Annotated in this window: 59 protein-coding genes and 1 tRNA gene (2 of these 60 only partly in view); 12 read left to right on the forward strand and 48 right to left on the reverse strand. The window is 63.0% G+C overall.

The window, feature by feature from the left end; genetic code table 11:
• From J7E80_RS10070 to rpsJ, 22 genes are all read right to left on the reverse strand, one after another.
• On the reverse strand, positions 1 to 35 hold the 5' end (the start) of the coding sequence (locus tag J7E80_RS10070) for an adenylate kinase (protein WP_215051439.1). The gene continues 535 nt to the left of window position 1, outside the view; 35 of the gene's 570 nt are visible here — the first part of the coding sequence; its start codon is at positions 33 to 35; its stop codon lies beyond the left edge, outside the window.
• Positions 36 to 40: 5 nt separating this feature from the next.
• Positions 41 to 1,351: a preprotein translocase subunit SecY gene (gene secY / locus J7E80_RS10075; RefSeq protein ID WP_215051323.1), complete on the reverse strand. Its 1,311-nt coding sequence runs from the start codon at positions 1,349 to 1,351 to the stop codon at positions 41 to 43.
• Between the two features lie 195 nt (positions 1,352 to 1,546).
• On the reverse strand, positions 1,547 to 2,041 hold the full coding sequence (rplO, locus tag J7E80_RS10080) for a 50S ribosomal protein L15 (RefSeq protein WP_215051324.1): 495 nt from the start codon (positions 2,039 to 2,041) through the stop codon (positions 1,547 to 1,549).
• Positions 2,042 to 2,248 (reverse strand): 50S ribosomal protein L30, encoded by a 207-nt coding sequence (gene rpmD, locus J7E80_RS10085; protein ID WP_215051325.1) that lies wholly within the window; start codon positions 2,246 to 2,248, stop codon positions 2,042 to 2,044.
• Positions 2,249 to 2,251: 3 nt separating this feature from the next.
• On the reverse strand, positions 2,252 to 2,980 hold the full coding sequence (gene rpsE / locus J7E80_RS10090; RefSeq protein WP_215051326.1) for a 30S ribosomal protein S5: 729 nt from the start codon (positions 2,978 to 2,980) through the stop codon (positions 2,252 to 2,254).
• Entirely contained in the window at positions 2,977 to 3,360 is a 384-nt protein-coding gene (rplR, locus tag J7E80_RS10095; RefSeq protein ID WP_011692796.1) for a 50S ribosomal protein L18, read from the reverse strand. Before rplR ends, rpsE begins: the two co-directional genes overlap by 4 nt.
• Before the next feature lie 2 nt (positions 3,361 to 3,362).
• Positions 3,363 to 3,899, reverse strand: coding sequence for a 50S ribosomal protein L6 (gene rplF / locus J7E80_RS10100; RefSeq protein WP_215051327.1), 537 nt, complete (start codon positions 3,897 to 3,899; stop codon positions 3,363 to 3,365).
• Between the two features lie 18 nt (positions 3,900 to 3,917).
• On the reverse strand, positions 3,918 to 4,316 hold the full coding sequence (rpsH, locus tag J7E80_RS10105; RefSeq protein ID WP_018769139.1) for a 30S ribosomal protein S8: 399 nt from the start codon (positions 4,314 to 4,316) through the stop codon (positions 3,918 to 3,920).
• Positions 4,317 to 4,398: 82 nt separating this feature from the next.
• Positions 4,399 to 4,980, reverse strand: coding sequence for a 50S ribosomal protein L5 (rplE, locus tag J7E80_RS10110; protein ID WP_215051328.1), 582 nt, complete (start codon positions 4,978 to 4,980; stop codon positions 4,399 to 4,401).
• Positions 4,980 to 5,339 carry a 50S ribosomal protein L24 gene (rplX, locus tag J7E80_RS10115; RefSeq protein ID WP_215051329.1) on the reverse strand — a complete coding sequence of 120 codons (360 nt, stop codon included), beginning with the start codon at positions 5,337 to 5,339 and terminating at the stop codon, positions 4,980 to 4,982. The genes rplE and rplX overlap by 1 nt, the downstream gene beginning before the upstream one ends.
• A 3-nt stretch (positions 5,340 to 5,342) precedes the next feature.
• On the reverse strand, positions 5,343 to 5,711 hold the full coding sequence (gene rplN / locus J7E80_RS10120) for a 50S ribosomal protein L14 (RefSeq protein WP_003803789.1): 369 nt from the start codon (positions 5,709 to 5,711) through the stop codon (positions 5,343 to 5,345).
• A gap of 518 nt (positions 5,712 to 6,229) precedes the next feature.
• Positions 6,230 to 6,538 carry a 30S ribosomal protein S17 gene (gene rpsQ / locus J7E80_RS10125; protein ID WP_215051330.1) on the reverse strand — a complete coding sequence of 103 codons (309 nt, stop codon included), beginning with the start codon at positions 6,536 to 6,538 and terminating at the stop codon, positions 6,230 to 6,232.
• Entirely contained in the window at positions 6,535 to 6,870 is a 336-nt protein-coding gene (rpmC, locus tag J7E80_RS24260; RefSeq protein WP_215051331.1) for a 50S ribosomal protein L29, read from the reverse strand. Before rpmC ends, rpsQ begins: the two co-directional genes overlap by 4 nt.
• Positions 6,871 to 6,872: 2 nt before the next feature.
• A complete protein-coding gene (rplP, locus tag J7E80_RS10135) occupies positions 6,873 to 7,289 on the reverse strand; it encodes a 50S ribosomal protein L16 (RefSeq protein WP_003803795.1) in 417 nt (138 codons plus the stop codon).
• A complete protein-coding gene (gene rpsC / locus J7E80_RS10140; RefSeq protein ID WP_215051332.1) occupies positions 7,290 to 8,132 on the reverse strand; it encodes a 30S ribosomal protein S3 in 843 nt (280 codons plus the stop codon). It abuts the gene before it with no gap.
• Entirely contained in the window at positions 8,133 to 8,498 is a 366-nt protein-coding gene (rplV, locus tag J7E80_RS10145; RefSeq protein WP_003803798.1) for a 50S ribosomal protein L22, read from the reverse strand.
• Between the two features lie 38 nt (positions 8,499 to 8,536).
• The gene (rpsS, locus tag J7E80_RS10150) at positions 8,537 to 8,818 is read right to left on the reverse strand and encodes a 30S ribosomal protein S19 (RefSeq protein ID WP_003803803.1); all 282 of its coding nucleotides are present in this window, start codon (positions 8,816 to 8,818) and stop codon (positions 8,537 to 8,539) included.
• A gap of 12 nt (positions 8,819 to 8,830) precedes the next feature.
• The gene (gene rplB, locus J7E80_RS10155; RefSeq protein ID WP_215051333.1) at positions 8,831 to 9,670 is read right to left on the reverse strand and encodes a 50S ribosomal protein L2; all 840 of its coding nucleotides are present in this window, start codon (positions 9,668 to 9,670) and stop codon (positions 8,831 to 8,833) included.
• A gap of 29 nt (positions 9,671 to 9,699) precedes the next feature.
• Complete coding sequence (gene rplW, locus J7E80_RS10160) at positions 9,700 to 10,005, reverse strand: 50S ribosomal protein L23 (RefSeq protein ID WP_011692807.1); 306 nt, start codon at positions 10,003 to 10,005, stop codon at positions 9,700 to 9,702.
• A complete protein-coding gene (gene rplD / locus J7E80_RS10165; RefSeq protein ID WP_215051334.1) occupies positions 10,002 to 10,622 on the reverse strand; it encodes a 50S ribosomal protein L4 in 621 nt (206 codons plus the stop codon). Before rplD ends, rplW begins: the two co-directional genes overlap by 4 nt.
• Before the next feature lie 4 nt (positions 10,623 to 10,626).
• Positions 10,627 to 11,277: a 50S ribosomal protein L3 gene (gene rplC / locus J7E80_RS10170; protein ID WP_104136690.1), complete on the reverse strand. Its 651-nt coding sequence runs from the start codon at positions 11,275 to 11,277 to the stop codon at positions 10,627 to 10,629.
• Positions 11,278 to 11,294: 17 nt separating this feature from the next.
• Positions 11,295 to 11,603, reverse strand: coding sequence for a 30S ribosomal protein S10 (gene rpsJ, locus J7E80_RS10175; protein WP_003803825.1), 309 nt, complete (start codon positions 11,601 to 11,603; stop codon positions 11,295 to 11,297).
• A gap of 429 nt (positions 11,604 to 12,032) precedes the next feature.
• Here rpsJ and J7E80_RS10180 point away from each other — a divergent pair, with 429 nt between their 5' ends.
• Positions 12,033 to 13,493 carry a GH1 family beta-glucosidase gene (locus tag J7E80_RS10180; RefSeq protein ID WP_215051335.1) on the forward strand — a complete coding sequence of 487 codons (1,461 nt, stop codon included), beginning with the start codon at positions 12,033 to 12,035 and terminating at the stop codon, positions 13,491 to 13,493.
• 42 nt (positions 13,494 to 13,535) lie between these two features.
• On the opposite strand, the gene J7E80_RS24265 is transcribed toward J7E80_RS10180, so the two are convergent.
• The 8 genes from J7E80_RS24265 to rpoB all read right to left on the reverse strand — a co-directional run bounded on the left by J7E80_RS24265 (position 13,536) and on the right by rpoB (position 30,507).
• Positions 13,536 to 13,661, reverse strand: a complete 126-nt coding sequence (locus tag J7E80_RS24265) for a hypothetical protein (protein WP_285291838.1) — start codon at positions 13,659 to 13,661, stop codon at positions 13,536 to 13,538.
• 83 nt (positions 13,662 to 13,744) lie between these two features.
• Positions 13,745 to 17,971: a hypothetical protein gene (locus J7E80_RS10185; protein ID WP_251036702.1), complete on the reverse strand. Its 4,227-nt coding sequence runs from the start codon at positions 17,969 to 17,971 to the stop codon at positions 13,745 to 13,747.
• A 164-nt stretch (positions 17,972 to 18,135) separates the two neighbouring features.
• On the reverse strand, positions 18,136 to 19,326 hold the full coding sequence (gene tuf, locus J7E80_RS10190) for an elongation factor Tu (RefSeq protein ID WP_215051336.1): 1,191 nt from the start codon (positions 19,324 to 19,326) through the stop codon (positions 18,136 to 18,138).
• Positions 19,327 to 19,572: 246 nt separating this feature from the next.
• On the reverse strand, positions 19,573 to 21,687 hold the full coding sequence (gene fusA, locus J7E80_RS10195; protein ID WP_215051337.1) for an elongation factor G: 2,115 nt from the start codon (positions 21,685 to 21,687) through the stop codon (positions 19,573 to 19,575).
• A 68-nt stretch (positions 21,688 to 21,755) separates the two neighbouring features.
• A complete protein-coding gene (gene rpsG / locus J7E80_RS10200) occupies positions 21,756 to 22,226 on the reverse strand; it encodes a 30S ribosomal protein S7 (RefSeq protein ID WP_011692813.1) in 471 nt (156 codons plus the stop codon).
• Between the two features lies 1 nt (position 22,227).
• The gene (rpsL, locus tag J7E80_RS10205; protein WP_018773658.1) at positions 22,228 to 22,602 is read right to left on the reverse strand and encodes a 30S ribosomal protein S12; all 375 of its coding nucleotides are present in this window, start codon (positions 22,600 to 22,602) and stop codon (positions 22,228 to 22,230) included.
• A 399-nt stretch (positions 22,603 to 23,001) separates the two neighbouring features.
• A complete protein-coding gene (locus J7E80_RS10210) occupies positions 23,002 to 26,901 on the reverse strand; it encodes a DNA-directed RNA polymerase subunit beta' (RefSeq protein WP_215051338.1) in 3,900 nt (1,299 codons plus the stop codon).
• A 99-nt stretch (positions 26,902 to 27,000) separates the two neighbouring features.
• Positions 27,001 to 30,507, reverse strand: a complete 3,507-nt coding sequence (rpoB, locus tag J7E80_RS10215; protein WP_215051339.1) for a DNA-directed RNA polymerase subunit beta — start codon at positions 30,505 to 30,507, stop codon at positions 27,001 to 27,003.
• Positions 30,508 to 30,958: 451 nt separating this feature from the next.
• Between rpoB and J7E80_RS10220 the strand changes: the two genes are divergently transcribed.
• Both J7E80_RS10220 and J7E80_RS10225 read left to right on the forward strand, forming a co-directional pair.
• Complete coding sequence (locus tag J7E80_RS10220; RefSeq protein ID WP_215051340.1) at positions 30,959 to 32,158, forward strand: acetyl-CoA C-acetyltransferase; 1,200 nt, start codon at positions 30,959 to 30,961, stop codon at positions 32,156 to 32,158.
• Complete coding sequence (locus tag J7E80_RS10225; protein ID WP_215051341.1) at positions 32,158 to 32,670, forward strand: aminoacyl-tRNA deacylase; 513 nt, start codon at positions 32,158 to 32,160, stop codon at positions 32,668 to 32,670. The genes J7E80_RS10220 and J7E80_RS10225 overlap by 1 nt, the downstream gene beginning before the upstream one ends.
• Before the next feature lie 140 nt (positions 32,671 to 32,810).
• Here the strand turns inward: J7E80_RS10225 and rplL are convergent, their stop codons facing one another.
• The 8 genes from rplL to J7E80_RS10265 all read right to left on the reverse strand — a co-directional run bounded on the left by rplL (position 32,811) and on the right by J7E80_RS10265 (position 38,415).
• The gene (gene rplL / locus J7E80_RS10230) at positions 32,811 to 33,188 is read right to left on the reverse strand and encodes a 50S ribosomal protein L7/L12 (RefSeq protein ID WP_215051342.1); all 378 of its coding nucleotides are present in this window, start codon (positions 33,186 to 33,188) and stop codon (positions 32,811 to 32,813) included.
• 77 nt (positions 33,189 to 33,265) lie between these two features.
• Positions 33,266 to 33,853: a 50S ribosomal protein L10 gene (gene rplJ, locus J7E80_RS10235; RefSeq protein WP_215051343.1), complete on the reverse strand. Its 588-nt coding sequence runs from the start codon at positions 33,851 to 33,853 to the stop codon at positions 33,266 to 33,268.
• Positions 33,854 to 34,175: 322 nt separating this feature from the next.
• Positions 34,176 to 35,291 (reverse strand): GNAT family N-acetyltransferase, encoded by a 1,116-nt coding sequence (locus J7E80_RS10240; RefSeq protein WP_251036720.1) that lies wholly within the window; start codon positions 35,289 to 35,291, stop codon positions 34,176 to 34,178.
• A gap of 226 nt (positions 35,292 to 35,517) precedes the next feature.
• On the reverse strand, positions 35,518 to 36,225 hold the full coding sequence (gene rplA, locus J7E80_RS10245; RefSeq protein WP_215051345.1) for a 50S ribosomal protein L1: 708 nt from the start codon (positions 36,223 to 36,225) through the stop codon (positions 35,518 to 35,520).
• Between the two features lie 187 nt (positions 36,226 to 36,412).
• Positions 36,413 to 36,844, reverse strand: a complete 432-nt coding sequence (gene rplK / locus J7E80_RS10250; protein ID WP_003803853.1) for a 50S ribosomal protein L11 — start codon at positions 36,842 to 36,844, stop codon at positions 36,413 to 36,415.
• Positions 36,845 to 36,977: 133 nt separating this feature from the next.
• Complete coding sequence (gene nusG / locus J7E80_RS10255) at positions 36,978 to 37,862, reverse strand: transcription termination/antitermination protein NusG (protein WP_215051346.1); 885 nt, start codon at positions 37,860 to 37,862, stop codon at positions 36,978 to 36,980.
• Positions 37,863 to 37,976: 114 nt separating this feature from the next.
• Entirely contained in the window at positions 37,977 to 38,261 is a 285-nt protein-coding gene (secE, locus tag J7E80_RS10260) for a preprotein translocase subunit SecE (RefSeq protein ID WP_215051347.1), read from the reverse strand.
• A gap of 81 nt (positions 38,262 to 38,342) precedes the next feature.
• Positions 38,343 to 38,415 (reverse strand) — tRNA-Trp (locus J7E80_RS10265).
• A gap of 294 nt (positions 38,416 to 38,709) precedes the next feature.
• Here J7E80_RS10265 and J7E80_RS10270 point away from each other — a divergent pair.
• Positions 38,710 to 39,927 carry a pyridoxal phosphate-dependent aminotransferase gene (locus J7E80_RS10270; protein ID WP_215051348.1) on the forward strand — a complete coding sequence of 406 codons (1,218 nt, stop codon included), beginning with the start codon at positions 38,710 to 38,712 and terminating at the stop codon, positions 39,925 to 39,927.
• A 258-nt stretch (positions 39,928 to 40,185) separates the two neighbouring features.
• Here the strand turns inward: J7E80_RS10270 and J7E80_RS10275 are convergent, their stop codons facing one another.
• Positions 40,186 to 40,872 carry a response regulator transcription factor gene (locus tag J7E80_RS10275; RefSeq protein ID WP_215051349.1) on the reverse strand — a complete coding sequence of 229 codons (687 nt, stop codon included), beginning with the start codon at positions 40,870 to 40,872 and terminating at the stop codon, positions 40,186 to 40,188.
• Positions 40,869 to 42,350 carry an ATP-binding protein gene (locus J7E80_RS10280; protein WP_215051350.1) on the reverse strand — a complete coding sequence of 494 codons (1,482 nt, stop codon included), beginning with the start codon at positions 42,348 to 42,350 and terminating at the stop codon, positions 40,869 to 40,871. Before J7E80_RS10280 ends, J7E80_RS10275 begins: the two co-directional genes overlap by 4 nt.
• 124 nt (positions 42,351 to 42,474) lie before the next feature.
• On the opposite strand from J7E80_RS10280, the gene J7E80_RS10285 reads away from it, so the two are divergent.
• The 4 genes from J7E80_RS10285 to J7E80_RS10300 all read left to right on the forward strand — a co-directional run bounded on the left by J7E80_RS10285 (position 42,475) and on the right by J7E80_RS10300 (position 45,440).
• On the forward strand, positions 42,475 to 44,130 hold the full coding sequence (locus J7E80_RS10285; protein ID WP_215051351.1) for a PspC domain-containing protein: 1,656 nt from the start codon (positions 42,475 to 42,477) through the stop codon (positions 44,128 to 44,130).
• Position 44,131: 1 nt separating this feature from the next.
• The gene (locus tag J7E80_RS23775; RefSeq protein ID WP_251036704.1) at positions 44,132 to 44,533 is read left to right on the forward strand and encodes a hypothetical protein; all 402 of its coding nucleotides are present in this window, start codon (positions 44,132 to 44,134) and stop codon (positions 44,531 to 44,533) included.
• Positions 44,534 to 44,536: 3 nt separating this feature from the next.
• Positions 44,537 to 44,791, forward strand: coding sequence for a PspC domain-containing protein (locus J7E80_RS10295; RefSeq protein ID WP_215051352.1), 255 nt, complete (start codon positions 44,537 to 44,539; stop codon positions 44,789 to 44,791).
• A 160-nt stretch (positions 44,792 to 44,951) separates the two neighbouring features.
• Positions 44,952 to 45,440, forward strand: a complete 489-nt coding sequence (locus tag J7E80_RS10300; RefSeq protein ID WP_311380798.1) for a PDDEXK nuclease domain-containing protein — start codon at positions 44,952 to 44,954, stop codon at positions 45,438 to 45,440.
• Here J7E80_RS10300 and J7E80_RS10305 read toward each other — a convergent pair whose 3' ends face one another.
• The gene (locus tag J7E80_RS10305) at positions 45,441 to 46,172 is read right to left on the reverse strand and encodes a GntR family transcriptional regulator (protein WP_215051353.1); all 732 of its coding nucleotides are present in this window, start codon (positions 46,170 to 46,172) and stop codon (positions 45,441 to 45,443) included.
• Between the two features lie 136 nt (positions 46,173 to 46,308).
• Between J7E80_RS10305 and J7E80_RS10310 the strand changes: the two genes are divergently transcribed.
• The gene (locus tag J7E80_RS10310; protein ID WP_215051354.1) at positions 46,309 to 47,691 is read left to right on the forward strand and encodes an MFS transporter; all 1,383 of its coding nucleotides are present in this window, start codon (positions 46,309 to 46,311) and stop codon (positions 47,689 to 47,691) included.
• 87 nt (positions 47,692 to 47,778) lie between these two features.
• Here J7E80_RS10310 and J7E80_RS10315 read toward each other — a convergent pair whose 3' ends face one another.
• The 7 genes from J7E80_RS10315 to J7E80_RS10345 form a co-directional block, all read right to left on the reverse strand.
• The gene (locus J7E80_RS10315) at positions 47,779 to 48,237 is read right to left on the reverse strand and encodes a plasmid pRiA4b ORF-3 family protein (RefSeq protein ID WP_215051355.1); all 459 of its coding nucleotides are present in this window, start codon (positions 48,235 to 48,237) and stop codon (positions 47,779 to 47,781) included.
• Positions 48,238 to 48,538: 301 nt separating this feature from the next.
• The gene (locus tag J7E80_RS10320) at positions 48,539 to 49,771 is read right to left on the reverse strand and encodes an MFS transporter (RefSeq protein WP_215051356.1); all 1,233 of its coding nucleotides are present in this window, start codon (positions 49,769 to 49,771) and stop codon (positions 48,539 to 48,541) included.
• A gap of 19 nt (positions 49,772 to 49,790) precedes the next feature.
• On the reverse strand, positions 49,791 to 50,171 hold the full coding sequence (locus J7E80_RS10325) for a nuclear transport factor 2 family protein (RefSeq protein WP_215051357.1): 381 nt from the start codon (positions 50,169 to 50,171) through the stop codon (positions 49,791 to 49,793).
• A 268-nt stretch (positions 50,172 to 50,439) separates the two neighbouring features.
• Positions 50,440 to 51,357 carry an NADP-dependent oxidoreductase gene (locus tag J7E80_RS10330; RefSeq protein WP_215051358.1) on the reverse strand — a complete coding sequence of 306 codons (918 nt, stop codon included), beginning with the start codon at positions 51,355 to 51,357 and terminating at the stop codon, positions 50,440 to 50,442.
• 376 nt (positions 51,358 to 51,733) lie between these two features.
• Positions 51,734 to 51,964, reverse strand: a complete 231-nt coding sequence (locus J7E80_RS10335) for a hypothetical protein (protein WP_251036705.1) — start codon at positions 51,962 to 51,964, stop codon at positions 51,734 to 51,736.
• Positions 51,965 to 52,207: 243 nt separating this feature from the next.
• Entirely contained in the window at positions 52,208 to 52,684 is a 477-nt protein-coding gene (locus J7E80_RS10340; protein ID WP_215051359.1) for a GNAT family N-acetyltransferase, read from the reverse strand.
• Positions 52,685 to 52,723: 39 nt separating this feature from the next.
• Positions 52,724 to 53,182, reverse strand: coding sequence for a GNAT family N-acetyltransferase (locus tag J7E80_RS10345; protein WP_215051360.1), 459 nt, complete (start codon positions 53,180 to 53,182; stop codon positions 52,724 to 52,726).
• A 971-nt stretch (positions 53,183 to 54,153) separates the two neighbouring features.
• Between J7E80_RS10345 and J7E80_RS10350 the strand changes: the two genes are divergently transcribed.
• The 3 genes from J7E80_RS10350 to J7E80_RS10360 form a co-directional block, all read left to right on the forward strand.
• Entirely contained in the window at positions 54,154 to 54,543 is a 390-nt protein-coding gene (locus J7E80_RS10350; protein ID WP_215051361.1) for a GNAT family N-acetyltransferase, read from the forward strand.
• A 95-nt stretch (positions 54,544 to 54,638) separates the two neighbouring features.
• Entirely contained in the window at positions 54,639 to 55,019 is a 381-nt protein-coding gene (gene trxA, locus J7E80_RS10355; RefSeq protein WP_215051362.1) for a thioredoxin, read from the forward strand.
• 554 nt (positions 55,020 to 55,573) lie between these two features.
• Positions 55,574 to 55,970: the 5' portion of a hypothetical protein gene (locus J7E80_RS10360; protein WP_215051363.1), read on the forward strand. Its footprint extends 77 nt past the window's final position; 397 of the gene's 474 nt are visible here — the first part of the coding sequence; it begins with the start codon at positions 55,574 to 55,576; its stop codon lies off the right edge, out of view.

Consider the following 55,970-nt stretch of genomic DNA (forward strand, 5'->3'; position numbering starts at 1 on the left):
CCCTTGCCGGAACCCGGAGGTCCGATAATCAACATTCTGGTCATCGCAATAGCCCTTCGTAGTGACGCTGCTGTAGCTGCGCGTCAATTTGCTTGACGGTTTCCAAGCCAACGCCCACCATGATCAGGATCGAGGTGCCACCGAACGGGAAGTTCTGGTTTGCGTTGATCAGCACGAGCGCCACCAGCGGGATCAGTGCCACGAAGCCAAGGTAAATGGCGCCGGGCAGCGTGATCCGCGAGAGGACGTACTGCAGGTAATCCGCGGTCGGCTTGCCGGCACGGATACCCGGGATGAAGCCGCCGTATTTCTTCATGTTGTCCGAGACCTCTTCAGGGTTGAAGGTGATCGCGACGTAGAAGTATGTAAAGAAAACGATCATGGCGAAGTAGAGCGCCATGTAGATGGGGTGGTCCCCGCGCGTGAGGTTGTTGTTGATCCACTCAACCCACGGCTGAATCGGCTGTCCGGCCTGGGGCTGGTTGAACTGGGAGATCAACGCCGGCAGGTAGAGCATGGACGAGGCGAAGATGACCGGGATAACGCCGGCCATGTTCACCTTGATGGGAATGTAGGTGCTTGTGCCGCCCACGGTCCGCCGCCCGATCATCCGCTTGGCGTACTGCACCGGGATGCGGCGCTGGGACTGCTCCACGAAGACGACGAGCGCGACCGTCAGCAGGCCGATGGCCAGGACCATGAAGAACGTGCCCGGGCCCTGCGAGGTCCAGATGGCACCGAGTGAGGTGGGGAAGCCGGCGGCGATGGCGGTGAAGATGAGCAGGGACATGCCGTTGCCCACGCCCTTTTCCGTGACGAGCTCGCCCATCCACATGATGAGGCCGGTGCCGGCCGTCAGCGTGATGATGATGAGGATTGTGGTGATGACGCTGTTGTCCGGGATGATGGGCAACGCACAACCGGGGAGCAACTGGCCGGAACGGGCCAGGGACACCAGGGTCGTGGCGTTCAGCAGGCCGAGTGCAATCGTGAGGTAACGCGTGTACTGCGTCAGCTTGGACTGCCCCGAAGCGCCTTCTTCGTACAGCTCCTGGAACCGGGGAATGACTACCCGGAGCAGCTGCACAATGATGCTGGCCGTAATGTACGGCATGATTCCCAAAGCAAAGATGGAGACCTGCAGCAATGCACCGCCGCTAAAAAGATTGACGAGCTGGTAGATCCCGCCCGAGGTCTGCCCCTCCGACAAGCATTGCTGGACATTCTGGTAGCTCACACCAGGCGAGGGGATGAAAGCTCCCAAGCGGAAGATTGTGATGATTCCCAGCGTGAACAACAACTTGCGTCGCAGATCAGGCGTTCGAAACGCCCGGCCGAATGCGCTAAGCAAGCGTCCTCCTCAGTAGTTAATAAGTCTGGTGATGCAGGTCAATAAACCCAACAACCGAGTCTAACGGTTGATTGCGCTATGCGAACAATCCGCGAAACGTGCGGATATGAAAAACTCCCGGCGCGGGGGCCTCGGCCCCCGTGCCGGGAGTTTCAACAACGGGCATCAGCCCACTGTCTCCTGGAGGGGAATCTCCTAGAGAGCGGTGGTGCTTCCGCCTGCTGCGGCGATCTTTTCAGCGGCGCTGGCTGAGAAAGCGTGGGCGGTGACGTCAACCTTGACGGTGATGTCTCCGGTGCCAAGCACCTTCACGGGCTGGTTCTTGCGAACCGCGCCCTTTGCAACCAGGTTCTCCACAGTGACAGCGCCACCTTCCGGGAACAGCTCGTTGAGCTTGTCCAGGTTAACAACCTGGAACTCAACCCGGAACGGGTTCTTGAAGCCGCGCAGCTTCGGCAGGCGCATGTGCAGCGGCAGCTGGCCGCCGGCAAAGCCAGCCTTGATCTGGTAGCGGGCCTTCGTACCCTTGGTACCGCGACCAGCGGTCTTACCCTTGGAACCTTCACCACGACCAACGCGGGTCTTGGCGGTCTTGGCACCCGGGGCGGGACGCAGGTGGTGAACCTTCAGCGCGCTCTGCTTCTCAGCTGCGGCGCTCTGTGCCTTTTCGGCGGTGTTCTTCTCTGCCATTTACTTCGCCTCCTCTACCTTTACCAGGTGCGGAACCGTGTTGAGCATTCCAACGGTCACGACGTCGGCGGTGCGGACAACGGTGTGTCCGATCCGCTTCAGGCCGAGGGACCGCAGGGTGTCGCGCTGGTTCTGCTTGCCGCCAATGACGGACTTGATCTGAGTGATCTCCAACTGGGCGTCGGAGGGAATCAGGTTCTTAGCCATTACTTAGACACCTGCCTTCTGGTTCAGCAGTGCGCGCACCAGTGCCTGCGGAGCAATCTCGTCCAGCGGCAGGCCACGGCGTGCTGCCACGGCTGCCGGCTCTTCGAGGCGCTTCAGGGCGTCAACAGTCGCGTGAACGATGTTGATGGCGTTCGAGGAACCGAGCGACTTGGAGAGGATGTCGTGGATACCCACGCACTCCAGTACTGCACGGACCGGACCACCGGCGATAACACCGGTACCGGCGGAGGCCGGACGCAGCATGACGACACCTGCGGCAGCCTCGCCCTGGACGCGGTGAGGGATGGTGTTGCCAACGCGGGGAACGCGGAAGAAGGACTTCTTGGCCTCTTCAACGCCCTTCGCGATTGCGGCGGGAACTTCCTTCGCCTTGCCGTAGCCGACGCCGACCATACCGTTACCGTCACCAACGACGACGAGTGCGGTGAAGCTGAAGCGACGACCACCCTTGACGACCTTGGAAACGCGGTTGATGGTAACAACGCGCTCTACGAACTGGCTCTTCTCGGCTTCACGGCCGCCATCGCGGCCACCACGGCCGCCACGGTCGCCGCGGCCCTGGCCACGGTCGCCACGCTCGCCGCGACGAGCGCCACCACGGCGGTCATCGGCAGCTGCGGGGGCAGTGGTCTCAGTGGCCTCAGCAGCTACGGCTTCAGGCGCCTTCTGATCTGCAGACACAGTGTCCTTTTCCTTGTTTGCTTCCGTCACAGTGACAGCCCACCTTCACGTGCACCGTCAGCGACGGCGGCGATCCGGCCGTGGTACTTGTTACCACCACGGTCGAAGACAACAGCTTCGATTCCGGCAGCCTTGGCGCGCTCGGCCACGAGCTCGCCAACGCGCTTGGCCTTGGCGGTCTTGTCACCGTCGAATGCACGAAGGTCGGCTTCCAGTGTGGAGGCGCTCGCCACGGTCAGGCCCTTGGTGTCATCGACAACCTGGACGAATACGTGGCGTGCGGAGCGGTTGACGACCAGACGAGGACGTACAGCCGTTCCGGAGATGCGCTTGCGGATACGAAGCTGGCGGCGGCTGCGCGAAGCAGACTTGCTCTTGTTCGTGCGCTTCTTGTTAATTGCGATGGCCATGGTTACTTACCAGCCTTTCCGACCTTGCGGCGGATGACTTCGCCGGCGTAGCGAATGCCCTTGCCCTTATAGGGGTCCGGCTTACGCAGCTTGCGAATGTTGGCAGCAACCTCGCCGACCTGCTGCTTGTTGATGCCTGAGACAGAGAGCTTGGTCGGCCCCTCTACTGCAAAGGTGATGCCGGCCGGTGCGGAAACGTTGACCGGGTGGCTGAAGCCGAGAGCGAACTCAAGGTCAGATCCCTTGGCCTGAACGCGGTAACCGGTACCGACGATTTCAAGCTTCTTCTCGTAGCCTGCGGTGACACCCTGGATCATGTTGGCGATCAGGGTGCGGGTCAGGCCGTGGAGTGAACGGGAGGCGCGCTCGTCGTTCGGGCGGGCGACAGTCAGGGTGCCATCTTCCAGGGAAACCTCGATCGGGCTGGCAACAGTGTGGCTCAGCTCGCCTTTGGAACCCTTGACGCTGACGACAGAGCCGTCAACCTTGACCTCAACGCCGGCAGGAACGGTGATGGGGAGACGTCCAATACGTGACATTATTCTCTTCCTTTCCCGTTACCAGACGTAAGCGAGGACTTCGCCGCCCACGCCCTTCTTGCCGGCCTGCTTGTCAGTCAAGAGGCCGGAAGAGGTGGACAGGATTGCGATACCCAGGCCACCGAGCACGTGCGGCAGGTTGGTGGACTTTGCGTAAACACGCAGTCCCGGCTTGGAAATACGACGAACACCGGCGATCGAACGCTCGCGGTTCGGACCGAACTTGAGCTCGAGAGTCAGCTTCTTGCCGACTTCAGCGTCCTCTTCCTTCCAGCCGGCGATGAAACCTTCGGCCTTCAGGATGTCGGCAACGCGTGCCTTGAGCTTGCTGTAAGGCATAGACACGGAATCGTGGTATGCCGAGTTTGCGTTGCGCAGACGCGTAAGCATATCTGCGACAGGATCTGTCATAGTCATGTGGGCTCTTGCCCTTCCTCGTAACGGTTTCCTTCGCGCCGACCCCTCGGGATCAGTGCAACCGGACCTTTTACGTAGCTAATTAAGCTTCGGTTTTGAACGGGAAACCAAGCGCCTTGAGCAGCGCGCGGCCTTCGTCGTCGGTCTTGGCAGTGGTAACAACCGTGATGTCCATACCGCGAACGCGGTCGATGGAATCCTGGTCGATCTCGTGGAACATAACCTGCTCGGTCAGACCGAAGGTGTAGTTGCCGTTGCCATCGAACTGCTTGCCGCTGAGGCCGCGGAAGTCACGGATACGCGGCAGGGCCAGCGTGACCAGACGGTCCACGAATTCCCACATGCGGTCGCCACGCAGGGTTGCGTGTGCGCCGATGGGCATGCCTTCGCGCAGCTTGAACTGGGCGATCGACTTACGGGCCTTGGTTACCTGCGGCTTCTGGCCGGTGATCAGGGTGAGGTCGCGGACAGCGCCGTCGATCAGCTTGGAGTCCTTGGCGGCATCTCCAACACCCATGTTCACAACAACCTTGACCAGACGGGGAACCTGGTTAACGTTCTCGTACTTGAATTCATCCTGGAGCGTCGCCTTGATGGATTCTGCGTACTTTGTCTTCAGACGAGGAACGATCTTCGTTGCCGGAGTCTCGAGAGTCTCAGTCATTAGATGTCCTTCCCTGAGCTCTTTGCCACGCGTACGCGCACTTCACGCTGCACGCCATTGCGCTCAACGGTTTCGGTGCGGAAACCAACACGGGTGGGCTTCTTGGTGGACGGGTCAACCAAAGCCACGTTGGAGATGTGGATCGGGGCCTCGACAACCTCGATGCCACCGGTCTTGGTGCCGCGCTGCGACTGACCGACCTTGGTGTGCTTGGTCACGCGGTTAATACCTTCAACCAACACGCGGTTGGTGTCCGGGAATACGCGCAGAACCTTGCCCTGCTTGCCACGGTCGCCGCCGCGCTCAGCCTTGGCGCCAGTGATGACCTGAACCAGGTCACCCTTCTTGATCTTAGCCATGGACTAGAGCACCTCCGGAGCCAGAGAAACGATCTTCATGAACTTCTTGTCACGGAGTTCACGACCAACCGGTCCGAAGATACGGGTGCCGCGGGGGTCACCGTCGTTCTTCAGGATCACAGCTGCGTTCTCGTCAAACTTGATGTAGGAACCATCCGCACGGCGGCGTTCCTTCTTAGTACGGACGATGACAGCCTTGACGACATCGCCCTTCTTTACGTTGCCGCCCGGGATTGCGTCCTTGACGGTAGCGACGATGACGTCGCCGATGCCTGCGTAGCGACGGCCAGATCCACCGAGAACGCGAATGGTAAGGATTTCCTTAGCACCCGTGTTGTCGGCGACCTTGAGTCGCGACTCCTGCTGAATCACTATTTACTCCTTGCGTCGCGCCGGTTCTCAGACCGAAAATCTTCCTACGGAATGAGCCTTGCGGAACGGTTGATCGGGGTGTCTCTTGACCTGCCTGGATTTTGCCAGACCAGGCCTAAACGCCCGTGCCAAAAACATTTGCTTCCCAACCGGATTCGGACGCAGTCCGAGCGCAAGGGGGCACTATGCCGTGGCACGATTGTTTACGAGGTTTGATGACGGCGCACAAAAGGCGCCATACAAACTCAAAATCTTAGCACAGTTCGGGCCCAGCCCCATATCACAGGGGCCGGGCCTCCGCTAAACTGACGACGGCGTTCCGCGCCGCTGACTTTCGGCCCGCCGGAGCCGCCGCTCCCCCGCAAAGCCGGTCCGCCGTCGTCGGGCAGCCCACAAATACCGCCGCCGCATGCTGGTGGCGCGACCGGCGCGACCGGCAGCGGAAAATGCGGAAACCCCCGCTCCCAAAGGGAACGGGGGTTTCCTGCACAGCTTGCGTTTCAGCAAAGCCGCTGGTGTTACTTGGCCTTTTCGAGGATCTCAACCAGGCGCCACCGCTTGCTGGCGGACAGCGGGCGGGTCTCGGCGAGGAGAACGAGGTCGCCGATGCCGGCGGTGTTCTCTTCGTCGTGAGCCTTGATCTTCGAGGTGCGGCGGATGACCTTGCCGTAAAGGGCGTGCTTCACGCGGTCTTCAACCTGGACAACGATGGTCTTTTCCATCTTGTCCGAGACTACGTAGCCGCGCTTCGTCTTACGGTAACCGCGCTCGCCAGCCGTAGCCGTTGCGGAAACAGTTTCCGTCACGTTCTCGTCCTTTTCACTCACTTGGCGTCCTCCTCAGTCGCAGCTTCGGCCGGCTCTTCAGCCTTCTCAGCCTTGGCTGCGGACTTCTTGGACTTCTTTTCTTCCTTGGCTTCCGCAACCGGTGCGGCAACCTCGGCACGAATGCCCAGCTCGCGCTCACGGAGAACGGTGTAGATGCGTGCGATGTCCTTCTTTACCGCGCGCAGACGACCGTGGTTCTCCAGCTGTCCGGTGGCGGACTGGAAACGCAGGTTGAACAGCTCTTCCTTGGACTTGCGGAGTTCTTCAACGAGACGCTCGTTGTCGAAACCGTCCAGCTGTGCGGGTGCGAGATCCTTCGACCCTACTGCCATTTCTATTCACCACCTTCGCGACGCACAATGCGTGCCTTCAACGGGAGCTTGTGGATTGCCAGGCGCAGTGCCTCGCGAGCTACCTCTTCATTGACACCGGAGAGTTCGAAGAGAACCCGGCCCGGCTTGACGTTAGCGACCCACCATTCCGGAGAACCCTTACCGGAACCCATGCGGGTTTCGGCCGGCTTCTTCGTCAGCGGACGGTCCGGGTAGATGTTGATCCAGACCTTACCGCCACGCTTGATGTGGCGGGTCATCGCGATACGGGCAGACTCGATCTGACGGTTCGTCACGTATGCCGGGCTCAGGGCCTGGATACCGTACTCACCGAAGGAGACCTTGGTGCCGCCCGTAGCAGCGCCGGAACGACCCGGGTGGTGCTGCTTACGGTGCTTGACTCGACGTGGGATAAGCATTTAAGCCTGTCCTCCTTCTGCTGCCTGTGCCGGTGCGGCAGAAGCTGCCTCGGCTGCCGGAGCTGCAGCAGCAGGTGCTGCGTCGGCTGCCGGACGGTCGGTACGACGGCGGCGGTCACCACGGTCAGCGCCACCCGGGCGGCCCGGACGGTCGCCAGTGCGTCCACGGGACGGAGCAGCAGCTGCCTGCTGAGCCAGTTCCTTGGAGGTGACGTCACCCTTGTAGATCCAGACCTTCACGCCGATGCGGCCGAAGGTGGTCTTGGCTTCGTAGAAGCCGTAGTCGATGTTCGCGCGGAGGGTGTGCAGGGGCACACGGCCTTCGCGGTAGAACTCCGAGCGGGACATTTCTGCGCCACCCAGACGACCCGAGCAAGCGATACGGATACCCTTGGCACCGGCACGCTGTGCGGACTGCATGGCCTTCTTCATCGCACGGCGGAACGCCACGCGGGAAGTCAGCTGCTCAGCAACGCCCTGGGCAACAAGCTGAGCTTCCATCTCGGGGTTCTTGACCTCGAGGATGTTCAGCTGAACCTGCTTGCCGGTGAGCTTTTCGAGCTCGCCGCGGATGCGGTCTGCTTCTGCGCCGCGGCGGCCGATGACGATGCCCGGACGTGCCGTGTGGATGTCCACGCGGACGCGGTCACGGGTGCGCTCGATCTCAACCTTGGCGATACCGGCGCGCTCCATGCCCGTGGACATGAGCTGGCGGATACGGATGTCTTCGCGAACGAAGTCCTTGTACCGCTGGCCGGACTTGGTGCTGTCAGCGAACCAGTGCGATACGTGATCGGTGGTGATGCCGAGTCGGAACCCGTGCGGGTTTACTTTCTGTCCCACTTAGCGAGCCTCCTCTTTCTCCGGGGTAGCGACTACCACGGTGATGTGGCTGGTGCGCTTCTTGATCTGAAATGCACGACCCTGAGCACGCGGCTGGAACCGCTTCATGGTCGGGCCTTCATCAACAAACGCTTCGCTGATGATGAGGTCACCTTCGTCAAACGCAACGCCGTCGCGGTCCGCGAGGACCCGGGCGTTGGAGATTGCCGACTGAACTACCTTGAATACCGGCTCCGAAGCTGCCTGGGGGGCAAACTTCAGAATTGCCAGAGCCTCGTTCGCTTGCTTACCACGAACAAGGTTGACGACGCGCCGGGCCTTCATAGGCGTTACGCGGATGTGACGCGCAATTGCCTTGGCTTCCATTGCTTTCCTTCTCTCGTCTTTGACGTAAGTGCAGGCGCCTAGCGGCGCTTGCCCTTACGGTCGTCCTTGACATGGCCGCGGAATGTCCGCGTCGGAGCGAATTCGCCGAGCTTGTGCCCGACCATCGACTCGGTGACAAACACCGGGATGTGCTTGCGTCCGTCGTGCACGGCGATCGTGTGCCCGAGCATGTCGGGGATGATCATCGAACGGCGGGACCAGGTCTTGATGACGTTCTTGGTGCCCTTTTCGTTTTCCCTTGCCACCTTCACAAAGAGGTGCTGGTCAACGAAAGGACCTTTTTTCAGGCTGCGTGGCATGTGTCCAGGCTCCTATCGCTTGTTCTTGCCAGTACGACGGCGACGAACAATAAGCTTGTCGCTCTCTTTGTTGGGACGGCGGGTACGGCCTTCAGGCTTACCGTTCGGGTTGACCGGGTGACGTCCACCGGAAGTCTTACCCTCACCACCACCATGGGGGTGGTCGACCGGGTTCATGGCGACACCACGGACGGTTGGGCGAACGCCCTTCCACCGCATACGGCCGGCCTTACCCCAGTTGATGTTCGACTGCTCGGCGTTGCCGACCTCGCCGATGGTTGCGCGGCAGCGCACGTCAACGTTGCGGATTTCGCCGGAGGGCAGACGCAGCTGGGCGAAACGGCCTTCCTTGGCGACGAGCTGAACAGAAGCTCCAGCGGAACGTGCCATCTTGGCGCCGCCACCCGGACGCAGTTCAACTGCGTGGATAACGGTACCGACGGGGATGTTGCGCAGGGGCAGGTTGTTGCCAGGCTTGATGTCAGCGTTGGCGCCGGCCTCCACGAAGTCGCCCTGGGCGAGCTTGTTCGGGGCGATGATGTAACGCTTGGTGCCATCAACGTAGTGCAGGAGGGCGATGCGAGCCGTGCGGTTCGGATCGTACTCGATTTCGGCAACGCGGGCGTTGACGCCGTCCTTGTCGTGGCGACGGAAGTCGATCAGACGGTACTGGCGCTTGTGTCCACCACCCTTGTGACGGGTCGTGATCTTACCGGTGTTGTTACGGCCACCCTTTTTGGGCAGCGGGCGCACCAACGACTTTTCCGGCGTCGACCGCGTGATTTCGGTGAAGTCCGCTACGCTCGAGCCGCGACGGCCCGGGGTAGTCGGCTTGTATTTACGGATTCCCATAATTTATTTCCTCGTTAAAGTGGTCTCCGCTACGCGAGCGGACCGCCGAAGATGTCGATCGTGCCTTCTTTGAGGGTGACAATCGCACGCTTGGTGTTCTTGCGGGTACCCCATCCGAATTTGGTGCGCTTGCGCTTACCGGCACGGTTGATGGTGTTGATCGATTCGACCTTGACGGAGAAGATTTTCTCCACGGCCAGCTTGATCTCGGTCTTGTTCGAGCGGGGGTCCACCAGGAAGGTGTACTTGCCCTCGTCGATCAGGCCGTAGCTTTTTTCCGACACAACGGGTGCAAGCACGACGTCGCGGGGGTCTTTGATGGTGGCTGCGCTCACTTGGCATCCTCCTCGTTCTTTGCAGCCTTGTCAGCAACGAATGCTTCGTAGGCAGCCTTGGTGAAGACTACGTCGTCAGAAACGAGAACGTCGTAGGTGTTCAGCTGGTCTGCGTACAGAACGTGAACTTCCTCGAGGTTGCGCACGGACAGTGCAGCAACATCGTTGGCGCGCTCAATGACAACGAGCAGGTTCTTGCGCTCGGAGACGCCGCGCAGCGTTGCCAGTGCTTCCTTGGAGGACGGCTTGGAGCCGGCAACCAGATCAGCAACGACGTGGATGCGTCCGTTACGGGCGCGGTCAGACAGTGCGCCGCGGAGTGCAGCAGCAATCATCTTCTTGGGGGTGCGCTGGCTGTAGTCGCGAGGAGTCGGACCATGGACAACGCCACCGCCGGTCATGTGAGGAGCACGGATGGAACCCTGACGGGCTCGGCCGGTGCCCTTCTGCTTGAACGGCTTGCGGCCTGCACCGGAAACTTCGGCGCGGGTCTTGGTCTTGTGGGTACCCTGGCGAGCAGCAGCGAGCTGTGCAACGACGACCTGGTGCAGCAGCGGCACGTTGGTCTGAACGTCGAAGATCTCTGCAGGCAGGTCAACCTTGACAGTGCTAGTCATTGAACTAGGCTCCCTTCACGGCGGTGCGTACGAGTACGACCTGGCCGCGGGCGCCGGGGACGGCACCCTTGATCAGGAGCAGCGACTTCTCGACGTCAACCGCGTGAACAGTGAGGTTCAGCGTGGTGTGACGAACGGCGCCCATGCGGCCGGCCATTTTCATGCCCTTGAAGACGCGGCTCGGGGTGGATGCGCCACCGATTGAACCGGGCTTACGGTGGTTCTTGTGGGCACCGTGGGAAGCTCCAACGCCGTGGAAGCCGTGACGCTTCATAACGCCGGCGAAGCCCTTACCCTTGGTGGTGCCGATAACGTCGATCTTCTGGCCGGCTTCGAAGAGCTCTACGGAGAGCTCCTGGCCCAGCTCGTAAGAGTCAGCATCTGCAGTGCGCAGTTCGACGACGTGGCGGCGAGGCGTGACGCCTGCCTTTTCAAAGTGACCAGCCAGCGGCTTGGTGACCTTGCGGGGATCGATCTGGCCGTAGCCGATCTGAACGGCGACGTAGCCATCAGTGTCTGCGTTGCGCAGCTGGGTGATGACGTTCGAGTCAGCCTGGACAACAGTGACGGGGATGAGCTTGTTGTTCTCGTCCCAGACCTGGGTCATGCCGAGCTTCGTGCCCAGCAGGCCCTTTACGTTACGGGTTGCGGTCATAGTCTCTCAGCACCTCCCTACAGCTTGATTTCGATGTTCACGTCGGCCGGCAGGTCGAGACGCATAAGCGAGTCAACTGCCTTCGGCGTGGGGTCGATGATGTCGATCAGACGCTTGTGCGTGCGCATTTCGAAATGCTCGCGGCTGTCCTTGTACTTGTGGGGAGAGCGGATTACGCAGTAAACGTTCTTCTCCGTCGGCAGCGGCACGGGGCCGACTACCGTTGCGCCTGCGCGCGTGACCGTCTCAACGATCTTCCGTGCTGAAACGTCAATGACCTCGTGGTCGTATGACTTCAGCCGGATGCGGATTTTTTGTCCCGCCATGTCGCCTGACTCTCTTTCAGTCTGTGCTTCCCCTGGTTAGGGCTGCCCTGTTTACTTACTCGTTGTGTGGCTGCCGAAGCATTTGAAGTCTGAACTACCACCCGCCGCACAAGCTGAATCCGGATGAATCCGGGTTCCTCAACCTGCCGGCGTAACCGACCCCCGCGGTCGGGCGTGTCGCACCTTCGAAGCGTGCGAGCCCGCAGTTCCATGGGGAGTGGGTTATGTTTGGGCTTCGACCTGGACCCTGACACCCGGCATTATCCGGATCGGGACGCGAAGAAGCGCTTGAACAACTCATCTAGTATGCCGGATTTTGCCCGCGGATGCGAATCAGCCCGCCCCGGGGGGACTGTTCCACCCTACCTCCGATCGCTTCCCCAATTCCCGGTCATTGCCTTCGGCAATCTGCGATTGGATGATGGATGAATGGCCGTGCAGAATGCTGACGCCGCATACGCCTCATCCTTGCGGGACCTCGCCGCGCGGCTCAGGCCCGGCTTTACCTTGGGGGTGGCGGCGGCGGCATTCCAGATCGAGGGCGCCCTGGCTGCCGGCGGCCGGGGTCCGTCTGGCTGGGACGCGTTTGCCGCGAAGCCGGGAACCATCGCGAACGGCCACTCCCCTGCCGTGGCCTGCGACCACTACAACCGGGTACCCGAGGACATCGCGCTCATGCAGGAGCTGGGCATCGACTCCTACCGCTTCTCCCTGTCCTGGCCAAGGATCCAACCTGACGGCCGGGGCGCCGTCAACGCCCAGGGCCTGGACTTCTATGACAGGCTGATCGACCAGCTGCTCGCGGCGGGCATCTCCCCCATGGCCACCCTCTACCACTGGGACACACCGCTCCCCCTCGAGGACAGCGGCGGCTGGATGAACCGCGCGACGGCTGGGCATTTCGCGGACTATGTCGCGGCAGCCGCAAAACGGCTCGGCGACCGGGTGGCCCAGTGGGTAACGCTGAACGAGCCGGTTTCCGTGACCCTGAACGGTTACGCCCTGGGCGTCCACGCCCCTGGCCGGGATTTGCTGTTCGACGCCCTGCCCTCGGTTCATCACCAGCTCCTGGGCCACGGTCTCGCCGTCCAGGCGTTGCGGGCCGCCGGGGTTGCCGGCGCCATCGGGATCACCAACCTGCATTCCCCGGTGCGCCCCGCAACACGGAAGCTCACGGACCGCCTGCTGGCCAGGGTGTTTGATCTGGTCCTTAACAGGGTTTACTCCGATCCCATCCTGCTGGGCCGCTATCCGAAGCCGCCCGCGGCGGCCAGGCCGTGGTTCCGCTCCCTGGCCAAAGCGTCCGACGACGACCTCCGCCTCATCAGCCAGCCTCTGGACTTCTACGGGGTGAACTACTACTACCCGGTGAAAGTCGCCGCCGGGCAGGGCCCGGCAGATACCCCGGCCGGAACTGCGGAAGCCATGGCCCGCGTACCGTTCCATCTGGCGGCATTTCCGGAGTATGCCACTACGGGCTTCGGCTGGCCGGTTGCACCCGAGCATCTCGGAATACTGCTGCGTGAACTCAAGGACAGGTACGGGGCCGCGCTCCCGCCCCTCTACATCACGGAAAGCGGTGCCAGCTTCCCGGAGCCGGAGCACGTCACCGGCCCCATCGCAGACGGCCGCCGCATCGACTACCTGGCGCATCATCTGCATCAGGCGATGGTTTCCACCGCGCCCGGCGGGATTGCACATGATGTGGAGCTGCTGGGCTACTACGTCTGGACCCTGATGGACAATTTTGAGTGGGCGGCCGGGTATTCGCAGCGCTTCGGCCTGGTCCATGTGGACTTTGACACGCTCAAACGCACGCCGAAGAAGTCCTTCTACTGGCTCCAGGCCCTCAGCCGTGCACGGAAGGCACGCACCGCGGAACCCGCCTGAGCCATGGGACCCGCGCCAGGCAGAAGGGTGCTCTTGCCTGGGCTATTTGTTCTTGTTGGCCCGGTTGATGCGCTTTGCGCGGTCGATCTCGTCGCGGAAATGCTTCTTGGCCCAGAAAACACCGGCCACAATAGCTGCAGCCACAACCAGGAAAATAAGCCATTCCATGATGTGCCCCCTCTCTTTTAAGCAACGATAGCAGGGGGCCGGCTCCGTCATTCCGCCCAGCACGGCCCCGTCCACAGCCCGGCTTACTCCGAGCCCGCTGGCTTGCTGCGGCTGAGCTTCCAGAGGGCCAGCGCGATGAGGCCCGCGGCGATCAGGGCCAGCAGCACGTAGGTGTACTGCCGCATCGCCCACATGATGCACAGCGCAACCCCCGCAGCACCCCACCACACGAACATCCGTTCGCCATAGCCCATGCCGGCCACGAGGAGCGCCGCGAAGAAGGCCAGCACCCAGAGCTGCTGGGCACCGTCCCCGCCGAAGATCACCAGGAGCCCGGTCAGCGAGAGCAGTCCGGAAGCGAGACCGAGATACAGCTTCCCGGCGTCGGTGTGACCGGACCGGTAGCGCAGCACGCCAAGTACCGCGGCCAGGACCACGTACCACTGGGCCGTCCAGAAAGGATCGGGCCAGAAAGGGTCGGGCAACAGGGGCTCGCGCCAAGTGTCATCCGGCAGCACCCCGTCCAGCCAGCTCGGGCGCTGCCCCACGGGAGGGACAAAGAGCGCCGCACGCTGGACGGCGGCCGTCACGGCCAAAGCACCGAGTTCCGCTACGGGCCGGTGCATCGCGGCCGGGACCTCCAGCCACATCACGACGGCAGTACCGGTGACCAGCGCCGCCCCCGTCCACGACGTCGCGCTGTAGAGAAGCCCCACGAGCCCCGCAGCGGCCAGACCCAGGACCGCTGCCCCGACCAGCGAGAGATGGCGGACGTCGCCGCTGCCGCCGGCCGCTGTCGGCGGTCCTTCGGCCTGCGGAGCCCGATCCAGCAGCACACGGCTGCGAATCCACGCGGCCGCATACAGTGCCGCGGCCGCTGTTCCACAACCAGCCAGCCAGGGGAGGTAAAAGCCCCAGGGTCCCGGAACGTCCCCGACCAGTCCATCCGCCGCCATCGTGGCCCCGGCCAGCGCCGCCAGGACCGCCGGCGGGTAGAACCCGGGCACGCGTTCGACGTGCGACGCCACGAAGCATGCCGCTGACAGGGCAATCACCGCGACGCCGGAAATCCAGTCCCCGGACGGAGGTGCCAGCATGGCTGATGCAGTTCCGAAGGAGCCGGCCGCGGTCAGCCACAGCCAGTGGTCAGCGCCTTCGACGTTCCTGTGCCGGAACAGCACTCCGCCGGCGGTGGCGGCGAAGGACATCCCGAGCAGTGAAAATGCGACGCCGGTATGGCTCAGCACGGGAGCTGCAAGGAAGGCGGAGGTGAAGGGGAGCTGGAAAGGCAACAGCGGCCCCAGTGCCACCACCCCGAACAAGGCCGCGTAGATCGCCAGATAGGCGGCGCCCCGGGCGGCGAACAGGCGGCCGGCCGCAACGGCGGAAAGCAGCAACAGAACCAAGGACAACAGCACCACCCAGCGGCCGCCGTCGTCAGCACTGATGTCCTCCCGGAACGGCTGGGCCATATAGGCGGCCGGAAGAATCGCCTGCCCGGCGAGGGTGATCCAGACAGCGGCCTGCTGGAAGGGTACGTCCGTCAGGCGGTGCCGCATGAGCCAGCGGATGACGTGCTGTGCCGCGAACACGAACGCGAAGGTCACGGCAACCACGGTGGACGAGGCCGAAACGTCATAGCTGAGCACCAGTGCCAGCGCCGCCGTCAGGATGCGGGCGGCGGCGAAATAACCGCCCCTCGCAATGCGCTCCTCCACGGCAACCACCATGGCTGCACAGAAGACCGCGAACAGGCCCAGGAGGATTTCGACGTGCGGAAGGGACTCGCCGCGCAGCAGCAAGAGCAGCGCCAGCCCCGCCGGAGCGAAAACCGCTGACCACCGCTGCCGCCGCAGCAGGTATCCGGCACCGGCGGCTCCGCCGGCCAGGAGCAGCGTGGTGAGGGTGGCCTGCCACGACGCGGGTTCGGAGTCGAAAGCCCTGACGGAGGCCTCCGGGGACATGATCGCTGCAGCCTGCAGCGCAAGGAGGACTCCGGCATCTGCCAGATCGCGTCCTTGCTCCCTCCCGCGGAGCGCCGTCCGCAGGGGAATTGCGAGCTGGAGGGACAGCGCGACGGCGAAGACCGTGGACGCGGCAATTGCCTCACCGCCTACCACCACAGGGCCTGCCTCATGCTGAAGCTGGTGAAACAGTGTCAGGACCAGCGCCGTTGCTGCCGCACGGCTGAACCACCAGTAGCACCGCCGCCGCAATGTCGCACCATCGCTGCTTGTCCGGCCGGCGCTCTCCGCCGTCGGCTCCCCTGGAGGAGGGGCTGTCCCGGCGCGGACTGCCGTGACAGCAAGGTAGCCCGTGACGAGCAACAGCGCGGCGTTTCCCAGCGGAAGCGACAGGGTGTCAAAGGCCAGGGGCACGGCGGCCAGCGAGACGGCCAGCGGAACAGCCTCCGCGACGGTCGGACGCCAAGGGCCATCGTTCCCGTACCGGGGAACCAGCATCAAGCCGACGGCCAGCGACGCCAGGAGTTGGGCGCCGATCGCGATGAATCCAAGGTCTTCCACCGCCGTGAGGAAGGTTCCTGAAAGGAAGGTCGACAGTGATACGGCGCGCTCATCCTGATCGAGCGCCAGCACAGTCATGGTTCCCGCACCGGCGGTCGTGAATAGGGCAAGGCTCAGCTGTGGAGCCAACGCCGGTATCTGGCGGCGGATCAGCACAGCCGTGGCCAGCTGCTGAAGAACAAGGGCAATGCACAGCGCAAAGGCTGCGGCCGAGAAGCGGGCGTCGTGCTGGCCGACGATAGCTGCCGTTAGCACCGGAGCCGCCAGCGTGAGGGCAATGCGGGCTGCGAGGACAAAATGAAGCCGCAGCGGCTCAGCGGCGGGGAGGGAGCGCAGGATCCAGTATGCCGCTCCAGCGATGAGCAGCCCCGTCAAGCTCCAGGCACCCAACGGGTCCGCCAGCAGGATGGCCAGACCGAGGGCAGCAACGGGCGCCCATTCCGCGGCTCCACGGTGCCTGGCGGCAAGCACCATGCCTGTCAGGAGTGCGAGCACGGTGAGGCCCAACAGCGGCAGGCCCTCATCGCCCTCCGAAGGCTGGTAGAAGAACTCCAGCGCCTCCGCGACCGCGAAGGCGGCAGTCAGGGACAGCTGCAACCCGAAGGTGACAGCCAGGTCAAGCCGCCATCGGCGGTGGTACAGGATGCCTGCCAACAGGGCCGGAAGGCGATTCGCTTCCATGAAAGTGAGGACAGCCTGGACTGCCAGCAGCACAGCGGCGGCGGCCAAGGCGGTGCTCCCCCGGCCGCTCAGGTTCCAGACCGCCACGGCTGCTGCCACTGTCAGGCTTGCCCGGGCTGCCAGGAACTGCAGGGTTCTGAAGCCCGCCCCTGGGGCGACAGCCATCACCGCAAAATAGCATCCGCACATGGCCATGATCCGGGCGTAATCGCCGCGGCCGAGCATCAGCGGAACCATCGTGGCGGCTACCGCGACCGCTGGCACCATGAACGGATGCAGCTGGGCAAGCGGCCTAAGATACAGCGGCGGCAGCCAGCCCGGCTTCAGTATGGCCAGGAGTGTGAAGAACACCGCCACCCCGATGAGCGCCGTGAAGTACCACATGAGCGCCCCGCCCAGCACGGAGACGCCCGACCACGCCGTTGAGGCGACGAACGTCAGCGAGAGGTACACGAGGACGCGGCTCTCAAGCCGGAGGGCCGCCAGGACATACGCAGCGGTACCGACGACCGAAGTTATCAGCCACGCCAGCGGAGCATGGTGAAGAACGAGGGTGTACAGGGCCAGTCCTGTTACGGGAATCAAGGCGAGTCCGGTACCGGAAAACGCAACGGCGGCAGGCTTCAGGCGCGGGGCACGCTTGTGAAGCATCAGGCCTGCTGTATAAAACAGGGCCGTGATGGTGCAGACTCCAGCAAACTTCAGCGGCACGGGAAGCGCGGTCCCGATGAATAGCGCACCGGCAGCGACGAGGAGCAGACTGGCGACGTAGAGCGTGACATTGATGTTTTGCTGCTCGCGCCGCTCCCGTGCTTTCTCCCGCTCGGCACGGAGTTCGGCTTCCCTCTGCGGCGAAATGGCCTGCGGCGAAACGGCCCGGTACGCGGGAGGGGACGGCAGCCTAACCGGCCCCTGCGACAGCCACGACGGCTGGCCGGCGGGCGGACGAGGCGCTGCCGGTTCAGGCGCTACCGGTTCCGGCTGGGCGGGTTGGGGCGCTGCCGGCGCAGCGGATGCCGCGGCGCTGGCCAGGGCATCCCGCCATCCTTGGAGATGCCCAGCCCGGTAACCGGCGTTGTACGCCTCACCCATGGAACCCCACATGTCGCAGCCTTCCGCCCATCGCTGGCCGCGAAAGCCGCCGGCAACAATTAATCCAATGAATGGATTAAGAGTAGCCAAAAAACAGCCCCGCTGCACTAGCAGCGGGGCTGTTTTGAAGATCCGTCAGGCCGTTAGCAGGCCGTCCGGTCCATAATCATCAAAGACTACTTGATGATGCTGGTGACACGTCCCGAACCAACGGTGCGGCCGCCTTCGCGGATAGCGAAGCCGAGGCCCTCTTCCATTGCGATGGGCTGGATGAGCGCAACGGTCATCTCAGTGTTGTCGCCGGGCATAACCATTTCCGTGCCTTCCGGCAGGGTGATAACGCCGGTTACGTCCGTGGTGCGGAAGTAGAACTGCGGGCGGTAGTTCGAGTAGAACGGGTTGTGACGTCCGCCTTCGTCCTTGGAGAGGATGTAGACGTTAGCCTCGAAGTCGGTGTGCGGGGTGATGGAACCCGGCTTGACGACAACCTGGCCACGCTCTACGTCATCGCGCTTCAGACCGCGGAGCAGGAGGCCACAGTTCTCGCCGGCCCATGCTTCGTCGAGCTGCTTGTGGAACATCTCGATACCGGTAACCGTGGTCTTCTGGACCGGGCGGATGCCGACGATCTCGACCTCAGAGTTGATGGCGAGGGTTCCACGCTCGGCGCGGCCCGTTACAACGGTGCCACGGCCGGTGATGGTGAAGACGTCCTCGATCGGCATCAGGAACGGCTTGTCACGGTCACGTACGGGGTCCGGCACGGAGTTGTCAACAGCCTCCATGAGTTCCTCAACGGACTTGACCCACTCCGGGTCGCCTTCCAGGGCCTTGAGGCCGGAAACGCGGACAACCGGAGCTTCGTCGCCATCGAAGCCCTGCGAGCTCAGGAGCTCACGAACTTCCATTTCAACGAGGTCGAGGAGTTCCTCGTCGTCAACCATGTCAGCCTTGTTCAGGGCGACCAGCAGGTAGGGAACGCCAACCTGGCGGGCGAGCAGAACGTGCTCACGGGTCTGGGCCATCGGGCCGTCAGTGGCGGCAACCACGAGGATTGCACCGTCCATCTGGGCAGCACCGGTGATCATGTTCTTGATGTAGTCAGCGTGACCGGGGGCGTCTACGTGTGCGTAGTGGCGCTTTTCGGTCTGGTACTCAACGTGGGAGATGTTGATGGTAATGCCGCGCTGACGCTCTTCGGGAGCAGAGTCGATCGACGCGAAGTCACGCTTCTCGTTGAGAGTCGGGTACTTGTCGTACAGCACCTTGGAAATGGCGGCCGTCAACGTCGTCTTACCGTGGTCAACGTGACCAATGGTACCGATGTTAACGTGCGGCTTAGTCCGCTCGAACTTTGCCTTTGCCACAGGTTCCTCCTAGGACGTTTTTCAAATGACTTACCTTCGACCGCGCTTGTCGCGGCAGAAACTCCAGTAAGTCTACTTGGGGGCTTTGGATTGATGAAATTGCAGATTCAGGAACTAATACTAGTGCCTAGAGCCTGTTCGCCCGGACGGCCGGGATCCGGTCTGGACCGGAGACCGGCCGTCTGGGCCAGGTGAGCTTCAGTTGCCGGAAACGCACCCGAGTTGCTCGCGTGAACAGTCCGAAGACTATTCGCCGCGGGTCTTCTGGATGATCTCGTCGGCTACTGCCTTCGGGACCTCGGCGTAGCTGTTGAACGTCATGGAATAAACAGCACGGCCCTGGGTCTTGGAACGCAGGTCACCGATGTAGCCGAACATGCCGGACAGCGGGACGTGCGCACGGATGACCTTGACGCCCTGGGCATCCTCCATGGACTGCATCTGGCCACGGCGGGAGTTGAGGTCACCGATAACTTCACCCATGTATTCCTCAGGGGTGCGGACCTCGACATCCATCAGCGGTTCGAGCAGAACCGGGTTCGCCTTACGTGCGGCTTCCTTGAAAGCCATACGGCCGGCGATCTTGAACGCCATTTCCGAGGAGTCAACATCGTGGTACGCGCCGTCAATCAGCGTGGCCTTGATGCCAACAACCGGGTAGCCTGCCAGGACGCCGTCGTTCAGCGCATCCTGGATACCGGCGTCGACAGACGGAATGTACTCGCGCGGAACGCGGCCACCGGTGACCTTGTTCTCGAACTCGTACAGTTCGCCCTCAGCCGTATCCAGCGGCTCGATCGCGATCTGGATCTTCGCGAACTGGCCGGAACCACCGGTCTGCTTCTTGTGCGTGTAGTCGTGACGCTCTACAACACGCTTGATGGTTTCGCGGTAAGCAACCTGCGGCTTGCCGACGTTTGCCTCGACCTTGAATTCGCGACGCATGCGGTCCACCAGGATGTCCAGGTGGAGCTCGCCCATGCCGGCGATGATGGTCTGACCGGTGTCTTCGTTGAGGGAAACCTGGAAGGTCGGGTCCTCAGCGGAGAGCTTCTGGATGGCCGTGGAGAGCTTCTCCTGGTCACCCTTGGTGTTCGGCTCGATCGCAACAGAGATCACGGGCTCCGGGAAGCTCATGGACTCGAGGACGATCTGGTTGCTGGAGTCACACAGGGTGTCACCCGTGGTGGTGTCCTTCAGACCAATGGCTGCGTAGATGTGGCCGGCGGTAGCGCCCTCAACGGGCATTTCCTTGTTGGCGTGCATCTGGAACAGCTTGCCGATGCGCTCCTTCTTGCCCTTGGTGGAGTTGACCACCTGCGCGCCTGCTTCCACGTGACCGGAGTACACGCGGATGAAGGTGAGCTGGCCGAAGAAGGGGTGTGCGGCGATCTTGAAGGCAAGGGCCGAGAACGGCTCTTCCGAAGACGGCTTGCGGGTCAGTTCCTTCTCTTCGTCGCGAGGATCGTGACCGATCATCGGGGGGACGTCGAGCGGGTTCGGCAGGTAGTCGACGACGGCATCCAGCATCGGCTGCACGCCGCGGTTCTTGAATGCGGAACCACAGAACACCGGGTAGATCTCCGAGTTGATGGTCATCTTGCGGATGCCAGCCTTGAGCTCGTCGATGGAGATCTCTTCGCCCTCGAGGTACTTCTCCATGAGTTCCTCGGAGGACTCTGCGACAGCCTCAACGAGGTGTGCACGGTATTCCTCGGCCTTGGCCTGCAGGTCTGCCGGGATTTCACGGATCTCGTACTTGGCGCCCATGGTGACATCACCCTTGGCATCGCCGGGCCATACCAGCGCGCGCATGTAGAGCAGGTCCACGACGCCGATGAAGTCGTTCTCGGCACCGATGGGCAGCTGCATGACCAGCGGCTTGGCGCCGAGGCGGCTGATGATGGTGTCTACGGTGAAGTAGAAGTCAGCACCGAGCTTGTCCATCTTGTTGACGAAGCAGATACGCGGAACGTTGTACTTGTCAGCCTGACGCCAAACGGTCTCGGACTGCGGCTCAACGCCTTCCTTGCCGTCGAAGACGGCAACTGCACCGTCGAGGACGCGCAGGGAGCGCTCAACCTCAACCGTGAAGTCCACGTGGCCCGGGGTGTCGATGATGTTGATCTGGTTGTTTTCCCAGAAGCAGGTCACGGCGGCAGACGTGATGGTGATGCCGCGTTCCTTTTCCTGTTCCATCCAGTCGGTGGTCGAAGCGCCGTCGTGCGTTTCGCCGATCTTGTGGTTCACACCTGTGTAGAACAGAATGCGCTCGGTGGTGGTGGTCTTGCCAGCATCAATGTGGGCCATGATGCCGATGTTGCGGACCTTACTAAGGTCTGTAAGCACGTCCTGTGCCACGGTGTCTCCCTTTCGGATGGACTACGCGTTCGCCGCCGGCTCAGCGAGCCGGCGGCGTACGGGAAGTTTTACCAGCGGTAGTGTGCGAAGGCCTTGTTCGACTCGGCCATCTTGTGGGTGTCTTCGCGACGCTTCACAGCGGCACCGAGACCATTGGAGGCATCCAGGATTTCGTTCTGGAGACGCTCGGTCATCGTCTTTTCGCGGCGGGCCTTGGAGTAGCCAACCAGCCAGCGCAGCGCGAGGGCGGTGGAGCGGCCGGGCTTGACCTCAACCGGAACCTGGTAGGTTGCGCCACCGACGCGGCGGGAGCGGACCTCGAGGGAAGGCTTGACGTTCTCCATGGCCTTCTTGAGGGCGGCAACGGGGTCGCCACCGGACTTGGCACGTGCACCTTCGAGGGCACCGTAAACGATGCGCTCTGCGGTGGACTTCTTGCCGTCAACCAGCACCTTGTTGATCAACTGGGTGACCAGCGGGGAGCCGTAAACGGGATCTAGTACGAGCGGCCGCTTGGGGGCCGGACCCTTGCGAGGCATATTACTTCTTCTCCATCTTTGCGCCGTAGCGGCTACGGGCCTGCTTACGGTTCTTGACACCCTGGGTATCGAGGGCGCCGCGGACGATCTTGTAGCGGACACCGGGGAGGTCCTTCACACGACCACCACGAACGAGCACAATGGAGTGCTCCTGGAGGTTGTGGCCTACACCGGGGATGTAGGCGGTGACTTCAATGCCACCGTTAAGGCGCACACGTGCAACCTTACGCAGAGCCGAGTTCGGCTTCTTCGGGGTGGTGGTGTACACGCGGGTGCAAACACCGCGGCGCATCGGGCTGCCGTTAAGCGCTGGAGCCTTGGTCTTTTTGACCTTCGGCGTGCGGCCCTTGCGGACCAGCTGGTTAATCGTAGGCACTTTCGTGTTCTCCGTTTTATCCGGAACGGCCTCTGACAGCCGTTCTCCTGTTGCTTTGCCCCGCCGCCCGAGCTTTGAAGAAGTCTCCAGAGCAGCTGAGGCGAAGCCTTTAATAGTCGGATCGCACACATGGGGGAAGAAGACCTGGTGTTCGCCTTCGATGGTCCCTAGGCATGCAAAAATGTGGCATACGTTGCACAAGAACCCTGCAAACCGGAAACGTCGCTCTGGTCCAGCCTTTCAGCTATGACCGGCGCACTCATCCACTGCCACAATAACAATTGACACCCAGTCTAACATGGACGGCCACCAGCGGTTAAACGGCAACGCGGGGTCACTTGGAGCCGAATCCACGATGCGGATCGGGCCGTAAGTGACCCCGCGTTGTTTTAGGAACGCTTAGCGGAAGTCGTTGCCCAGGTCGTAGTCATCCAGCGGGATGGCGTGGAACTCAGGAGCTCCGTCGCCGCCCAGGGAATCGTAGGAGAAGTCGCTGAATGCGCTCGGGCCGGTGAACAGATTGGCCTTTGCTTCTTCAGTCGGTTCCACCGTGACCTCGGTGTAGCGCGGGAGACCCGTGCCGGCCGGGATCAGCTTACCGATGATGACGTTCTCCTTGAGGCCGAGCAGCGGATCGCTCTTGCCTTCCATGGCCGCCTGCGTCAGGACGCGGGTGGTCTCCTGGAAGGAAGCTGCGGACAGCCAGGACTCGGTGGCCAGGGAGGCCTTGGTGATACCCATGAGCTCAGGACGCCCGGAAGCCGGAGTCTTGCCCTCGGACACAACGCGGCGGTTGGCGTCCTCGAAGCGGCTGCGCTCGGCCAGCTCACCGGGGAGCAGGTCGGACTCGCCGGATTCGATGACCGTGACGCGGCGCAGCATCTGGCGGACGATGACTTCCACGTGCTTGTCGTGGATGCCAATGCCCTGGCTGCGGTACACGCCCTGCACTTCGTCCACGAGGAACTTCTGTGCGGCACGCGGACCCATGATGCGCAGGACCTGCTTCGGGTCGACCGGACCGTTGATGAGCTTCTGGCCCACCGTGACGTGCTGGCCGTCCTCGATCAGGAGGCGTGAACGGCGCAGGACCGGGTACGCGATCTCTTCGGAACCGTCATCCGGGGTGATGACCAGGCGCATCTGGCGCTCGGACTCTTCGATGGTGATGCGTCCGGCCGCTTCTGCAATCGGCGCCACACCCTTCGGAGTACGGGCTTCGAAGAGCTCCTGGATACGGGGCAGACCCTGGGTGATGTCGTCGCCACCGCCGGCGGAAACAGCACCACCGGTGTGGAACGTACGCATGGTCAGCTGGGTGCCCGGCTCACCGATGGACTGTGCGGCGATGATGCCGACAGCCTCACCAATGTCGACGGTCTTGCCCGTGGCCAGCGAACGGCCGTAGCACAGAGCGCAGGTACCGACACTGGACTCACAGGTGAGTACGGAGCGGACCTTGACCTCGGTGATGCCGGCTGCGAACAGCTCGGCGATCACGACGTCGCCGCAGTCGGTGCCACCGGCTGCCAGGACGTTGCCCTTGGAGTCAACGACATCCACGGCCAGCGTACGGGCGTAGGCGCTGTTCTCGACGTTCTCGTCCAGCACCAGTTCACCGTTGGCGTCGGCGACGGCGATCGGAGTCACCAGGCCGCGTTCGGTGCCGCAGTCCTCTTCGCGGACAATGACGTCCTGCGAAACGTCCACCAGACGACGGGTCAGGTAACCCGAGTTGGCGGTACGCAGTGCGGTGTCAGCCAGACCCTTACGGGCACCGTGCGTGGCGATGAAGTATTCCAGCACCGACAGGCCCTCGCGGTAGGAGGACTTGATCGGACGCGGGATGATTTCACTCTTCGGGTTGGCCACCAGGCCACGGATACCCGCGATCTGACGGACCTGCATCCAGTTACCACGTGCACCGGAGGACACCATGCGGTTGATGGTGTTCATCGGGGACAGGCTGTCGCGCATTGCCTGGGCAATCTCGTTCGTTGCCTTGTTCCAGATCTCGATCAGTTCCTGGCGACGCTCGTCGTCGTCGATCAGGCCCTTGTCGTACTGGCCCTGGATCTTGGCAGCCATGGTCTCGTATCCGGCGAGGAGCTCCGGCTTGGAGGCCGGAACCTCGATGTCCGAGATGGCAACCGTGACACCCGAGCGGGTGGCCCAGTAGAAGCCGGCGTCCTTGAGGTTGTCCAGCGTTGCCGCGGTAACAACCTTCGGGTAGCGCTCTGCAAGATCGTTGACGATGCGGGAAAGTTCGCCCTTGTCGGCAACGGCCTCAACCCACGGGTAGTCCTCGGGCAGGGTCTCGTTGAAGAGGACCTGGCCGAGCGAGGTCTGGACCAGCGCAGGCTGACCCTGTTCCCAGCCTTCCGGAGCTTCCCAGCCCGCGTAAGGGACGAAGCCCTCGAGGCGGATCTTGACCTGGGAGTTCAGGTGCAGCTCGTGGGCATCGAACGCCATGATGGCTTCCGACACCGAGCCGAAGATCCGGCCTTCGCCAGCTGAACCCACACGCTTGGTGGTCAGGTGGTAGAGGCCGATGATCATATCCTGTGAAGGCAGGGTCACCGGACGGCCGTCGGACGGCTTCAGGATGTTGTTCGAGGAGAGCATCAGAATGCGTGCCTCAGCCTGGGCCTCGGGGCTCAGCGGCAGGTGGACTGCCATCTGGTCGCCGTCGAAGTCAGCGTTGAAGGCGCCACAAACCAGCGGGTGAAGCTGGATGGCCTTGCCTTCAACAAGCTGGGGCTCGAACGCCTGGATGCCGAGACGGTGCAGGGTAGGTGCACGGTTCAGCAGCACGGGGTGCTCGGTGATGATCTCCTCGAGAACGTCCCAGACCTGCGGACGGTAACGCTCAACCATGCGCTTGGCCGACTTGATGTTCTGGGCGTGGTTGAGGTCAACCAGGCGCTTCATCACGAACGGCTTGAACAGCTCCAGGGCCATCTGCTTGGGCAGACCACACTGGTGCAGCTTCAGCTGCGGACCGACGACGATGACCGAACGGCCGGAGTAGTCGACGCGCTTGCCAAGGAGGTTCTGGCGGAAACGGCCCTGCTTGCCCTTGAGCATGTCGCTCAGGGACTTCAGCGGACGGTTGCCCGGTCCGGTGACCGGACGGCCGCGGCGGCCGTTGTCGAAGAGGCTGTCAACAGCTTCCTGAAGCATGCGCTTCTCGTTGTTGACGATGATCTCCGGAGCACCCAGGTCAAGCAGTCGCTTGAGGCGGTTGTTGCGGTTGATCACACGGCGGTACAGGTCGTTGAGGTCCGAGGTCGCGAAGCGGCCACCGTCCAGCTGGACCATCGGGCGCAGTTCCGGCGGGATCACCGGGACGGCGTCCAGCACCATGCCCAGAGGGCTGTTGTTGGTGGTGAGGAACGCGTTGACGACCTTAAGGCGCTTCAGGGCACGGGTCTTGCGCTGGCCCTTGCCGTTGGCGATGACGTCGCGCAGTGCGTCGGACTCGGCCTGCATGTCGAAGTTCTCAAGACGCTTCTTGATGGCTTCGGCACCCATGGAGCCTTCGAAGTACATGCCGTAGCGGTCGCGCAGTTCGCGGTACAGGCCTTCGTCACCCTCGAGGTCGGCGACCTTCAGGTTCTTGAAGCGGTCCCAGACCTGCTCGAGGCGCTCGATCTCGGCGTCGGCACGCTTGCGGACGTTCGCCATCTGGCGGTCAGCGGAGTCGCGGGCCTTCTTCTTGTCGGCAGCCTTGGCGCCTTCGCCTTCGAGACGGGCAAGCTCGTTCTCAAGGTCGCGGGCGATCGTGGCGATGTCGGAGTCGCGGTTGTCGATCAGCTGCTTCTTCTCGATGTCGTGCTCAACCTGCAGGTTGGGCAGTTCCTCGTGGCGGCTCTCGGCGTCAACGCTCGTGATCATGTAGGCAGCGAAGTAGATGACCTTCTCGAGGTCCTTCGGTGCCAGGTCAAGGAGGTAGCCCAGACGGGAGGGAACACCCTTGAAGTACCAGATGTGGGTTACCGGCGCAGCCAGTTCGATATGGCCCATGCGCTCGCGGCGTACCTTGGCGCGGGTGACCTCAACGCCACACCGCTCGCAGATGATGCCCTTGAAGCGCACGCGCTTGTACTTGCCGCAGTAGCATTCCCAGTCACGGGACGGGCCGAAGATCTTCTCGCAGAAGAGGCCGTCCTTCTCGGGCTTGAGCGTGCGGTAGTTAATGGTTTCCGGCTTCTTAACCTCGCCGTACGACCAGCCACGGATGTCTTCCGCGGTGGCGAGGCCGATCTGCATGAGGCCGAAGGAGGATTCGCTGGACATATGGTCCCTGTTCTCTCTTGTTCTCTAAATTCTGAAGTCTTGGTTGCGGGATGAGGAAGGTGACGTACGACGGCGGGCGGTCACCCGCCGTCGTACTCCCTAGACCTCTTCTACGGAACTGGGCTCTGCACGAGACAGATCGATGCCCAGTTCTTCCGCAGCCGTGAAGACTGCGTCATCAGAGTCACGCATTTCAATTGTGGTTCCGTCCGTGGAAAGCACTTCCACGTTCAGGCACAGCGACTGCATTTCCTTGATCAAGACCTTGAAGGACTCAGGAACGCCCGGCTCCGGGATGTTCTCGCCCTTGACGATGGCTTCGTAGACCTTCACACGACCGTGGATATCATCCGACTTGATCGTGAGGAGCTCCTGGAGCGTGTAGGCGGCGCCGTAAGCTTCGAGCGCCCACACTTCCATTTCACCGAAGCGCTGGCCACCGAACTGAGCCTTACCACCCAGCGGCTGCTGCGTGATCATGGAGTACGGCCCGGTGGAGCGCGCGTGGATCTTGTCGTCCACCAGGTGGTGGAGTTTCAGGATGTACATGTAGCCGACCGAGATCGGATCCGGGAACGGCTCGCCGGAGCGGCCGTCAAACAGGCGGGTCTTGCCGGAGGAGTTGATCAGGCGGTCACCGTCGCGGGTCGGGTTGGTGGAGTCCAGCAGGCCCGTGATTTCCTCTTCGCGGGCACCGTCGAAGACCGGCGTTGCAACAGTGGTCTGGCCACTCTCGCGCGGAAGGTTCGGCAGCTGCTTGACCCACTCGGGCTCGCCTTCGATCTTCCAACCGGTCTTGGCAACCCAGCCGAGGTGCGTTTCCAGCACCTGGCCGACGTTCATACGGCCCGGCACACCCAGCGGGTTCAGGACAATATCAACGGGGGTGCCGTCGGCAAGGAAGGGCATGTCCTCGATCGGAAGGATCTTGGAGATAACACCCTTGTTGCCGTGACGGCCGGCGAGCTTGTCGCCGTCGGTGATCTTGCGCTTGGCAGCCACGTAGACGCGGACCAGCTGGTTCACGCCCGGGGGCAGCTCGTCGTCGTTGTCGCGGTCGAAGACGCGGACGCCGATGACGGTGCCGGACTCGCCGTGGGGCACCTTCAGGGAGGTGTCGCGCACTTCGCGGGACTTCTCACCGAAGATGGCGCGCAGCAGGCGCTCTTCCGGGGTCAGTTCGGTTTCACCCTTCGGGGTGACCTTTCCGACCAGGATGTCGCCGGCTTCAACCTCGGCACCGATGTGGATGATGCCGCGCTCGTCCAGGCCTGCGAGGACTTCCTCGGAGACGTTGGGGATGTCACGGGTGATTTCCTCGGCACCAAGCTTGGTGTCGCGGGCATCAATCTCGTGCTCCTCGATGTGGATGGAGGAGAGGACATCCTCAGCGACGATGCGCTGGGACAGGATGATGGCATCCTCGAAGTTGTGGCCTTCCCATGACATGAATGCCACGAGGAGGTTCTTACCGAGGGCGAGTTCACCCTGGTCCGTTGCCGGGCCGTCAGCGATGATGCCGCCGACCTCCAGGCGCTGGCCTTCGCTCACCAGAACGCGGTGGTTGTAGCAGTTGCCCTGGTTGGAGCGGGCAAACTTGTTGATGCGGTAGTTGGTTTCCGTGCCGTCATCGTTGAGCATGATGACCAGTTCAGCGGAGACCTCGGTGACCACACCCGCCTTCTTCGCGATGACAACGTCACCGGCGTCGACAGCAGCGGCGCGTTCCATGCCGGTACCCACGAAGGGTGCCTCGGAACGGACCAGCGGCACAGCCTGGCGCTGCATGTTGGCACCCATGAGTGCACGGTTTGCGTCGTCATGCTCGAGGAACGGGATCAGGGCGGTTGCCACGGACACCATCTGGCGCGGGGAAACGTCCATGAACTGCACGTCGGCTGCGGGGACGAGCACGGGCTCGCCTCCACCACCGCGGGCGCGGACGAGGACGGTCTCTTCGGCGAACCTCTTGTCGGCATCCAGCGGAGCGTTGGCCTGGGCGATCAGGACCTCTGCTTCGTCGTCGGCCGTCAGGTACTGGACCTCGTCCGAAACGACACCGTCGGCCACGAGGCGGTAGGGCGTCTCGATGAAACCGAAGGGGTTGATGCGGCCATAGGAAGCCAGCGAACCGATCAGACCAATGTTCGGGCCTTCAGGGGTCTCAATGGGGCACATACGTCCATAGTGGGACGGGTGAACGTCTCGGACTTCCATGCCTGCACGGTCACGGGACAGACCACCCGGGCCAAGCGCCGACAGGCGGCGCTTGTGGGTCAGACCCGACAGCGGGTTGTTCTGGTCCATGAACTGGGACAGCTGGGACGTTCCGAAGAACTCCTTGATGGCTGCCACGACCGGGCGGATGTTGATCAGGGTCTGCGGCGTGATGGCCTCGACGTCCTGCGTGGTCATGCGTTCGCGGACGACGCGTTCCATACGGGACAGGCCGGTGCGGACCTGGTTCTCGATGAGCTCGCCGACGGCGCGGATGCGGCGGTTGCCGAAGTGGTCGATGTCATCGATCTCGACGCGCAGCTCGTGGTCCTGGCCGTCGCGCTTGCCCATGAGGGTCTTCTCACCGGCGTGGAGCGCAACCAGGAACTTGATCATGGCGACGATGTCTTCAACGTGCAGGACCGAGGCTTCCTTGTCGCCAAGGGAGCGGTCGATGCCAAGCTTGCGGTTGATCTTGTAGCGGCCAACCTTGGCCAGATCATAGCGCTTGGAGTTGAAGTACAGGTTGTCCAGCAGGGACTGGGCAGCCTCAACGGTGGGCGGCTCGCCCGGACGCAGCTTGCGGTAAATGTCCAGCAGGGCGTCTTCGCGGGTTTCGGTGGCGTCCTTCTCCAGCGTGGCGCGCATGGAGTCGTACTGGCCGAACTCCTCGAGGATCTGGCCTTCGGTCCAGCCGAGGGCCTTCAGCAGCACGGTGACGGACTGCTTGCGCTTGCGGTCAAGGCGCACGCCGACCTGGTCGCGCTTGTCGATCTCAAGCTCGAACCATGCACCGCGGGACGGGATGATCTTCGCGGTGAAAATGTCTTTGTCGCTGGTCTTGTCAGCGGTGCGCTCGAAGTAGGCGCCCGGCGAACGGACCAGCTGGGAGACGACGACACGCTCGGTGCCGTTGACGACGAAGGTGCCCTTCTCGGTCATCAGCGGGAAGTCACCCATGAACACGGTCTGCTGCTTGATTTCGCCCGTGTTGTTGTTCATGAATTCGGCCTTGACGTACAGCGGTGCCGAGTACGTAGCGTCCCGGTCCTTGCATTCAGCCATGGTGTATTTGGGATCAGCGAACTCCGGATCGGAGAAGCTCAGGGACATGGTGCCCTGGAAATCCTCAATCGGGGAGATCTCTTCGAAGATGTCGGAAAGACCGGAGGTGGTGGCGACGCTGAGGTCGCCTTCTTCGACGGCTTTCGCTACCCTTGCCTGCCAGCGTTCATTTCCGACCAGCCAGTCGAAGCTGTCCGTCTGCAGGGCGAGCAGATTCGGAACGTCAAGAGGTTCGTGAATCTTTGCGAATGAGAGCCGGCGAGTGGCACCATCGGTGCTTGCCGTGTTAGCGGTTTCGTTATTAGAGGTGCTCGAGGCGACCAAGAGGGATCCTTCCACAGACCTTCAGGCGTTTTCAGATCTCCCCCGCTATGTACCCTGCAGAGTGACTCCGCAGTGCTACCATCCGGTTCCGCTATATGACCCGGGACCTGGTCTGCCCATGCTGGTGACGTTGTATACGACACATTGATGGAGCAGCTGCCAGGAGAAGCCCACCGCTATATGAAGGCTGAAGGTAAACAGGGAAGACGCAAATATCTACGATACGGCAAAACTTAACGCGTGTCTACCCCACTTCCGGGCTTATTGCAAGCACTGTTGCCGAAGGCACCTAGTCTCCCTCCCATTTGACGGCCGATATTTTGCTGCAGGCATGTGCTGCTGCGATTTTGCTGCCGCGGAATGCACGCTCCGGCCGCAGCGTTTGAATGGATAGGTGATCCGGCTCACGGTACCCTTGGGCCTACGTCGATACAGATCGGAAGAGATAACCATGAGCAACTCCGCAGACAACAATGACGTTGTCATCCTTTCCGGCGCACGGACCCCGCAGGGGCGCCTCAACGGGCAACTGGCGAGCTTCACCGCCGTCGAACTCGGGGCCCATGCCATCAAGGCGGCCGTCGATGCCAGCGGACTTCGCACTGACCAGGTGGACGCGGTCATCATGGGCCAAGTGCTCCAGGCCGGGGCCGGCCAGAACCCGGCCCGGCAGAGCGCGATCGGCGCCGGCATCGGCTGGAACGTCCCCACCATGACCATCAACAAGGTCTGCCTCTCGGGACTGACCGCCGTGATCGACGCGGCGAGGATGATCCGCAGCGGCGATGCCACCGTCGTCGTCGCGGGTGGCCAGGAGTCGATGACCCGGGCACCGCATGTCCTGCCAGGCTCGCGTCAAGGCTGGAACTACGGCGCCGTCCAGGCGCTCGACGTCGCTGCGCACGACGGCCTGACCGATGCCTTCGACGGGCATTCCATGGGGCTCTCCACCGAAAGCAAGAACCTCGTCCTGGGCATCGACCGGACCTCCCAGGACAACGTGGCAGCGCACTCGCACCAGCGGGCGGCCATCGCCTCAAAGAACGGGGTTTTCGACGGCGAGATCGCACCGATCAGCGTCAAGCAGCGCAAGGGCGATCCCGTGGTGGTGTCCTCCGACGAAGGCATCCGTCCGGACACGTCGATTGAGTCCCTCGCAGGACTCCGGGCGGCGTTCGTCACCGACGGCACCATCACCGCCGGCAACTCCTCCCCCCTGTCCGACGGCGCCTCGGCCCTGGTGCTCACATCCCGCAAGTTCGCCGAGGACAACGGGCTGGAGTACCTTGCCGTTGTCGGCAAACCCGGCCAGGTGGCGGGACCGGACAATTCCCTCCACTCCCAGCCATCCAACGCGATCCGGAATGCCCTGGACCGGGCCGGCTGGACCACGGCCGACCTGGACTTCATTGAAATCAATGAGGCATTCGGTTCCGTGGCAGTGCAGTCCCTCAAGGACCTGGACTACCCGTTGGAGAAGTGCAACCTCCACGGCGGGGCCATCGCCCTGGGCCACCCGATCGGCGCCTCCGGTGCCAGGCTGGCGCTCCACGCGGCCCTCGAACTGAAACGCCGCGGCCAGGGCAAGGCTGCAGTCTCCCTGTGCGGCGGCGGCGGGCAGGGCGAAGCCCTCCTCCTGTTCCGGGACTGATGGAGGCCCTATCGGGCCCGGGACCCGATGGCTCAGGCGCGACCGGCGCCGGCAGGGAACGCTTTCTGGCCGACGCCGCCGCCCGTGGCCTGGACGTGGAGATCGTGGAGCGGCTGGCCGCGCACAGCCTTGAGGAGGCCGCACAGATCCTGGGCATCACACCCGCCGACATCGTGAAGTCCCTGGTGGTGAAGCACAAGGACGGCAGCTTCCTCTTTGCCCTCATTCCAGGGGACCGGCAGATCTCCTGGCCCAAGCTCCGGAACCTCGTGGGCGTGAATAAACTGTCCATGCCCGGCGCGGACGTGGCCCTTGAAGCCACCGGGTATGAGCGCGGAACCATCACCCCGCTGGGCAGCACCACGGCGTGGCCGGTCTATGCGGACCAGACCATTACCGGCCGCCGCATCTCGATGGGTGCGGGCGAGCACGGCTACAGCGCCTTCGTGGACGCCGACGCCCTCACGGCCGCGCTGCGCGCAGTGGTGGCCGACATCAGCGATCCCAACTGACAACCGCCCAAAAGGCAACGCGGGGTCACTTACAGACCAATAAACCGACCGAATTGGGCTGTAAGTGACCCCGCGTTGTTGGGTTAAACGCAGGAATCCCCGCCCACCGGAGTGGACGGGGATTCCCCTGAAAGCAAACGTTACTTGAGGGTAACAGTGGCGCCGGCAGCCTCGAGGGCTTCCTTTGCCTTCTCGGCAGCTTCCTTGGTGGCGCCTTCGAGAACAGCCTTGGGAGCGCTGTCAACCAGGTCCTTGGCTTCCTTGAGGCCCAGGGAGGTGATGGCGCGGACTTCCTTGATCACTGCGATCTTCTTGTCGCCAGCAGCTTCGAGGACGACGTCGAAGTCAGTCTTCTCTTCAGCCTCTTCAGCAGCAGCGCCGCCGGCGGGGCCAGCGACAGCAACAGCAGCCGCGGTAACTTCGAAGGTCTCTTCGAAGAGCTTGACGAACTCGGAGAGCTCGATGATGGTCAGTTCCTTGAAAGCTTCAATGAGCTCTTCGTTGGTGAGCTTCGCCATGGTTGGCGTCCTTCCTATAGTGGTGATCGGCGGCGTCATGCCATGCCTTCACACCGGAGTCTGGTTTGAAAAGAGAATCAGTTCTCTTCTGCGGCGGCTTCGGCCGGAGCTTCGGCCTCTGCTGCTTCTGCGGCGGGTGCTTCTTCAGCGGCGGGGGCTGCGGCTTCAGCCGGAGCACCGTTCTCTTCTTCAAGCTTGAGGCGCAGTGCGTCGATGATGCGTGCAGCAGCGGCAGCAGGAGCCTTGAGGACACCTGCAACACGCGCGAGCTGCAGCTCGCGGGACTCGAGTGCTGCCAGGGCGGCAACTTCGCTGGCGTTCAGAGCCTTGCCCTCGAAGTAGCCGGTCTTGATGACCAGCTGCTTGTTGGCCTTGGCAAAATCCGTCAGGCTCTTGGCAGCTGCAACTGCGTCACCCTTGATGAACGCGATTGCAGTGGGGCCGGCGAGCTGGCCGTCGAAAGCTTCGACACCAGCTTCCTTGGCTGCAATTGCGGTCAGGGTGTTCTTGACGACCGAGAACTTGGTCTCCTGGCCGAGAGAAACACGCAGCTGCTTGAGCTGTGCAACGGTGAGCCCACGGTATTCGGTCAGGACAGCGGCGTTCGATTCCTTGAAATCGTTAGTGATCTCAGCTACTGCTGAAACCTTGGTAGGCGTTGCCATAACCCTCCTTCCGGGGATAGTGCCGGTATTCCGGGTCCCCGCTCAGGTGAGCTAAAACTAAAAACGCCCCGCGCAGATGCACGGGGCTTGGCTCAAACGCGGTTCAGAACCGCGGAGCTTTGCTACGTTCACCTGCGCCGGCCGCCCTATGTTCAGGGTCCTTCGTCCGGAAACCCACTGGCCCTTCCGCACACAACTGCAGAGTTGAGCTGAGCTCGAAAGAGTGGATTTCCAACAACCGACGGTCTTTGGTCCTTCAAGCTTACGGGACGCCGCACGAGACCGCCAAATCGGCAGCCGGTGACGTGGGCCGGTTGTTCGGTCAGCTGGTACTGGGTCCCATATCCGGAAGTTCCTTCTGCCAGATTCCGGTGACTCCCGCCGTCGTAAACCCAAGCTGGCGGTTCACCGTCAGGAGGTACCGGTTTTCGGGGGCGTTCCAGGTGTAGATCACGCGGGCATCGGGAAACTGCTCCGTGAGCCGCTCCATGTTGGACACCTTGATCAGCAGGCCAAGCTTGTTGCCGCGGTGTTCCTGCAGCACCACGGTGTCGTCCTGGAAGACGACGTCCTGCCGCTGTGCCAGGACGCTGATGGTGGTCAGACCCACCAAGGTTCCGGAGGCAATATGCTCGACGGCGGTCACCACCGTGCGCCGTCCCTGGGCGATGGTGACGTCCTCCGCTTCGCGCAGGATGCGGGCGTCGAAGACCATGCCCTCCTCCTCGCTTCCGCCGACAGGCAGGGCGTCGCCGCCGGCCTGGTTCTCGAGGGCGGCAACCGATTCGAGCCACCGTTCTGGACAGCGGTCGGTCCAGTGGTGGAGGCGGTACCGGCCGTTGTTCGCTTCCTCGGCCTCGGCCTCGAGCTCCGCCACGAGCTTGCTGTCGAGCGGCAGGGCACAGGAACTGAACTGCTCAATGTGCTGGAGGGTATAGCCGGTGCGGCGCGCAAACTCCACTTCCCTGCTGCCCAGCGGCACGAAGCCCTGCCCGGACCCCGGCACCAACTGCTCGGGTTCAAATTCGTGCAACGACGCCCCCGGGTGGTTGGTGTCGATGAGGATCATGGACCGGCCTTCGTCGCGGGCGAACCCTTCCGCGGCTTCCAGCAGCTGCCGGCCCACGCCCTTGCCCTGGTACTCGGGCAGGATATCCAGCGTGAACTCGGCCAGGTCAAGGTTGTCGGTCAGGGGAAGGGCGATATCCGCGGTGCCCACGATTTCCCCGTCGACCTTGGCCACCAGGATGACCTGGCGCTCGTAGGGATCGTCCAGCTCGAGGAGCTTCTCCAGCGGGGCGTACGCGAGGTCGTCGCTCCCCCACGTCTGCATCCGGACCTTGCGCCCCACTTCCACTGCGGCGAGAAAATCCGCAGCATCGGGCGCGTCTATTGAATTCGGGATGAACAACTGTTCGATCCGCACTTCACCTGCCAAGGGGGCATCTTCCCAGCCGTTTCTGCCGCTCACTCTCATAGACTACGTGTTTGGGTCGACGCGGAGTATCCGTCGCCCTGGACATGCCTTTTACTGCGCTGCCGCCGCCGCCGTCGTACCCGGTCGGTGACAGAGCAGCACCTCGGGAAAGCAAAGGACCGCCCGGCGCAATGCCGGGCGGTCCTTTAGTGCCTGCCGGAAGACCGGCGGGTGGTTCGCGAGGGGATTAGACCTCGGTCAGCACCTTGGTGACGTTGGGGTCAACGGAGATGCCGGGACCAAACGTCGTGGCAACGGTTGCCTTCTGGATGTAGCGGCCCTTGGAAGCGGACGGCTTCAGACGAAGCACCTCCTCGAGAGCAGCTGCGTAGTTCTCGGCCAGCTTGACGGCGTCGAACGAAACCTTGCCGATGATGAAGTGCAGGTTGGAGTGCTTGTCGACGCGGAAGTCGATCTTTCCACCCTTGATGTCGTTGACAGCCTTGGTGACGTCCGCGGTCACGGTACCGGTCTTCGGGTTCGGCATGAGGTTACGCGGGCCGAGGACCTTACCGAGGCGGCCAACCTTACCCATGAGGTCAGGGGTGGCAACGGCGGCGTCGAAGTCGGTCCAGCCGCCGGAGATCTTCTCGATCAGGTCATCGGAACCAACGAAGTCGGCGCCGGCAGCGATTGCTGCTTCAGCCTTGTCGCCCGTTGCGAAGACGAGGACGCGGGCGGTCTTACCGGTGCCGTGGGGCAGGTTGACCGTGCCACGAACCATCTGGTCAGCCTTGCGAGGGTCAACGCCCAAGCGGAAGGCAACCTCAACGGTGGCGTCGAACTTGGACGGGTTGGTGTCCTTGGCGAGGGTCACTGCCTCAAACGGCGCGTAGAACTTCTCCGCGTCGATCTTGGCTGCGGCTGCCTCGTATGCTTTGCTGCGCTTTGCCATGCTGCTTATTTCTCCTTGTGCAGTTGTGGTCTGCGGACCGCGCTGGGCCCTGCCACAGTCGGACATCCGGCTGCTTGATCCGGATTTTCCGACATCTCAATGTTTCAGTGGTGCCGGTTCCCCGGCGGTGCTGCCCGTCGTCGTCATCGGTTTCCCGATCCCGGCGCCGTAACAGCGGTGAGGGAACTTAACCCTCGACGGTGATGCCCATGGAGCGGGCGGTGCCGGCGATGATCTTCGCTGCGCCTTCGAGGCTCGTGGCGTTGAGGTCTTCCATCTTGGTGGAGGCGATCTCGTTGACCTGGGCCTGGGTCAGCTTGGCAACCTTGACGGTGTGCGGGGTAGCTGAACCCTTGGCGACGCCTGCAGCCTTCTTGATGAGCTCTGCAGCCGGCGGGGTCTTGGTGATGAATGTGAATGAGCGGTCTTCATAGACCGTGATTTCAACAGGAATAACGTTGCCGCGCTGGGCTTCCGTCGCAGCGTTGTACGCCTTGCAGAATTCCATGATGTTGACACCGTGCTGGCCAAGCGCAGGACCGATCGGCGGGGCCGGGTTAGCGGCACCTGCCTGGATCTGCAGCTTGATGAGGCCGGTGACCTTCTTCTTGGGAGCCAATGTAGGGTCCTTCTCTCAAATGCGTCCTGGGACACAGGAGCGTGCCTCAGGTGGTTGACCGCCATGGCGAGGCGGTCTGCCGTCCCGGAGCTGCTAAAGCGGGCAGTTCCGGGACGAAATCTTTGGTGGTCAGCTAGATCTTCGTGACCTGATTGAACGCCAGGGTAACCGGCGTTTCGCGCTCGAAGATGGAAACCAGCACCACGAGGGTCTGGGAATCAACCTTGATCTCGGAGATCGTGGCGGGGAGGGTCTCGAACGGACCTTCCTTGACGATGACCGATTCGCCAACCTCGAAGTCGACGTCGACCGGTGCGGCGGCGTGCTTGACGGGCTTACCCTTCTCGGCCTGCTCTTCCTCGAAGACCGGGGCGAGCATGGAGAAGACCTCGTCGAGGCGGAGGGGCACGGGGTTGTGGGCGTTGCCCACGAAGCCGGTGACACCCGGGGTGTGGCGGACGGCGCCCCAGGAGGCGTCGGTCAGGTCCATGCGGACCAGCACGTAGCCGGGGATGCGGACTCGGTTGATTACCTTGCGCTGAGCGTTCTTGATCTCAACGACTTCTTCCATGGGAACCTGGATTTCGAAGATGTAATCTTCCATGTCCAGGGTCTGGATGCGGGTCTCAAGGTTGGCCTTCACGCGGTTTTCGTACCCGGCGTAGGAGTGGATGACGTACCAGTCACCCTCCTGGCGGCGCAGCTTGGCCTTGAATTCCTCTGCGGGATCGACGTTCGCCTTTGCGGCAGCGGCTGCCAGGGCGTCTGCCTCTTCGGCGCCGCCTTCGGCTGCTTCAGCATTATCGTCAGCCTCGGCTTCGTCCTCGGCTTCGTCCTCGGCGTCGGCTTCGTTCTCGGGGTCAGCGTCAGCGTCAGCGGCCGCTTCGTCGTCGACGTCGGTTTCGGGTGCAGCAGACTCAACCTCAGACCCTTCAACGGCGTCAGCCGCGGCGTCGGCCGTGCTGTCCGCGGGCCCATCCAGCTCAGTCTCAGTTACCTCGAGCTTGTGCTCAGACACTTGGTCTCCTGCTTCCTCATTGCCTAACATGCCTATTTAAATGGCTCAATTCCGCACACTCCGCAGCTCCTTCCGGATATCGGAAGAGCCGACGCAGTCTGCGGACTGATCGCCCTAGCGGTCCGTGGGGCCTGTACCGCCGAAGATCCAGCTCACCGCGGTCCCAAAGCCCAGGTCCAGCAAGGTGACGATGACCATCATGATGGCCACGAATACCAGCACCACGAGCGTGTAGTTGATCAGTTCCTTGCGGGTGGGGGCGACAACCTTCTTCAGTTCGCCGATTACCTGGCGGACGAAGAGTGCGATGCGAGCGAAGAAGCCAGCCTTGTCGGCCTTCTTTGCGGGGCGGCCCTTGGAGCTGCTTGCAGCCGTTTCGGTCACCTGGTCCTCACTCATCCTCGCAATGTCGGATTACCCGGCTCTGAACTGAACCATGGTTGCTGCGCTTGCCCCGGTGTTTCGCCGGAACAGCTTGCGCAGGGCAGACAGGACTCGAACCTGCAACCTGCGGTTTTGGAGACCGCTGCGCTACCAATTGCGCCACTACCCTATGGATCAAAACTGATCCCCGTGGATTGAAAACCGATCCAGGCCGCGATTGACCCAGACTGTCCTGAGGCGCACGTCATCATCGTGTTTTCAACACCGGAGAACTAGTCTACGCAACAACTTCGCTTACGTCGAACCAGCCTCGCTTCGGACCCTCTTTGCGGTTTGGGCAAGGTGACCGGATTCCAGTCACATAGCCGCGCCCCACCTCGAACGATCCGGTGAACAGCATAGAGTAGATTCCGTCGAATTCCACCATTCAGCTACCCAGCTGCAAGCGAAGAACGGACCCGCCATGTCTGCCGCCCGCGTTTCCCAACGCATTTCCGCCATTGCCGAATCCGCCACCCTGGCCGTCGATGCCAAGGCCAAGGCGCTGAAGGCGGCCGGCCGGCCCGTGATCGGCTTCGGAGCCGGCGAACCTGATTTCCCAACCCCGGACTACATCGTCAAAGCGGCCATCGAAGCAGCCAGCCAGCCGAAATACCACCGCTACTCCCCCGCGGGCGGCCTGCCGGAGCTGAAGAAGGCCATTGCCGAGAAGACCCTTCGGGACTCCGGCTACAAGGCGGACCCCTCCCAGGTGCTGGTCACCAACGGCGGCAAGCAGGCCGTCTACAACACGTTCGCCACCCTCGTTGACCCGGGCGACGAAGTGATTGTCCCCACGCCGTTCTGGACCACATACCCGGAAGCCATCCGGCTGGCCGGCGGCGTGCCCGTCGAGGTCTTCGCCGGTCCGGAGCAGAACTACCTGGTGACAGTGGAGCAGCTGGAGGCGGCAGTCACCGACCGCACCAAGATCCTGCTCTTCGTGTCGCCGTCCAACCCGACAGGCTCCGTCTACTCCCCCGAACAGGTGGCCGAAATCGGGCAGTGGGCCGCCGCCAAGGGCCTGTGGGTGGTGACCGATGAAATCTACGAGCACCTCACCTACGACGGCGTCCCGTTCACCTCGATCGCCACGGCCGTTCCGGAACTGGGTGACAAGGTAGTGATCCTTAACGGCGTGGCCAAGACCTACGCGATGACCGGCTGGCGCGTCGGCTGGATGATCGGCCCGGCCGATGTCATCAAAGCCGCCACCAACCTCCAGTCCCACGCCACGTCTAACGTGTCCAACATCCCCCAGATCGCGGCCCTTGCGGCTGTTTCCGGCCCGTTGACCGCCGTCGACGAGATGAAGGTGGCCTTCGACCGCCGACGCAAGGCAATCGTTGCCGGTCTCAATGCGATTGAGGGCATTGAATGCCCGACGCCGAAGGGCGCGTTCTACGTCTACGCGGACGTCCGCGCTCTGCTCGGCAAGGAATTCCCGACGGCGAACGGTCCGGTTCGTCCCCGGACCTCCGCCGAACTCGCTGCCCTGATCCTGGACGAGGTGGAGGTTGCCGTAGTTCCGGGCGAGGCGTTCGGCCCGTCCGGCTACCTGCGGCTGTCCTACGCCCTCGGTGACGACGACCTCGCCACCGGCGTAGCCCGGCTGCAGGAGTTCCTGGGCAAGGCCCAGTAGCAAACGCTCCCGCACTTTTCGTCGCGCTTTTCCAAACGCTTCCGCACTTTCGTCGCGCTTTTCCCAACGCTCCCTCACGTCCTGCAAGAACGCAAGCGCTCCCGCACCAACATGCGGGAGCGTTTTCTTTAAGCGGCAGGAAGTGAGGGAGCGTCCCAAAAAGGGCGGCAGGAAGTGCGGGAGCGTTTTCTTTAAGCGGCAGGAAGTGAGGGAGCGTCCCAAGTTTGGGCGGCCGGAAGTGCGGGAGGGTTGCCTGGGCTAGAGGAGCCGGCGTTCCGCGGCCCACTTGGTCAGCTCGTGGCGGCTGGAGAGCTGCAGCTTTCTCAGGACCGCCGATACGTGCGTTTCCACCGTCTTGATGGAGATGAACAGTTCCTTGGCCACTTCCTTGTAGCTGTAGCCGCGCGCGATAAGCCTCATGACCTCGAGCTCCCGCGCCGAGAGCTTGTCCAGTTCGTCGTCGGCGACGTCGGCGGGGGCCGTGCCGAACGCGTCCAGCACGAAGCCTGCGAGCCGCGGCGAAAATACGGCGTCGCCGCCCGCCACCCGGAAGACTGCGTCCGTGATCTCGGCCCCGGAAATCGTCTTCGTCACGTAGCCCCGGGCGCCGGCGCGGATCACGGCCACAACGTCCTCTGCAGCGTCGGACACGCTGAGCGCCAGGAACTTGGTTGTCCCCAGCAGCGCGGCGCAGCCGGCAATGACCTCCCGCCCGCCGCCGCCCAGGCCGCCGGGCAGGTGCACGTCGAGCAGCACCACGTCCGGCCTGGTCCGGGCGATGACCTCGATGGCCTGGTCCACTGTCCCGGCCTCCCCCACGACCGTGACCCGCGGATCCAGATCGGCTTTGAGGCCCGACCGGAAGATCGCGTGGTCGTCCACGATCACCACCCTGACGGTCTCCTGCTGCGCCCCTGCTGTTCCGTCCAATGCCCGCGTGCTCATGATTTGCCTTCCCCGTTCTCCGCGACGGCGGCCGGCAGCTTCAGGCGAACCTCCGTGCCGTCCGCGCTGCTGTTGATCTCGGCGGTTCCGCCGTGCCGTTTCATGCGGCCGATGATTGACTCCCGGACGCCCAGCCTGTCTTCCGGGACGGACTGGAGATCGAATCCCGAGCCGCGGTCCTTGACGAAAACGTCCACCCCGCCATCGGATACCTCAACGTAGACGGAGACAGGTCCGCCGCCGTGCCGGGAAGCGTTCAGCATGGCTTCGCGGCTGGCCTGGACCAGTGCCTCGTGCCGGTCGGTCATCGCTGTGTCGCCCACGCTCACGACATCCACCGCGTTGCCGAGGCCGTCCTCGACCTCGGCGGCAGCCGACTTGATCCGGTCGGACAGCTGGCCGGCGTCCTTGGCCGGATCCTTGAAGAGCCAGCCGCGGAGTTCCCGTTCCTGCGCGCGGGCCAGACGCACGACGTCATGCTCGTTGCCTGCCCGGCGCTGGATCAGCGCCAGGGTCTGCAGCACCGAGTCATGCAGGTGCGCGGCGATCTCCGCCCGCTCGGTCTCGCGCACCCGACCAGCCCGTTCAGTCTCAAGGTCGCGCCAGAATTTCAGGCCCCAGGGAAGCAGCACCAGGGCCACTCCGCCCAGCACCGCGACGGACGCCAGCAGCGCCAGCCCGGTCTGCTCCCACGAGCCGGAGCCGGACACCATCACCAGCACGCCTGCCACCACGAGCGCCAGCCCGGCGGCAAGCCGTGCCCAACCGCCGGCCTGGTCCGCCTTGGTTTTATTCACCACGCCCGCCCGGCGCGTTTCGTCGAGCTGCATCCATGCGATGGCGGCCCCGCCGAGGATGGCGGCGGCCGGGATCAGAGTCCCCAGCGGGACCTCGGCACCGAGCTGCCGGGCGATCAGGATCCCCGCCACAAGCAGCAGCCCGGAACCGAGCAGGATCTCCTTGCCGTAGCGCACTCTTTGTACCCGGAACCAGGCTCCGGCTTGCGGAGCAGCGGCACCCGGCACAGCAGAGCCGGGTGCCGCGGGAGCCGCAGGAAGCTGGAAGGAGGTCCCGGCGTCGTACATCCCGGAAGCGGCGGGACGGGCAGCGCTGGTGTCACCGCCATTCATATCGACGCCGGCAGGATAGGCGTACGGTGAGTACGAATGCGGGTAAGTGCCGCCGGAAAAGGAAGGGCCGACGGCGGCCGAAGGCTCCGTGGGGGCGCTCACCGCAGGCGCAATGGGGGACGCCGGGCGCCTGGCGTCCCGCCGGGCCGCTTCATCTGCCGTGGGGACCATGATCCAGAGCCACGCATAGAACACCAGACCCGCTCCGCCTGCGAGCGCCGCCACGACCATGCCGATCCGCACCATCCGCACCGGCCAGCCCAGATGCGCCGCGAGCCCGGCGCAGACTCCGGCGATCAGGCGGTCGCTGCTGCGGACCAGCGGCGGGCGGACAGGAACGGTGGTCATGCATCAATCCAAACACGGATCAGGGTTCCGGGGACCGCTTTCCAGCCCGGACCAGGGGTAAGTCAGGGACGGCTCAGGGTCCTCCCCAATAGAGGCGGAGACCCCGAAACGGCAGGATCGAAGTATGAACTCGCCAAACCCCAGTCCCGCTGACGGGCAACAGTCCGCCAACCCGTCCGACGACCAGCCGGTCCCCCGCGAAGGATCCCAGCCGGAGTCTCAGGCTGATCGTCCCGCTGACCCGCAGGCCACGCCCACGCCCGGCCCCCAGACTTCGCCGGGTGAGCCCGCCCCTGGCCCGAACACCGAACCACGGACCGAGCCGCTGCTTTCCCCGCCGCTCTACAGCTCCCATGATCTGCCTGGTGGTCCCGGTGGACAGGGTGCCCCAGCGTTCGGCACGGGATACGGACGGCCGGCCCAGCAACAGAACTTCTTCGACTGGATCCGCAGCCACGGCATCTACCGCGGACGCGACCGCTGGATCGGCGGCGTTTCAAGCGGCATCGCCGAGCGGATGGGCATCGACCCGGTGATCGTGCGGGGCATCTTCATCGTGCTGACGCTCTTCGCGGGCATCGGTGTCCTGCTCTATGGCCTCGGCTGGGCGCTCCTCCCGGAGCCTGACGGCCGGATCCACACCCAGGAAGCAGGGGCCGGCCGCTGGAGCACCGGCATGACAGGCGCCCTGGTCGCCACGCTCCTCGGTTTTACCGGCATGGGCGGCGGCTTCTCGGCCTGGGGGCACGACGGCGGCGGCTTCGGCTTCCTCTGGGCCCTGTTCTGGATCGGCGGGCTCATTTACCTCGTCTACTTCCTGACCCAGCGCAACAAGAACCGCATTGGAGCTCCCGTGAACAACGCCCAGGCGGGCAGCCAGCCCGCCTACGGATACACCGCCTCGAAGGCAACCCCCGGCGCCGGCTCGGCGGACGCCTTCGCCGACGGCACGCCTGCCGGCATGCAGGACGCATCAACCCAAGCCGGGACAACGCCGTACGGCCACGGCCCGGCGTCGGGCCCCAACCCGCCGTACGCACCCAATGCCCCGTATGCGCCTAACACTCCGTATGGGTCGGCCGGCGGCTTCGGCAGCGTTCCGCCCCGTGGACCCGCCCCGGTGCCCGTTCCCGTTCCGGCGCCGAAATCGAAGCCGGGCGGCCCCAGTGCCCCTGCCGTGGCGATCACCGCAGGCCTCGCCCTGCTGGTGGGCGGCTCCCTCAAGGCGCTCGACGCCGGCAACGTGATTGATTTGGGCAGCTCCGCCAACGCTGTGGTCTGGGCCAGCGGCGCCGCCGTCCTGGGCCTCGGAATCCTGCTGGCAGGCCTCCGCGGCCGGAGCTCGGGAGTCCTCGGCTTCTTCGCAGTCGTCGCCCTGATCATCGGCGGAGTCTTCAACGCGGTGCCCAATGGAGACCGCTTCCGCTTCCAGAACGCGGACTGGAGCCCCACCAGCATCGAGCAGGCACGCGAAGGCTTCCAGATCACCGGAGGCCGCGGAACCGTTGACCTGACCGGCCTGAAGCTAACCGCACCCCTGCCCGCCGACGTCGTCATCCCGATGGAGGTCACCGCCAGCAACGTCACCATCGTCCTCCCCGCCACGGTGCCGGTGGACGTCCAGGCGGACATGACCCTGGGCAACCTCAATGAGGGTGCGAACCAGCGGGGCGGCATCACGTCCAGGCAGAGCAGCTACAACACCGACAAGCCCGGCGCCCGGCTGATCGTGCAGATCGACGGAACCGTCAGCAACGTCACCATCCAGGAAGGAAACTGACATGAGCAGCTTCGATCCAGCACCGGAATCCTCACGGTCACCCGAACCCTCCAAGGCGCCCGAGCCCTCCAAAGCACCGGAAACCTCCCGGACACCGGGATCCGCCCGGACACGCGAGCCGACGGCGACCGGGCCGCACGCTGCAGGGCCGGCTACTGCCGAGCCGCACCGCACCGATGATGGCGAGCCCGTCCCGGTAACGGCACGCGTCGGCACCATCGTCTGGGGGCTCGTGGTCCTCGCGCTGGCTGTGCTGATCATCATTTCCCAACTGGGACTGGTGGCCCTGAACGGGACCTATGTGGTGATCGGCCTCATGATCGGCGCCGGCGCGGCGTTGGTGATCGGCGGCCTGCTTTCGGCCCGCCGACGTGACAATAGCCCCACAACCGGGAAGTCTTGAACCATGGAAAAGTTTTACAGCATTGTCAGGGGTCTCGGCCTGAGGCGCGGTCCGCAGCGGTGGCTCGGTGGAGTCTGCGGCGGAATTGCCGAAAAGCTGAACGTGGACGTCGCGTATGTCCGGATCGGGTTCCTCCTCTTCTGCCTCCTGCCGGGGCCAGCCGTTGTGCTGTACCTGGCGGCGTGGCTGATCCTGCCGAACCAGAACAACGTTATTGCCCTTGAGTCGTTCCTCGAGAAGCGCGCCAAGCGCCTCTGATCAGGCAGAGAGACCGGCCCTCGGCCAGACCGGCCACGACGGCGTGACCGCCAGCGGCGTCACGCCGTAACAGCTCAATCCATCCTGCCTTCTGAACAAGCTGGACGACCACGAGCTGCGCCGCTGGTACGCTTCAAAAGCCGTCCAACATGGCTGGTCCGTGGCTGTGTTGGAGCACCAAATCCGCACCAGCCTGCACGCCCGCGCCGGCGCCGCACCCAACAACCTTGAGGCGCGGCTTCCGGGCGAAGGCACTGACCTGGCACGGGCGGTCGCCAAGGACCCACTCGTGCTGGACTTCCTCGGCCTGACCGAAGAAGCTCAGGAACACGCCATGGAAGAGGCCATGACTCTGCGGATGGCCCAGACGCTGGCAGAATTCGGGCCCGGCTTCGCATTCGTCGGACGTCAGTACCCTCTCGACGTCGACGGAGACGATTTCTTCATTGACTTATTGCTCTACCACGTCCCGTCCGACAGGTACGTTGTGGTGGAACTGAACGCCGGCAAATTTAAGCCAGACCACCTGGGGCAGCTGAATTTCTACGTCGCCGCAGTCAACGACATGCTCCGTCGTCCCAGGCAAGCACCGACCGTCGGGATCCTGGTTTGCGGGTCACGCACGAGCGCACCGTGGGACATTCCTTAGTTAGGCAAGACGTGCGATGCTTCTGCGCGACGCACGTGGTGACGAGCCATCGGAGAAAAGTTTGGGAGAAGTAGCCTGAATGCGCTCGATGTCTTTGAATACTTCACGCAGATGAAGTCGCAGTGACCTGTCTGCGGCGGCGCCGTCTCCGTTGGCGAGAGCGTCTACGACAGCCGTGTGCTGATCAATCAGGCTCGCGATGTGCGTGGTATCGATCAGGCTGAGGCGTCGGGCCCGGTCCAGGTGCGCCTTGGCCGAGTTAACTGCCGTCCAGGCTGCTTGGTGTCCCGCTAGCCGCAGCAGCTCGCGGTGAAACTCCTCGTCGAGACGGAAGAACTGTTCGATGTCTTCTGCGGCCTCGGCATCCCATTGGCCTTGAAGAATGACGCGAAGCCCGGCGATGTCGTCTGGATCCGCGACAACGTCGGCCACGGATGCACACTCTATTGCCTCACGGACAAACTGGGCTTCGGAGACCCTGCCCAGGTCCACGAGCGAAACAAACGAGCCGATCTGCGGGAAGACCTGAACGAGCCCTTCTTCCCGGAGCAGTATGAGGCTTTCCCGTACCGGCGTGCGGCTGACACCCAGCTCCTGGGCCAGTTCGTTCTCGGAGAGCGGTTCGCCAGGAGGGAGTTGCAGGGAGATGATGCGCCGTCGAAGCGTTTCCAGCGTATGGTCCCGGATAGAGAGACGCGGCGCCTGTCCGTTGCCGCGTTTATCGGTTGCCATGTGCCCAGTCTAGTCTCTTGACACACTAGAATGGTAGTGCTTGTATGGTAGCTAGACAGCGGAACGCCCTACGGTTAAATCGGGCCTCCCACCGTTTATCTCCCCTTTCATTTCATCGCCTGCAAAGGAGCAACTGATGAGCGCAAGCATCGCGCCGGCGTCATACGATTTGAAGAAGGTCCGCAAAACTGCGGGTGCCTCCTTCATCGGGACGATGGCTGAGTATTACGACTTCTTCATTTACGGAACCGCGTCAGCTCTCGTTTTCAACAAGATCTTCTTTCCGGATATTGATCCTCTGCTTGGCACCCTCGCGGCCTTCTCTACGTACGCCGTTGGTTTCTTCGCCCGGCCGCTCGGCGGGATTGTATGGGGGCACATCGGGGACAGGATCGGCCGTAAGAAGGCGCTCGTCTGGACACTTCTTATTACCGGCCTGGGTACCTTTGCAATCGGCCTCATGCCGACCTACGAAACCATCGGTCTGTGGGCTGCAGTCATCCTGGTCGTCGTCAGGCTCCTCCAAGGGTTCGGCGTCGGCGGTGAGCAGGGCGGCGCTGTGCTGTTGACGGCGGAGGCCGCGCCGCCAAACAGGCGCGGGTTCTTCGCGAGCCTGGTCCAAATGGGCTCACCGGCTGCCTACCTTGTGCCCTCCGCGCTCTTTGCATACCTGACCACCCAGCTCTCCGAAGAGCAGTTCCTCGCCTGGGGCTGGCGGATACCCTTCCTCCTGAGCATCGTCGTCGTCGCGGTGGGGCTCTACATCCGGCTCCGTGTGGACGAATCAGCGGAGTTCAAGGAAGTAAAGGAGAACGCAAAGTCCCAGCAGGCACCTGTCAAGGTCGTTTTCCGTGAAAGCCGCCGCGAAGTCTTCCTGGGCATCGGCTCCAAGTTCGTCGAAGCCGCAGTCTTCCCCTTCTACACGGTCTTCCTGGTTGCGTACTCCAAAAACCTCGGCAATGACTCTGCCTTCGTCCTGCAGGCCATCATCATCGCCATCCTCGTGGAACTGGCCATGATCCCGGTCTGGGGCTGGCTGACGGACAAGATCGGACGCAAGAAAGTCTTCCTCGGCGCCGCGATCCTCAACCTCGTCCTCATTTGGCCGGCCTTCGCAGCCATCGGCAGCGGCGACACCCTTCCCATCGTTGCCATCCTCGTGGCAGGACTCGCACTGGGGCACGCCGGAACGTACGCTCCGCAGGCCTCCTTCTACCCCGAGCTTTTCCCGGTTCGTGGCCGTTACACCGGCGTTTCGATCGTCTGGCAGTTCGGTGCAATGATCGCCAGCGGTCCGTTCACTGTCATTGCCACCGCCCTGCTCGCCGCAGGAGCAGGGTCAATCACGGGGGTAGCAATCTACGTCTCAGCGCTGATCCTGGTGAGCGTCATCTGCCTGACTATCCTCCCGGAAACGGCGCCGGGTCAGCGCGGCGGCAAGGAGTACGCGGAATGGACGACCCATGACAGCGTTGCCATCGTCGCCGATGCAAAACACGGCTCCAGCGCCCTGAAGTAAGTAAGCAACCAGTGAAGATCACCGACGCACGGGTAGTCTGGGACTGTCGCTACGCATATCGGCCTCGGGCGCCATGGCCGGCCCTTCCTAGGATTTACGGAACCATGCGGCGGTTGGTTGCGGCGCAGAGTCTTCGTCGAAGGGACAGCGGGAAACCAGATCGAGCCGTTGAAGCCAGCTGTCGCCAAAGTCGTACTCGTAGAATGCTGCGCCCGCACCCAACGCGACCAGTTGATCCAGGGAGCAATCCTCCTCAGGCCTGTCGTCCGGGTCTTCGCACTCCTGCCCGGGAAGCCACTGCAGGACTTCCGGAATTTTGCCGTTGACGGGCCGCAGGCGTGCAAAGGGATCAGCGCACGTGAACCTGAGTAGGTGTGAGTCATCCCAGCCAAAGGCTGTCTGCAGGACCAGATGTACCTGCTCCAAGGCCATGGAGCCCCTGATCTCCAGCCGGCGCCAAATTTCAGGCTCGCTGTCGAGCAGCTCCACGCGAACCTCCAGAATCGGCTCCTGTCCACCGCGCATCCCGGCCTCCAATTTGTCCATGCACGCCCTTTCAGGCCCCGCTGCCGTACTCGGAAGACGTCGCGACCTCTCCCCCGCCATAGAACGGTCGCTTAACGGAAGGCCGGTTATCGGCGTTTCGATAGTGCTGATACGTAGGTTGCGGGCTTATCTGATCAGCGACGAACCAGTCCTTGAGCTCCATTGGTGCGAGCCGAGCTGTAGGTTCAGTTCGACCTCGCCTTCGAATCCGTCCATCGCGTTCCGGTGTAGAGCATTTCGCTGGCCGTGTCTTCGAGCATGCGTTCTTCCAATCGGCCGCGCCAGCCGTCCTCCAGGTTAGTCAGCGTCGTGGCAGCTGCCCGTGGTGTCCAGGCTGGTTGCGTGCGCCGACGACGGTGTACGCGGTGGCGACGAGGGAAAGTGCGCCGTATCCGACCGCGATCTGCGGTAGTGAGAAGGTGTTGGAGAGTTGGCCGGCTATGAGGGCGGGGATCGTGGCGCCGCTGTAGCTGATGAGGTAGATGACGCTGAAGGTTGGTGCCCGGTCGACGAGGGTGCTGCCGTTTAACAGACCGCGGGTGACGGCGCTGATGGCGATGCCTTGAGCGGCGCCGGCGACGATGGTCGCGACGATGAACAGCACCAGTGTGCCTGTGGCTATTGCTGTGATGATCCCGGTCATCCCCGCCAGGAAGGCGACCACGCCAAAGCGTTGGGCTGCCGCGGGCGTGAATCGGCTGCCGAGGGGAGCGCCGAGAACGCTGGAGCCCATGTATGCGGCGAACACCAGTCCGAGGACGAGCGAACTGGCGGTGTGGAGTTGATTTTCGACCAGCGCGGGCACGAACGCCTGGTAGAAGGCGCCGACCGCCCACGTAGGCAGGAGGACTGCAGCCGTGACGGGCAACAGATACCTGACCCTGACCGGTACGCGGACGCTGGGCCGCAGCGATCGCCACGCACCCGGCGTTCGAGTCACCGTCTCAGGGCTGATCGCGATGAGTACGACTGACAGGAGTAGGAGGCCGATGACGACGAGGTAAATGAGGCCGCGTGGCCAGGGACTGAACTGGACCAGGGCGCCGGAGACGATGGCTCCGATGGCGAGGCCGAGCATGATTGTCTGGCTGGAGGCGACAGAGGCCAACCAGGCCGGCCTGGAGGGTGCGGTGTCGACGATGTAGGAGGTGAGGCTGCTGCTGGCCAGCCCGGCGCCGAGGCCCATCAGAAGCCGACCGGTGATGAGGATGTCGATCTCGTGCACGTTCAACAGCAGCAGACACCCAAACAGCAGCAGACCGAGGCTAGCCATCGAGGTAGGTCGTCGGCCCAGATGGTTGGACAGTCGTCCCAGCACCAGCAGTGTGGCGAGGGTAGCGGCGGAGTAGGCGGCGACAGTCGCCGAGATGTCAGCGTTGGTGAACCCGTCCTCGGCCCGGTAGATGTTGAACAGCGGGATCGTCGAGCCCACCGCGGCGAACGCCGCCAGCAGGGAGACCACCGCGGAGATGAAGGCCAGCCGAAGGGTGGAGCTCCGGCTGGCCTCGTCAATCACCGATGCCGTGTCGTGCATCGAGCCGCGCCGCAGCAGGTCAGGCCCCGGGAGCGATCGCGCAGGCCGAGACACAGAGCCAGGTGCCCTCACGCTTCTGGTACGCGTCCGTGTACAGGGCTTCCTGCACAGAGCCGTCGGCGATCATGGTGTAGCGGGCGCGGCCGTGGATCAGGGCGACGTCGCCGAGGATGCGGATCTTGGCGTCCATGAGAGCGAGATCCTTGAAGGGGCGGGGCTTCGCGATGTACTCGAGGTACTCGTCGCGGTCGCGGGTGACCCCTGGAGTCTGCACGATGAAATCGTCGGCGAGCAGCTCGCGAAAGCGCGCAGCATCGCTGGCCTGGTCCGACTGGTTGTAGTCGAGGTTGAGCTGCTCGAGGATCTCCAGATCTTCGACCGACTGCTTGGTATTGCTCATTTTCTTGTTCCTTCTCTTGCTCGGTTATCAGTCCGTATTGCTTGCTGCGAAAGCGAAAGGGTCCGTCGAGCCTCTCCATGGCCCTACGGCACTCGGATGACGTCTTCCGCGGGTCCCGGTTGGTCGGGTTGGGGGCGGCGACGGCATCGGCGAGGGTCGCGACGTTGCCGAGGTTCGTACGCAATCCCCCACCCGCTAGCCGATCTCCGTCAATTGAGCGGGATGCACACGATGACGAGGTCGGTCGTCGGTCGGGCGTACGGAGTGCTTATGAACGAACGGTGATGATCGTCTTGCCCTTGCGTCGCTCGGTCGGGTTGAGGGCGGCGATGGCGTCGTCGAGAGTGGCGACGTTGCCGATGTTCGTCCGGAGCCGACCGTCCCGCACCCGTTGGGCGATCTCCGTCAGTTGGGCGGGAATGGACTCGACGACGAAGTCGACTGCCAGCCCGTCCGCGGGCCGCGCGTCGGCCAGCCCGGTGATGGTCACTAGCGTTCCGCCGGCCCGGATCAGGCTTGCGGACCGCTTCTGGATGTCGCCGCCGATGACGTCGAACACCAGGTCGACTGCGCCGATGTCTTCGAGGATGTCATTGTCGAGATCGACGAACTCGTGCGAACCGAAGTCGAGTGCCTTCTGACGGTCCGCGGCACGTCCGGTGCCGATCACGTGGGCACCAGCCTCGCGCGCGAGTTGTGTGACCATCGTCCCGACAGCGCCGGCCGCACCGTGCGCGAGGACGCTCTGCCCGGCCTGAAGGCGGCCGTGCACGAACAGTCCCTGCCACGCTGTGAGGCCCGAGATCGGCAGGCTCGCGCCCACCGGGAAGTCGACATCGCCGGGCAGCGGCGCCAGGTTGCGTGCCTCGACCGCCACATACTCCGCGAGGGTACCGTCACGATGCCAGTCCGAGATCCCGAACACCCGCTGTCCCACCGAAAGCCCTGTCGTGCCATAGCCAAGAGCGGTGACCACTCCGGCCAGTTCGTGTCCGAGGATCGACGGCGCCCGGTCACGTCCGGCCCGATCCGTCCAGGTAGACGGCCACTCCACCTCAGTCGGCACGTATCCCGACGCCCGGATCTCAACGATGACGTCGTTGATCGCCGCCGCTGGCTCTGGACGCTCCAGCAGCCTCATTCCGGCCGCGCCCGCGGCCTGATCCGTTACCACTATCGCCTTCATTCGTTTGCCTCTCTGTTGTCTTGTGTCATGCTTTGCTCAAGCCTCGCTCTTAATTACAGGGCCGGAAATGCTTTATGTGTGGCAGCGAGTTTCTCAGTGGGTGGGAGAACCTGGCGAACGCGAGCTGCACACACTTATCGCCACAGTTGCCGTTCCAGTGTCAGCCCAAACGGGACGGAATCGCTGAGCGCTACCGTGAACCGTTCGGAGGAGTGACGGGTGACCAATATTCCGAATTTGCCCGTTTCCAATGCCTGCTTCTCGGCTTCCGCCTGTGCCTCATCGAGCCTTCTTTCCATGCTTGCTCGACCAGCTGCGGAGACCGTCAGCTGGAAGTTGGTGGTATGGCCACCTGCCCTCCCTGCCGGGGGCGGTCTCAGACCTGTTCTTTCGGAAGATCGTCCCGCCGTACCGCATAACGGTACGCGTGCGCGTCGGTCTCCACTTCGAATCCGGCCAGGTCCATTTCAGAGGCCTGCTCGAAGTCGTCGTGCGAATGCACGATCGGTGCGAAGTAATCACCCCGCGAGGCGGGGCCCAAAAGGACGTAAGCCCACCACACCGGACGAAAATGTCGCTTTAAAAAACCATGTGCGATTGGCACCATTCGACCTCTCAATTTGAAAATCTGGGCACTTCTCTAACACTTCTCGTTCACTCCGCTTCGACTTAACGGGGAACTTCGTTGTCTTCATCACCCTGGCCAACCCGGGTTGCCGTCTTGCTTTTTGGCTCGATCGGGTTGAAGGCGGGAGCGACTTCGCCGGGAGCGCCATGGTGCCGATGTTCGTCCGCAGCTGACAACCCCGGACTCGTTGGATACCTGGACCCAGGTCTGGGTGTCGGACGGCTAGGTCATGTCATGCTCAAACGCAGTGACTTGCTCATCGTCGTCCTGGCCGGCCGCGGGTTCGCGCTGGGGATAGGCACCGGAGCCAGGATGGACCTTGTCGATAAGACCGAGGTATTCCAGGTTGCGGGCAATGAACTCACCCACGACCGGGCAGATGATGGTGATCTTCTTCCCGCTCTCGCGGATCTCATCCAGCACGCGAGCGACAAGTTCCGTCGCTACCCGATGGTTGCGGTAGGCATGGTTGACCCAGGTTGAAAGCAACACGACCCGGCCGCCCACGAACCGATACGTTAGCTCCCCGATGGCCTCGGCGCCGAGGGCAGCGATCCATCGGCCCCGCTCCGTATCGTTGATGACATCGAGCTCCCAGCTGGACCCCACCTCACTGCGAGCCTTCTTTTTCAGAGCAACGATGAGTGCGGCGTTCCTCTCTTCACGGTTGGTCTCCTCGGTCTCGATGTTGGTCGTCACTGTCACACTTTCTGTCGTCGAAGCCCGGAGGTTGGGGGGTTAGGATCGGTGTGACCCTTTGATCACTCCTGGGTGCTTGGGGTCGATGAGGTCGGCGTACTGCGGGTTGTGCTCGATGAAGGTGCGTACGATCGGGCACATGATGGTGACCGTTTTTCCTCGTGCGCGCACATCTTCGAGGACACGCCGGATCAGCTCGGTGGCGATGCCCTGTTTACGGAACTCGGGGAACACCGAGGTGGCCAGCAGCACAAGTCGGTCGTCGCTAGCGACGTTGTAGGGCAGGCCGGCGATTTCGGTGTCCCCGACGATGGCCTCGTAGATGCCGGTTTTCTCGTCGTTGACGACGTAGAAATCGAACGCAGGGGCATGGGGATCATCGATTACCTCATCGATGAGGCCGGTCTGGTCCTGACTGAGGGTGCCCATTCCGTCGGGGTATCCGGCGGCGTCGGGGTACTCAAAGGCGTAGCGCGTTGGCTCGGCTTGGTCGGTCATGGATGTCCTTTCGCTGATTGACTGTGCGGGGGTGCCGTATGGACGGATGCGGATAATCGTTTTCCCCTTTACCCGCTCGAGCGAGTTGAAAGCGAAAGCGGCGTCGTCGGGTCCGCGACCTGGCCGATGTTCGTCCATCGGCGACCGTCCCGGACGCGCTCCACGACCTCACCCAACTGGGCGCTCAGCCTCGACGACGAAATTAATCGACAGGCCGTCTCTACGCTGTGCCTCAGGCGGCCCGGCGATACTCACCGGCGTGCCTCCCGCTCGAACGAGACCAGTCCGTGAGCCCGTACACTCGCTTGTCCCATCGGCAGCCCCCTGGTGCCGTACCCCAAGCCCATGGACTAGACCGGCTAGCTCGTCGCCAGGGATCGAGGGCTTTTGGTCCCCGACGGAGGCGATCCGTCCTGATGCCCGGCCACCCGGCCAGGTCAGCTCACCGGGGGTGAATCCCGACGCATGAACCTGGACTACGCCATCGTTCCCGGCCGCATCCGGCTTCGGCCGCTGCGCCAGAGTCATCCCGGCCGCTCCGGCGGAAAGATCGGTCACCGCAATTGCCTTCATCATGCACCTCCCTGTATCCATTCCCTTGCCTAAACGACTTTTTCCACGGCATTTTTGGGTCTGCAAGGTTAGCGGCACCAAATCGAGATGTCTTACCATGCACGTCGATAAAAGTTGGCCCTTGGAAATGGCTGCCATCTTCACGCCCCTGGTGGTTGGGGATCTTAAGGGTCTTCGGGAGGGAAGCGGTCGGACGGGAGGCCGCCAGGATGGGAACGGCAATCTACTGCCCCGCCACCCTGGACGGTCAGTTCCGGGGCGCCGGGTAGGCGACCGAGGCGAGTCGTGGCACATCCGGTCGGCAAACCCGATCACGATAGAGGTTGTTGGTAAGACGGCGCGAACGACCGACGCATATAAGTAGGTGCAGCCCACAATCGGAACGATAAGGAGCCAGCATGGCGGGAACGGCTGAGAGTATGGTCACCCCGACCGGCAGAGAGCAGGAGGGTGCAAACGTGGACCTGCGGGCAACGACCCCGCCCGGCGCGGAAGAGCTCATCATCACCGAAAACAGCGCTCTCGGCATCTATGAAGCCGTGTTAGGAGGCGAAATCGTCGCTGGCGTCATTTATAGCAAAGGGGTCAACCGAATAGCACTGCTGGCGACCTCAGTGTTCCCAGCGTTCCGAGGTAAGGGGATCCCTGCAAAGCTCCTCATCGGCGTCCTTGACAAGCTTCGGGCGCAGGGAGCGACCGTCACTATCTCCTGCCCGTTCGCGGCAGAATTCGTTGGCGCCCATCCCGAGTATGCCGATGTTCTCGGTATTGGCCGTCCCGGGCAATAGCACCGTAGGGCGCGGGCCTTGAGCTTACGCCCGACTTCACGTCCAAGGCACGTGAAGACCCCTTGTTTGGCACGCGTATCGAGGAGAGGAACATCATGACAACCGTCGAGCTCACCGACGACAATTTCGAGACCACTATTAACGACAACGACATCGTCTTCGTTGATTTTTGGGCACCGTGGTGTGGCCCTTGCCAGCAGTTCGGCCCAATCTTTGAGCGATCCGCAAAAGATAATCCCGACATCGTTCACGGCAAGCTCGATACCGAGGCCGAGCAGCGCGTTGCGGCCGCCGCCGGTATCACGTCCATCCCGACTCTGATGGCATTTCGTGAGGGTATCCTCGTCTTCAACCAGGCCGGCGCCCTTCGGGCCACGGCTCTCGCGCAGGTCGTAGAGTCCGTCAAGAACCTCGACATGCGGGGGGTACGCGCAGACATTGCCGCTCAGAGTAATAAGTCCGCGCCGGAGAACTGATGTCTTCGGGAAGGGTAACGCGTCCCTACCTGGACAAGACCGTTCCGGAAGCGGGGAAGGCCGCGACGTCCCATGCGACCGCACTGTCGGAGGACGCCCTCCGGCAGGGGCCGGCTTGCACCGAAAGCGAATCATCAAACTGCGCGTGCCACAACTCAACGGATGCGTTTTTCTGCCCGGATCTACATCTGTCATCGGCGTGGCGAGACGAGTCCCTTCAGCGAGCGGGAAGCAACCGCGCTCTCATCACGGAAGCCGCAACACAGTTGCCCGTGAATATCAACACCAACGAGCCCGTGGCCGTACACAGCTTAGTCGCTGACGGGACGTTGGTGGCGGGGAGTGGGTTGTTGCAACCTCGAGCTTGCGCTAGACCGGATGTCTCACTATGAAGATGTAGGACATGAACGGATTCAGGATCAAGAGTGTGACGCCTTGGTTGAGGCAATACCGGAGGGGTGCTCCCGCGTGCCTATAGCTGGTCAAAGCTGGAGGGTACCCGCACAACTCCTGCAGGAGGCAAGGCCATCCCGGCTGATGCGAAAAGAGGATGGATGAGGACATACTTTGCGGAGGTCTTGGCCCGGGAAAGAGCTTGCCTGGCTGGAATCACTGACCGGGCGATGCTAACCAGCTGGCGCCGTCGCGTCGTCGAGGAGCTCATGACCCCGCAGTCGCCGTACGCGTTGGCATTGCGACAGACCGGGGATGTGCGTGATCGTGCGGACTTCCTCGATCAGTGGCGCGAGCTCCTCGCCGAGGCAGTGGATCGTTTACTACAGTCCAGAGTCACGGGCGACACACCCTGCGCTTCCCCAGAGGGCCCGAAGGCCGATGTCGACGCTCAGAAGACTGCTGTGCTGATTCTTGCGGCGCTTCATGGAGGCAGCACTCTGAGTCAGCTTGCACAAGACCCTCGGCCCCTCAACGCCGCACTCGACCTCGCGCTCG

The sequence above is a fragment of the Arthrobacter sp. ISL-28 genome, assembly GCF_018613875.1.
In the GTDB taxonomy this organism is placed as follows: Bacteria; Actinomycetota; Actinomycetes; order Actinomycetales; family Micrococcaceae; genus Arthrobacter.

Excerpts from the sequence above, each read along its gene's own strand:
- rplO (WP_215051324.1), bottom strand. The coding sequence starts at position 2,041 with ATGGCAGAGAAGAACACCGCCGAAAAGGCACAGAGCGCCGCAGCTGAG.
- rpmD (WP_215051325.1), bottom strand. The coding sequence starts at position 2,248 with ATGGCTAAGAACCTGATTCCCTCCGACGCCCAGTTGGAGATCACTCAG.
- rplR (WP_011692796.1), bottom strand. The coding sequence starts at position 3,360 with ATGGCCATCGCAATTAACAAGAAGCGCACGAACAAGAGCAAGTCTGCT.
- rplF (WP_215051327.1), bottom strand. The coding sequence starts at position 3,899 with ATGTCACGTATTGGACGTCTCCCCATCACCGTTCCTGCCGGCGTTGAG.
- rpsH (WP_018769139.1), bottom strand. The coding sequence starts at position 4,316 with ATGACTATGACAGATCCTGTCGCAGATATGCTTACGCGTCTGCGCAAC.
- rplE (WP_215051328.1), bottom strand. The coding sequence starts at position 4,980 with ATGACTGAGACTCTCGAGACTCCGGCAACGAAGATCGTTCCTCGTCTG.
- rplX (WP_215051329.1), bottom strand. The coding sequence starts at position 5,339 with ATGGCTAAGATCAAGAAGGGTGACCTGGTTCAGGTCATCACTGGCGCC.
- rpmC (WP_215051331.1), bottom strand. The coding sequence starts at position 6,870 with ATGGCAGTAGGGTCGAAGGATCTCGCACCCGCACAGCTGGACGGTTTC.
- rplP (WP_003803795.1), bottom strand. The coding sequence starts at position 7,289 with ATGCTTATCCCACGTCGAGTCAAGCACCGTAAGCAGCACCACCCGGGT.
- rplV (WP_003803798.1), bottom strand. The coding sequence starts at position 8,498 with ATGGAAGCCAAGGCAATTGCGCGTCACATCCGCGTAACGCCTATGAAG.
- rpsS (WP_003803803.1), bottom strand. The coding sequence starts at position 8,818 with ATGCCACGCAGCCTGAAAAAAGGTCCTTTCGTTGACCAGCACCTCTTT.
- rplB (WP_215051333.1), bottom strand. The coding sequence starts at position 9,670 with ATGGGAATCCGTAAATACAAGCCGACTACCCCGGGCCGTCGCGGCTCG.
- rplD (WP_215051334.1), bottom strand. The coding sequence starts at position 10,622 with ATGACTAGCACTGTCAAGGTTGACCTGCCTGCAGAGATCTTCGACGTT.
- rplC (WP_104136690.1), bottom strand. The coding sequence starts at position 11,277 with ATGACCGCAACCCGTAACGTAAAGGGCCTGCTGGGCACGAAGCTCGGC.
- rpsJ (WP_003803825.1), bottom strand. The coding sequence starts at position 11,603 with ATGGCGGGACAAAAAATCCGCATCCGGCTGAAGTCATACGACCACGAG.
- J7E80_RS10180 (WP_215051335.1), top strand. The coding sequence starts at position 12,033 with ATGGCCGTGCAGAATGCTGACGCCGCATACGCCTCATCCTTGCGGGAC.
- J7E80_RS24265 (WP_285291838.1), bottom strand. The coding sequence starts at position 13,661 with ATGGAATGGCTTATTTTCCTGGTTGTGGCTGCAGCTATTGTGGCCGGT.
- J7E80_RS10185 (WP_251036702.1), bottom strand. The coding sequence starts at position 17,971 with ATGTGGGGTTCCATGGGTGAGGCGTACAACGCCGGTTACCGGGCTGGG.
- rpsG (WP_011692813.1), bottom strand. The coding sequence starts at position 22,226 with ATGCCTCGCAAGGGTCCGGCCCCCAAGCGGCCGCTCGTACTAGATCCC.
- J7E80_RS10210 (WP_215051338.1), bottom strand. The coding sequence starts at position 26,901 with ATGTCCAGCGAATCCTCCTTCGGCCTCATGCAGATCGGCCTCGCCACC.
- J7E80_RS10220 (WP_215051340.1), top strand. The coding sequence starts at position 30,959 with ATGAGCAACTCCGCAGACAACAATGACGTTGTCATCCTTTCCGGCGCA.
- J7E80_RS10225 (WP_215051341.1), top strand. The coding sequence starts at position 32,158 with ATGGAGGCCCTATCGGGCCCGGGACCCGATGGCTCAGGCGCGACCGGC.
- rplL (WP_215051342.1), bottom strand. The coding sequence starts at position 33,188 with ATGGCGAAGCTCACCAACGAAGAGCTCATTGAAGCTTTCAAGGAACTG.
- rplJ (WP_215051343.1), bottom strand. The coding sequence starts at position 33,853 with ATGGCAACGCCTACCAAGGTTTCAGCAGTAGCTGAGATCACTAACGAT.
- rplA (WP_215051345.1), bottom strand. The coding sequence starts at position 36,225 with ATGGCAAAGCGCAGCAAAGCATACGAGGCAGCCGCAGCCAAGATCGAC.
- secE (WP_215051347.1), bottom strand. The coding sequence starts at position 38,261 with ATGAGTGAGGACCAGGTGACCGAAACGGCTGCAAGCAGCTCCAAGGGC.
- J7E80_RS10270 (WP_215051348.1), top strand. The coding sequence starts at position 38,710 with ATGTCTGCCGCCCGCGTTTCCCAACGCATTTCCGCCATTGCCGAATCC.
- J7E80_RS10275 (WP_215051349.1), bottom strand. The coding sequence starts at position 40,872 with ATGAGCACGCGGGCATTGGACGGAACAGCAGGGGCGCAGCAGGAGACC.
- J7E80_RS10280 (WP_215051350.1), bottom strand. The coding sequence starts at position 42,350 with ATGACCACCGTTCCTGTCCGCCCGCCGCTGGTCCGCAGCAGCGACCGC.
- J7E80_RS10285 (WP_215051351.1), top strand. The coding sequence starts at position 42,475 with ATGAACTCGCCAAACCCCAGTCCCGCTGACGGGCAACAGTCCGCCAAC.
- J7E80_RS23775 (WP_251036704.1), top strand. The coding sequence starts at position 44,132 with ATGAGCAGCTTCGATCCAGCACCGGAATCCTCACGGTCACCCGAACCC.
- J7E80_RS10295 (WP_215051352.1), top strand. The coding sequence starts at position 44,537 with ATGGAAAAGTTTTACAGCATTGTCAGGGGTCTCGGCCTGAGGCGCGGT.
- J7E80_RS10305 (WP_215051353.1), bottom strand. The coding sequence starts at position 46,172 with ATGGCAACCGATAAACGCGGCAACGGACAGGCGCCGCGTCTCTCTATC.
- J7E80_RS10310 (WP_215051354.1), top strand. The coding sequence starts at position 46,309 with ATGAGCGCAAGCATCGCGCCGGCGTCATACGATTTGAAGAAGGTCCGC.
- J7E80_RS10315 (WP_215051355.1), bottom strand. The coding sequence starts at position 48,237 with ATGGACAAATTGGAGGCCGGGATGCGCGGTGGACAGGAGCCGATTCTG.
- J7E80_RS10320 (WP_215051356.1), bottom strand. The coding sequence starts at position 49,771 with ATGCACGACACGGCATCGGTGATTGACGAGGCCAGCCGGAGCTCCACC.
- J7E80_RS10325 (WP_215051357.1), bottom strand. The coding sequence starts at position 50,171 with ATGAGCAATACCAAGCAGTCGGTCGAAGATCTGGAGATCCTCGAGCAG.
- J7E80_RS10330 (WP_215051358.1), bottom strand. The coding sequence starts at position 51,357 with ATGAAGGCGATAGTGGTAACGGATCAGGCCGCGGGCGCGGCCGGAATG.
- J7E80_RS10335 (WP_251036705.1), bottom strand. The coding sequence starts at position 51,964 with ATGGTGCCAATCGCACATGGTTTTTTAAAGCGACATTTTCGTCCGGTG.
- J7E80_RS10345 (WP_215051360.1), bottom strand. The coding sequence starts at position 53,182 with ATGACCGACCAAGCCGAGCCAACGCGCTACGCCTTTGAGTACCCCGAC.
- J7E80_RS10350 (WP_215051361.1), top strand. The coding sequence starts at position 54,154 with ATGGCGGGAACGGCTGAGAGTATGGTCACCCCGACCGGCAGAGAGCAG.
- trxA (WP_215051362.1), top strand. The coding sequence starts at position 54,639 with ATGACAACCGTCGAGCTCACCGACGACAATTTCGAGACCACTATTAAC.